Below are 42,682 nucleotides of genomic sequence, written 5' to 3' on the forward strand. Positions count from 1 at the left end.
CACTTCACAGAAGATTCGCGTGATATCCAAGTGCGATACGATACTGTTCATATTGCTGAGGCTTTTAGTTTGTCAAACCTAGTCTCAGCTTTTCTTTTGCTTTTGTCTACTCCATCGAACTCACGTTAACATGAGTTCAATATAGCCATTTGCGGCGTGCTTCACACGCCACAAATGGCGAAAAATGGTAAGAATCGCTTAGCTTACCATTTTTCGCCATTGTCGAACAGACGCTAAACTAAGGTAGGGCATAGCTCTCTGCGTTATTGATCTAATTGGGATGTAATCGAGGATGCATCATTGAACGGATCGGTTCGTTACCAAGTAAATGCATTTCAACTATTGTCTGGGCTTTTTTAGGCGTAACATGCCAATAGTAGATATTGTCTGGCAATACAACAACTATAGGACCAGAGCCACATAGCCCTAGACAGCCACAAGCTTCTACACTGACCTTAACAATTTTTTGCTGTTGCAATGTTGCCAAAACTTTATCTGCACCATCCTTGGCACAGGTGCGATGTTGACAAACAAGAACTTGACGGCTGGGAGAACTATCCAAGATGGCGATCGCATTGTTGAATATAGTCTAGAAGTCTTAATTGGTAGTGCTTTTAGACTTTTTGGACTTTAGCGCACGACGAGAACTGGTGAGACACAATGATGCATCACATAATCACTGACACTACCTAGCATCATCCTTTCAATCGAACCTAACCCTCGCGATCCCAAAATCACTAAATCGGGGGTTTCTTCCTTTGCCACATAGCAAATTACATCTCGAGGCTGTCCTGTTTCTAGTCTAGTACGGTTTTTAATCTGGGAAGCTTGACAAGTGTCTTGGGCTTTTTGGAGTAGGGCTTGACCTGCATTTAAGATTTTGCGCTCCAGTTCCACATCGGGCAATCCACGCCAACCAACCCAATCACCTGTCGGCAGCATAACCTCAGGGATATAACTACTAAGTGGTTCAACAACAGTCAACAAGACAATTTCGGCTTCTAGAGGAACTGCAAAGCTTAAAGCTTTTGCAAGAGCGTGTTCGCTAGCTTGAGAGCCATCAATAGCAACTAAAAATTTCATATGCTTACCGTAATATAGAACTTATAGTGACTGCAATGCTTGGTAATACCAAATCAAGAAATGGCTACGCTATTTCTTGATTTAAAAACCCTTACTGGGTTTGGTTTTTAATTCTCAAAAGTGTTGTCACACTTTCGCGTATTAGTATAAATACTTAGGAGCTAATACGTTCATCCACATATGGCGATCGCCAATTTTAATTTTCAAGATAGGGTTAATTTAGCGTGTTTATTAGCAATAGCTTACCTTTAACCGAAATAATCTGAGAAAATCCAAAATTTGCAAATATCTATATAACTAATTACAGACCCAAATATACTGAAGTTAATCAACAAGTTGTAAATCTTTGCTGTAGTTCATCTCTTGTAATATTCCATGACACGCGATATTCGTATTGGTTTTGCTAACTCTGTGGGTAATACCCCCCTCATTAAAATTGAATCTCTTTCAGAAGCGACAGGCTGCACTATTTTAGGCAAAGCTGAATTTCTGAATCCAGGTGGTAGCGTTAAGGATCGCGCTGCTCTATTTATGGTGTTAGAAGCTGAAAAAGCGGGAACCCTCAAAGCTGGCGGTACGATTGTTGAAGGGACAGCAGGCAATACTGGCATTGGTTTAGCTCTTGTTGCTAATGCACGTGGTTATCGCAGTGTAATTGTGATGCCTAGTAATCAATCGCAAGAGAAAATTGATTTACTCAGGACTTTGGGCGCTGAAGTAGAACTAACTACCCCTGCACCTTTTGCTAGTCCTGACAATTACTATCATGTTGCTCGGAAGCGTTCGGAAGAAGTTAATAATTCTTTTTGGGCAAATCAGTTTGAGAACTTATCTAATTCTGACGCGCACTACTATACGACTGCACCTGAAATCTGGAATCAAACTGGCGGCGAACTAGATGGAATTGTTATGTCTTCTGGTACTGGTGGTACGATCGGCGGAGTGACGGCTTATCTCAAAGAACAAAACCCTAAAATTGCTACCTATTTAATTGATCCCACTGGTTCAGGTTTATATAGTTACGTGACTAAGGGTGAATTTAAGGCTGAAGGTAGTTCGATTACTGAAGGTATTGGCATCAATCGAGCAACAGCAAACTTTAATCGGGCAAGACTTGATGGGGCTTTCCAAGGTACTGATCAGCAAGTAATCGAGATGGCACAGTATTTACTAAAGCATGATGGCTTGTTTATAGGCAGTTCGGCGGCGCTAAATGCAGTTGGTGCAGTCAAACTGGCGCGTAAACTAGGCAAAGGTCACACGATCGCGACAATTCTCTGTGATGGTGGTGGTCGATATCAGAGCCGAATGTATAACCCAGAATGGCTAGCAGAAAAAGGTTTATCTCCATTGGCTACAGGGCTGGAGTTTATTGATGACTAATTTGAGGACTGATTTAACAACGAAAAAGTATCGCTGTATCGGTGTTGGTGTGGTCTGGGATCGCGATCGCCAACGTATCCTGATTGATCGTCGTTTGCCTGAGGGCGAACTGGCTAGCTATTGGGAATTTCCAGGTGGGAAGATTGAGAGGCATGAGACTGCGGCAGAGTGTATCAAGCGTGAGTTGCAAGAGGAACTAGCGATCGATGTGGAAGTTGGCGATCATTTGATCACCGTCGATTTTGAATATGAAACATTGAGAGTAAGTTTAATCGTGCATCACTGTACCCATATTTCAGGTGAACCGCAGGCGATCGCTTGTTCAGAAATCCGCTGGGTAACGGTTGATGAATTAGATACCTATCAATTGCCCGCCGCTAACTATCAAATAGTCCAAGCATTAAAAGAATAAAAATCATCAAATTGCGGATAAGCGTGTCTTAGCGCTTTTCAAACAAGCGAAGTGCTTCCCCGCCAAAGTCTGGGAAACAATAGACTGATAAGCGCTATAAAGTAACTCTTGTTCACAATTGCCTGACTAATTTTACTAATCGAGGTAAGAAATTTACTGATGGAAGAAATCAGTGCGGAACAACTAGCGTCGGAGCTATATCAACAAGGAGTGAGCAACTTTGAGGGTGGCAACTATCAACAGGCGATCGCCCTACTCGAACGCGCCCGTGCTTTAGCTATTTTAGAAACCACTTTGGGTGGCGAAATTCTCATATGGCTAGCCAATGCCTATGATGCAATGGGTAGAACTGAAGAGGCGATCGCCCTATGTCGTAGCCTTAAAAAGCACCCAGTTAATAGTGTGCGGAAATCAGCCCGTTACATGTTGGGAATTTTGACTGCGCCACAGTTAAGCAAACTTGAAGGTGTTGTATCGGAAGTGCCGATTTTACAATCACCTGATAGTTACCAATCGAAGCCAGTGGCAAGAAGTAACATTACCAACCAGAATAGTCAAAAGCCATTTCGTGAAGTTCCTCTTGAAAAGCCAAATACCGAAAGCAACAATAACTTTTTGTGGTTTGCGATCGCAGTTTCTTTACTGCTTTTAGCAATTTGGACAACAAAATGAGCCAATAGTGCTAATTCGTGTCGCTATTCTTTAGCTTTAAGTGCTGTAAACATCAAACTCAAAAATGAATGGTATGCTAGCTTATACTTTTGTTAAGTTAATTAAAGCAAAATTCAAACTTAATCAAGTAAATTTCAACTATTTCTGGGAGTAAATGGCGTGATGAGGAGAGCGATCCCCGCACAATGGATTAATTTAGGAATGCACCTAGTTTCAATGGTGTTTGGTCTATTTGGCTTGGTTTTCGTACTGCCAAATACCGAGTTTATTGAAAGCTTGTCTGAAGCTGGTTTGCAAGTCTTTTCATGGGGAATGCAAAATGGCGGTGCATCCTACATGATTTTTGGCGCGATCGCCGCTTTCCTTTATGGGAAGCAAACTATCGGGCTCAAGCGCACACTTGCATTTTGCATTCCTGCGATCGGACTTTCCCTAAGTAGTGAATTACTAGGAACTAGTACTGGTTTTCCTTTTGGTGCTTATGCTTATCTCAGTGGTTTAGGTTACAAAATTGCAGATTTAGTACCTTTCACAATTCCCCTGTCATGGTTTTACATGGGATTTTCTGCGTTCTTAGTATCAGCAACTCTAATGCGCTTCGGCACAGGCTGGGGCTATAGAATTGCGGCGATCGCTCTGGGATCTTTAATGCTGACATCGTGGGACTTTGTACTTGATCCCGCAATGAGCCAAACACCCTATCCTTTCTGGGAATGGCATCAAGCAGGCGAATTCTACGGAATGCCTTACCAAAACTTTTTTGGCTGGTTTGGGACTGGCTGCGTATTTATGACAGTTGCCTCACTAATTTGGGGCAAAGACAATCAACCAATTCTCAATCGTCAACAAATCATTTTCCCTACAATCATGTATGCAGGAAACTTTATGTTTGCGTTGATATTGAGCTTTAATGCAGGTTTTTACGTTCCAGCTTTGTTAGGTATTGTCGTTGGAGCCTTGCCAATTGTGGTGCTTTATTTCTCTACTCCTAATGGTGAAGACGAAGAAGCGATCGCTAACTCTTCTACAAATATCCCAGTGATAGCAGTAGATACGCCCAAAGTAGAAACAATTGCTACTCGTTAAGTACTTGTGCAAAGTAAATTAAATTACCAAAAGGTGTAAAGTTTCGCCCCTATGGGGCGAAACTTTACACCTTTTGAATTTTAATTAATTCTGCCTAGCTTTACAAAACAAATAAAAAAGGGGAGGCGCAAAGCGCCTCCCCTTTTTTATTTGTTTTGTAAAGATTTTAACTCTCGCAAAATCACCATCAAACCTTTATTTTGATGATCAATTTGTTCTGAGATTTTTTCCATGCGCTGAGTCAAAGAATTGATCGCCTGATCTTGATGATCGATTCGAGCATTTAACTCATTAAACCGCGCTACAACTTCACGCTGAATCAAATTTTCGATTCCTTGTACTAACAAAGTCTCAGTCGCAGTGAGTCGATTAACGATCATTTGTAGACTGGGTTCTTCGGTACGCGGCATCTCTCTAACCGCAGCAGGTGCAGATCGAGCAGTCGCTGCTGAAACGGGTTGAGCAGGTTCAGGTGTTAAAAAGTTTTGAATGCGAGCAACTAATACATCCGCTTCAAAGGGTTTTTCAAGGAAGTCAAACTCAGTGAATGGCTCAGGCACATGCTCAGTGACTTGTTCCTTCAGCCCCGAAATCATGATTACAGGAACTTTTTGCAATCCTTCGACACGACGGATTGCCTGTAAGGTTTGATAACCATTGTATTTGGGCATCACGAAATCAAGCAAAATTAGGTCAGGAAAGGCTCGGCGAGCAGCATCTAACCCTGATTTGCCATCACTTGCTTCTAAGACATCATATTTTCCTGACAAAATGCTTTTGACCATTTTGCGGATCATGATGCTGTCGTCAATTACCAGTACTTTCTTTGCAGTCATGGATTTGAAGAATCCGCCCCAAATAGCTATGCGAGACCATCATATTACATCACAAAACTTGATTGGTTTAAATATTTTCTGACAGGTTCAAGATGAGCGCGATCGCGTTAGACTTAAAAGACTCATTTTCTTTCGGTTTTATGGCAAAACGCTACACTATTGATTCATCACAAATTATTCGTCGTGTCGAAGAACTGATAGATGCTTCTTCTAATCGTTATCGTATTACTGTGCAAGTGGCTAATCGTGCCAAGCTCAGACGCTATGAAGATGATGATTATGACGATCGCATGATGAAGCCGATCCTCCGCGCCATTATGGAAATGTCTGATGAAATTTCCCAGCCTGAAATTCTAAGCGACTGAAAGGCTTAAATTTATAGTTTGTCGCGCTTTGTACGACAAACTATAAATTCTCAAAGAAATATGTTAAATTTCACGGATCAAAACGCAGCAAAGCATCTGCTTTGTGGGGAGGGTTGGCGAGTTGGCTGGCGCTCAGATGCGGATGTATATAAGGGACTGGTGGGGGCAGACAGTTGGGCGATCGAGCTAACTGAGGGTGAGTTTAAAGATTTTTGTAAATTAGCATCGCAACTTGCAGAGACAATGCAGTTGATGGCAGGTGAGTTGTCAGATGGGGAAAAAATTTGCTGTACCTTAGAGACTGAAGAGCTTTGCCTTGAGGTGAATGGCTATCCTCACGCTTTTAATTTGCATTTTCAGTTATTAACGGGGCGACGTTCAGAAGGCTTTTGGGATGAGGGTGCTGTGCCTTTTTTGATTGAGGCGATCGCCCATTTGCTAAATTAAGACATAACTTGCCTAATTTGATTAGGGGCGAAAACATGACCAGTGTTGTTATTGAAAAAAATGTAATTGACTCAGAGGTAAAGCCAAAATTAACCTTAGAGGAGTTTTTGAAATTGCCAGATATAGATGAAAGTTATGAGCTAGTTGAAGGAGAAGCAATTAAAAAAATGTCACCTAAATTTTTTCACTCTTCCTTAACAACTGTTTTTTGGGTTGAGCTTTCAGCGTGGTGTGATGGGTTTGGGCGCGTGAGGGTAGAGTGGTCAGTGGTCTTAAAACGAAGGGATAAAGATTGGGTTCCTGTGCCTGACTTGCTCTATGTTTCCCATGAGCGTCTTGCTTCAGATTGGCGTGAAGATGCACCTTGTCCAGTGTTGCCTGAATTAGTGATTGAGATTGTATCGCCAGATCAAATTTTTAATCAGCTAGCTCAAAAAGCGATGGATTATTTGAGCGCAGGCGTGGATCGTGTTTGGGTAATTTATCCACCGATGCGGAGCCTGACGGTATTTTTTGCCGATCGCCCTCCTGAGACTTATCGAGGCGATCGCCAAATCACTGATGATTTATTTCCTAACTTGGCAGTAACTTCAGAACAGTTTTTTATAAAAGCGGGAATTTAAAATAATTCTGACCAATTAAAAATCATGTCAGGAAATGCAAGAATTGAGAGGGTATCACCCTGCTCATAGCGCTGCATCCGCTTATAGCCTGATGCTGATGGTTGTGTATAGCCTTCAATAATTTTTTTATTCACATTAAATAGCCACATTTCAGGAATACCATTGGCTGCGTAAAGGGGCATTTTTTCATCTCGGTCATAGGTGATCGTGCTATCCGCAACTTCGATAATCAACAAAATGTCATCAGGTGTTGGTAAATGTTCCTCATAAAAATCATCACGCCATTTAAGGACAGCAATATCTGGCTGTGGCTGGGCATGATTGTTTAATAGGACAGAATTTTGAGCGGAAACCATAGCGAGATCGCCCAATTTTTTCTCAAATAACTTAACTAGTCGAATAATACAAGCAACGTGTTTTCTGCCAATGGGTGACATTTCTCTGATTTCTCCGTTAATTAATTCAAGGCGATCGCCCTCAGCAAATACTCCCGCTTCATGCATGAGGTTGTATTGATGGGTCGTGAATTTATGGGTGCTGGGCGCAATTAATTGGGCTGTCATAAGATTTCACTTAACAATATGGTTGTTTATCGAGTCTATGCAATAGCTAAATTATCAAATTTATGGAATAGCTAAAAAGTTTGCTGGGCAAACCTCTTAGCTATATGCCTAGATTTTAATTCATTGATTTTCTGGCTAAGCTAACTGCTTTAACAAAGCTATAGACACCCACAGGTAAGCTGATTAGCAAAATTGCCCAAGTCGTTGCAAACCCAAAATCTGGTGCGCCGTAGGAAATTTCGTAAATGCAGCCAACAAAAGCGATCGCGGCCACGATGGCAATAAGCAGAATTAATTGGGCTTTTATATAATCGGGTGACATAAATTAAGTTTGATTAGGTTAGTTGAGTCTTAATATTTAGTATTATTGCTGAATGTGAGTGGTACTAAGTACTGCTCACATTCATATTCGCATATTGATTGATAAGTAATGGACAGCAGATATAATCCTCAGCAGATCGAACCCAAGTGGCAAAAAATTTGGGCAGAGAAACAACTTGACAAAGTAAGTAACGCAATTGATGCAACCAAAAAGAAATTCTATGCGCTGTCAATGTTTCCCTACCCATCGGGCGATCTGCATATGGGGCATGTCCGTAACTACACGATCACCGATGTGATTGCCCGTTACAAAAGAATGCAGGGTTATCAAGTATTGCACCCGATGGGTTGGGATGCTTTCGGGTTGCCTGCGGAAAATGCAGCGATCGATCGCAATACCCATCCTGCCAAATGGACTTACGCCAATATCGACAATATGCGATCGCAGCTTCAGCAAGTGGGCTTGTCCTACGACTGGGATCGCGCGTTAGCCACCTGTTCGCCTGACTATTACAAATGGACACAATGGATCTTTTTGCAATTTTTGGAAGCGGGTTTGGCCTATCAAAAAGAGGCAAAGGTTAACTGGGACCCAATCGATCAGACCGTAATTGCCAATGAGCAGGTGGATAATGAGGGCAGATCTTGGCGATCGGGTGCATTGGTAGAGAAGCGCAAATTGCGTCAATGGTTCTTGAAAATCACCGACTATGCCGAACAGCTTTTGCAAGATTTGGACAAGCTCGATGAATGGCCATCTAATGTCAAAATCATGCAAGCCAATTGGATCGGCAAGTCCACAGGCGCAGAGCTAAGTTTTGCGATCGTTGGCACTGATCAGAAAATCACAGTTTTTACTACCCGTCCTGATACTGTTTACGGTGTGAGCTATGTTGTGCTTGCCCCTGAGCATCCCTTAGTCGAGACTTTGACCAGTGCAGCCCAAAAAGAAGCTGTTACCAAATTTATCGAAGAAGTCAAAAATCTCAGCGAAATCGATCGCACCTCCGATGATCGCCCTAAACGTGGCGTAGCGATCGGTGCGAGTGTAGTTAATCCCTTCACAGGCAAAGAAGTTCCCATCTGGATAGCCGATTATGTTCTCTTTGAATATGGAACTGGCGCTGTCATGGGCGTTCCTGCCCACGATGTCCGCGATTTTGCCTTTGCAAAACAGTATGACCTTCCTATTCAAACCGTAATCGAATCTAACTCCCCTCTGCCCGTGGGAGAGGGGCAGGGAGTGAGGGAATCTGCCTATACTGACGCAGGAATCATGGTCAATTCTGGTGAATTTAATGGGTTGGATTCCGTAACTGCGAAAACCAAAATCATTGAACTCGCAGAAAAAAATCAATGGGGAACTGCCAAAATCACCTATCGCTTGCGTGACTGGTTGATTTCGCGCCAAAGATATTGGGGCTGCCCAATTCCCGTCATCCATTGCCCTAGTTGCGGCATCGTTCCTGTTCCCCATGCTGATTTACCCGTGATCTTGCCTGAAGATGTGGAACTCACAGGACGAGGAGCCTCGCCTCTCGCACAAAAAGATTCTTGGATCAATGTCCCTTGTCCTAAATGCGGCACAGCAGCCAAGCGAGAAACCGACACGATGGATACCTTTATCGATTCCTCTTGGTATTTCTTGCGTTTCAGCGATGCCAAAAATGCTCAAGAAATAGGCGATCGCAATGCCATCAATAATTGGATGCCCGTCGATCAATATGTTGGTGGTGTGGAACACGCGATTTTGCACTTGCTCTATTCACGCTTTGTGACTAAGGTTTTGCGCGATCGCGGCTTGCTCAATTTCGATGAACCTTTTACGAGATTGCTGACTCAGGGCATGGTGCAGGGTCTGACCTACATGAACCCCAATAAAGGCGGCAAGGACAAATGGGTTCCTTCCGCTTTAGTTGATCCCAAAGATCCTAAAGATCCGAAAACAGGCGAACCGTTGCAAGCGCTCTATGCCACGATGTCTAAATCTAAGGGTAATGGGGTATCACCTGTCGATGCGATCGCTAAGTATGGAGCCGACACTTTGCGAATGTTTACTCTTTTCAAAGCTCCTCCTGAAAAGGATTTAGAATGGGAAGATGCCGATGTTGAAGGTCAGCAACGCTTCCTAAATCGGGTGTGGCGCTTAGTCTCTAGCTTTGTTGAAACCAAGCAGAATGGAATTTCTAAAAAAATTGATAAGAACTTACGCAGAGCCATTCACATCGCTATCAAGGAAGTCTCTGAAGATTTTGATGGAGGATACCAACTCAATACCGCGATTTCGGAAATGATGAAGTTGAGCAATGCTTTGCAAGATGTGGAAGATAAGAGTTCGGCTACTTTCCTAGAAGGTGTGGAAACTCTCTTAACTTTACTGGCTCCTTTTGCACCGCACATTGCTGACGAACTTTGGTCAGCGATCGGTCACACAGACTCAATCCATTTACAGCCTTGGCTCAATCATGATCCTGATGCACTAACCGTTGATGAGATTACCCTCGTAATTCAAATCAATGGCAAAGTACGTGGCAGTCTCCAAGTGCCATCTAGCGCTAGTAATGACAAGCAAGCATTGGAAGAGTATGCGCGCAGTTCAAGTGCCGCCCAGAAGTATCTCGAAGGTAAGGAGATTAAGAAGGTGATTGCTGTTGTAGGAAAGTTGGTTAATTTTGTAGTTGTCTAATCCGAGATCTGATGCGTTACAGTAATGTGGCGGATCAGATCTTTTTTGAAATAATGCCAATTCAAGCTTGAAATTCAAAACCTATACTAATCAAATCTGAATTGCACTGACCATGTTACGAATTACCGAAATTAAACTTCCACTCGATCATCCTGAAGATGCACTGAAATTAGCAATTCTCAAAAAGCTGCAAATCAAGCCTGAAGAATTAACTAGTTATTCTATTTTTAAGCGCAGTTATGATGCACGTAAAAAGACAGATATCTATTTAGTCTATATCGTTGATGTCGAAACTCCTTTAGAGAAACAACTAGGCGATCGCCTCTCTAAAGATCCCCATGTTAAGCCCACGCCAGACATGAGCTATCAATATGTCACCAAGGCTCCCAGTAATTTAAAAACTCGTCCAATCGTAATCGGCATGGGGCCAGCAGGGATGTTCGCAGGGCTAATGTTGGCACAAATGGGATTTCGACCCATTATTTTAGAAAGGGGTAAAGCAGTCCGCGATCGCACTGCCGATACCTTTAACTTTTGGAAGGGAAGAGCCGAATTTAATCCTGAATCTAATGCTCAATTTGGCGAAGGTGGTGCAGGGACTTTCTCCGATGGGAAACTTTATAGCCAAGTCAAAGATCCGCAACACTATGGGCGCAAAGTTCTCACTGAATTTGTGAATGCAGGCGCATCCTCTGAGATTCTCTACATCAATAAACCCCATATTGGCACGCTTAAACTAGTTGGCATCGTTCAAAGTTTTCGCGCTCAAATTCAAGCACTCGGCGGTGAAATTCGCTTTCAAAGTCGAGTGGAAGATATTGACATTCAAGATGGCAAAGCGAAAGGTGTAACCCTTGCTAGTGGTGAATATATTGCTAGTAATCATATCGTTCTTGCTGTTGGTCATAGCGCCCGTGACACCTTCCAAATGCTCTACGATCGCGGCGTATATATTGAAGCCAAGCCTTTCTCAATTGGCTTTCGGATTGAACATCCACAAACTCTGATTGATCAAGCGAGATTTGGCAATTACGCAGGAAATAAAATTTTAGGTGCTGCTGACTATAAGTTAGTTCACCATTGTCAGAATGGGCGTTCTGTTTATAGCTTCTGTATGTGTCCAGGGGGGCTAGTTGTGGCGGCAACTTCTGAGGTTGGGCGGGTGGTTACGAATGGCATGAGTCAATATTCGCGTAATGAGCGGAATGCCAATAGCGGCATCGTGGTGGGGATTACGCCCGACGATTATCCAGAGCATCCCCTTGCTGGCATTGATTTTCAGCGTCGCTTAGAATCTCGCGCCTTTGAGCTTGGTGGTGGAACCTATGCCGCACCAGCCCAACTTGTAGGGGATTTTCTTGCTAACCGTCCTTCTCAAGATCTCGGTAAAGTCCATCCTTCCTATGCACCTAATGTGAATTTATGTGATTTGAGTGAGAGTTTGCCTGACTATGCGATCGCTGCCATCCGCGAGGCTTTACCTGCCTTTAATAAACAAATCAAGGGGTTTGCGATGGATGATGCGATGCTCACGGGTGTAGAAACGCGCACTTCTTCACCGATTCGGATTAAACGTAATGAGAAATATCAGAGCCTCAATGTGGAAGGACTTTTTCCTACGGGTGAAGGTGCTGGCTATGCAGGTGGGATTCTCTCGGCGGGGATTGATGGGATTAAAGTCGCTGAGGCTGTAGCGTTGAGTATAATGACATAGCCGCCCATAAGCTATTTGGATTACTAATGCATCGTATTGCCACTATTTCAGGGGGCTGGAACCAGTCCACCGACAGCGTTGTTTTTGTTGATCAGCAACCTGCACCGATTGTGATCATCACGGCTGCGGATACGGATATCCAAACCCTTGCGGCGGCTACTGCGAACTTGCCTGAAGATTTTCCGCAAATTCGTGTGGTGAATGTCTTGCAGTTGCAGCAACAAATTGCGATCGATACCTATGCAGAAGAGGTCTTGGCAAGTGCCAAGGTGATTATTGTGCGATTGATTGGGGGACAGTCTTACTGGAGTTATGGATTAGAAGTAGTTAAGGAAACTGTGGCGAATACGGGTGCAGTTTTGATTGTATTACCGGGGGATGAGCGTCCTGATCCGAGCTTAACGAGTCATTCCACAACCTCGCTAACTTTGGTGAATCAGGCTTGGCAATATTTTATTGAAGCAGGGGTTAGTAATTATCAGAATTTATTGAAGTTCATTGCTAAGGAATTTTTAGAAATAGCGATCGCATATCAAATACCTCAGTCAGTGCCTCGGATTGGGATATTTGATCCCCCCCAGCCCCCCTTGAGAAAGGGGGGAGAATTTGATCCCCCCCAGCCCCCCTTGAGAAAGGGGGGAGAAGAATTTTCTTCTTCCCCCTTTTTAAGGGGGATTGAGGGGGATCTCGGATTAGTGGCGATTCTTTTTTATCGCGCTCATTATTTATCGGGAAATACGGGAGCGATCGCGGCTTTATGTGAGTCATTGCGAGAACGTAATCTCAAACCTTTACCCATTTATGTTTCATCTTTAAAGGAGCCTGATGTACAAGCAGAGTTAATTCGCTATTGTTTACATGAATCTGGTCAAAAAGTTGATGTGATTCTAAATACGACTAGCTTCTCTTTGGCAAGTTTAAAAACCGATACGCCACAGGTTGATCTTTGGGAAGCTTTGAACGTGCCTGTGTTTCAGGTGATTTTTAGTGGTGGGCTTAAGAAAACTTGGGCGAATGGTACACAGGGACTAAATCCTCGCGATATGGCGATGAATGTGGTGTTGCCTGAAGTTGATGGCAGGATTATTACAAGGGCAGTTTCCTTTAAAGCGATGCAGGGACAGAATCTCGCTTTGCAAACGGAGGTGTTGACCTATGAACCTGTGCGATCGCGAATTAATTTTGTGGCTGATCTGGCGGCGAAATGGATAAAACTAAAGCACACGGATGTAGGCGATCGCAAAATTGCGCTGATTCTTGCTAATTATCCTAATCGTGATGGCAGGTTAGCCAATGGAGTTGGTTTAGATACTCCTGCCAGTTGTTTAGAGATTCTCAAAGCTTTGCGAAGCTCAGGCTATGGCGTTGGTGAGATTCCTGAAACTAGCGATGAATTGATGAAGTTACTAACTACAGGTGTAACCAACGATCGCGAATCCTTTGGAATGCGTCAGATTAATCAATCTTTAGCGTTAGAAGATTATCAAAACTATTTTCAGAATTTGCCTGAGCCTGTGCAAAATGGAATTCAGTCAAGATGGAATCAGCCGAAATGTGAGAAAGAATTTGCGATCGCTGGTATGCAGTTTGGCAATATTTTTGTCGGTATTCAGCCATCTCGTGGCTATGACCTTGATCCGACACTCAATTACCATGCGCCAGATTTAGAGCCAACCCATGACTATATGGCTTTCTATCATTGGGTGCGCGACAAGTTTAACGCCCATGCGATCGCCCACATCGGCAAACATGGCAATCTCGAATGGCTCCCCGGAAAAAGCGTGGCACTATCAGAAAATTGCTATCCTGAAGCCGCCTTTGGTGCGATGCCCCATTTCTATCCCTTTATTGTCAATGACCCTGGGGAAGGTTCTCAAGCAAAAAGGCGATCGCAAGCGGTAATTCTCGATCACCTCACGCCGCCGATGACTCGCGCTGAGCTATACGGTGGCTTGCAGCAATTAGAAGGCTTAATCGATGAATATTACGAAGCGGAAACCCTTGATCCTGCGAGATTGCCAATGGTGCGATCGCGATTAACTGAGTTAATCAAGCAAGAAAATCTACATCAAGATTTAGGAATTTCCCTAGACCGTTTAGAAGATTCTCTTAATACGATTCTCACGACCGCCGATGGTTATCTCTGCGAAATTAAGGAGGCTCAAATCCGTGATGGGTTGCATATTTTTGGGCTATGTCCAGAAGGGCGACAGTTACGGGATTTGGTAGTAGCGATCGCCCGAAATCCTACGGCTAATCGGATGGGTCTGACTAGGGCGATCGCGCAGGATTGGGGTTTAGATTTTGATCCTTTAACAGCGGATTTAGGGGAATTACTTGAGCCAAAATCACATCCACGTTTAGTGAATTGTCGGATTATTGGCGATGCAGTTGAAGTTATAGAGGAGTATGCTGCGGAGTTGGTGGCACAGATTTCTGAAGAGATCCCCCCTACCCCCCTTGCAAAGGGGGGCAAGATTGCAATTGAAGAAATCTATATTAGTAGCAAAAGGTCTGAAGTCCCCCTTTATAAGGGGGATTTAGGGGGATCTAGTGGAGATTTTAAAATGGCAAAGATTCCCCTTGTCCAAGTGGGTAAGATTGCGGCAGAACTAACATGGATTCGCGATCGCCTCTTACCCTCTCTCTACAAAACCAATCAAGAAATCACTAATCTATTGCGTGGGTTAAATGGCGAATATGTCCCCAGTGGTGCTTCGGGTGCGCCGACTAGAGGTAGACCAGAGGTGTTACCTACTGGACGGAATTTCTATTCGGTGGATATTCGGGCTGTGCCGACGGAAACTGCTTGGGATATTGGGCGCAAGGCTGCGGATGTGTTGATCGAAACCTATACTCAAGAACATGGCGAATATCCGCAAACCTTGGGGCTATCGATTTGGGGAACTTCGACAATGCGAACGGGAGGTGATGATCTTGCTGAAGCTCTTGCTTTATTGGGTGTCCAACCTGTTTGGGATGGCGTATCGCGCCGCGTGGTGGATTTTGAGATTTTGCCCTTATCAATCTTAGGTCGTCCCCGTGTTGACGTAACTTTGAGAATCTCAGGATTCTTTAGAGATGCATTCCCAAATCTCATCGATTTATTTGATAGTGCAGTGAATGCTGTCGCTAATCTCAATGAACCTGCGGATCAAAATCCCTTAGCGGCAAAAGTTCAAGCAGAATCTGCACAATGGCAAAGAGAAGGATTGACAACTGTACAGGCAGAAGAGCGATCGCGTTATCGAGTGTTCGGCTCCAAGCCGAGTGCCTATGGTGCGGGTTTGCAAGGTTTAATCGAGTCACAAAACTGGGAAAGTGAGCAAGATTTAGCGCGAGCCTATATCAATTGGAGTGCCTACGCCTACACCAGTAAATCCGAGGGTAAATCCGCTCCTGAAGCCTTTAATCAACGGCTCAGTAACATGCAAATCGTACTGCAAAATCAGGATAATCGCGAGCATGATATTCTCGATTCTGATGATTATTATCAGTTTCAGGGTGGGATGACTGCCGCAATCAAATCCATATCGGGCAATGCTCCAGAGGTGTATTTTGGCGATAACTCACGGATGGCGCAGCCCAAGGTTCGTAAATTGAGTGAAGAGATTGCGCGGGTTTATCGATCGCGTGTTGTTAATCCCAAATGGATCGCAGGTGCAATGCGTCACGGCTATAAAGGAGCTTTTGAGATGTCGGCAACTCTTGATTATCTATTTGCCTATGATGCTACGACTAACTGCGTTTCCGACTTCATGTATGAGGGGGTTGCGGAGGCATATATTTTTAATCCTGAAGTTCAGAATTTTATTAAATCTAGCAATCCTTGGGCATTGCGAGATATGTCGGAACGTTTGCTAGAAGCGAATCAACGCGGGATGTGGCAAGATGTGAGTGCGGATATGTTGGATCGCTTAAAGGCGATCGCTAATGATGCTGAAGGTGCGATCGAATCGCAAACATAAATGCCTCTATAGCAATCCTAAATGGGTTGTGAGAGTGCGCCCCTTCGGGGCGCACTCTCACAACCCATTTAGGATTGCTATTTGGCTGCACCAATACAAGTAGCGGCGCTACTTGTATTTTGGGTTTTATGTCCTAAACAAATCTTTGATTGCCATATATCTTAAAAACCTGTGAAATTGAGGTTAAAATAAAGCCCATTTTCTTGGGCAGTATTCCGACTATTTGGCACAGAAATCAAAGGAATACCATAGTCGAGTCGGACATCTAAAGTATTCCCAATCCGCCAACGCAGACCCAAACCAGTACCTAATAATGTATTGGAACTAGAGTTAGCTCCTCCAGAACTTGTCCATACGGCGGCAGCATCAATAAATGGCACAAGCTGCAATAAACCTTCCCATTCAGGAACACGCAAGATTGGCACTCGCATCTCTGCGGATAGATTTAGTCCATTATCGCCAAGCAGTACATCTTGACGATAGCCGCGTAGGGTATCCTGTCCACCAAAGCCAATTTGCTCTGAAGGTAGTAGGGCGCGATCGCCAAATTGCAGATCACCTCGTAGTAACAGAAAAGTATCAGGTGCTAGTAGATTTACATACTGCGACTGTCCACGCCATGAAACAAAGCGACTATCAGGAAAGGTAGTATTCAAATTAGAACCTAATACGCCACCTAGTCCTAGACTAAACTGCGATCGCAAAGAAATTACTGACTGACTAGAGCGCTGTGTAAATTCTTGAAAGGCGCGTAAAACCGTAGTTTTAGTTACGCCATTATCATCTGCTCCTGCGGACAAAGGAAATGGAATCTTTAACAAACTAGTTAAACTTTCGCGATAGGAAGCCGTGAAACCGATTGCTATTTCTTGACTAGGGGTTTGCTCAATGGGTTGACGAAAAGTCAGGTCATAGGATGTGGAATTCGCATAGATATCCAATATATTAAAAGGCTTTTCCAGAACGTTACTATTACCATTATTAAACGCAAAAGCGATCGAGCCATTGTAGGGATTGATCGGTAGCATATAGCTAAGATCATAGGAATTACTTCCATCGGTATTACTATAGGCAATATTCAGTGTATCGCCCAATCCCGTTAAATTCGCTTCACTAATTTGAACCTTGCGACGCAATGAACCAACGCTAGGAGCGCGATTGTTATCCAGAGATAGTTGCACTTCTAAAGATTTTGCTTCTTTAAGCCGCACTTCCAGAATGTTCTGTCCAGCGCGTGTTCCTGCTGATAGCTCTGCGGATATGCTGGCAATTAAGGGATTGATTTGGAGAACTTGGAGGGCTTGAATCAAGCGATCGCGGTTTAGGGGTGCGCCTGTCGCAATATTCATCCGCGATCGCACATAATCTGGACTTAACCGTTCAACTCCAGTTACTTTTATATCTTCCAGCCCTCCTTCAATTACCTGAATCTGCACCACCCCATTCTGTAAGTTTTGGGTAGGAATAAAGGCTCCTGACGTTATATACCCTCGGCTTATATATAGATCTGTAACCTGCGATCGCGCTTTCAGCAGTTCTGAAAAAGTGATTGGTCGCTTAGTAAAAGGACTCAGAATCTGATCAATTTCTGCTTTCGTAAATACGGTGCTGCCTAAAACCTCAAATCGATTGACTGTAATCGTTCCAGTTACAGGCACTTCTTTTTGAGGCGTGACAGGCTCGCGTGAAGGGTTTAGCAACTCATCGGGGGATGGGAGCGGTGCTGGGGTCTGGGTTGGTAATTGTGGCGAAGGCGATCGCAGAGTGGGCGTAATGATTTGTGGTGTTAAGGAGTTAGCTCGATCTGTTTGAGCCAATATGGGCAATGTAAACGCGACAAAGCTAGTTAAGCCTAGCCCTGTATAAACCATTGCCCTAAAAATTATTGATTTTTTTGTGAAAGTTTTTTTCTGTTCGCTTAACCATCCATGAAGTTCCAGCATAACAACAAGCACCTACATGACTGCAATAGTGGATTGGTTGGACAGCAATTTACTAGGCTTTGGTCATTTGATCAAGTATTTGAGTAGACAAGGGGCTTAAAGCCCCTTGTCTACTCAAATACTTGACACACCATGCAAATTTTCACCCCCCTCAGTCCCCCTTTCAAGGGGGGAAGCCTAAGTTCTCCCCCTTGAAAGGGGGAGTTAGAGGGGGTTCTAGAATTTGGTGCATCAAGTATATCAACGTCTTGTTAAAACCCAAGAAACCTTTAAAAGTTTTGCAAAGCAAAACTTTTAAAGGTTTCTTGGGTCAGGTTTTAGCGCAAAGCGCTTAATTAATTTGGCGGGTCATCAAATTCGCAAGATTAGCTAAAGCCTTGAAACCGCGTTTCATTTTTTGCTTACGTTGAATCTTGCGAAGAATATTGACCACAGCCTCAAGATCATGGTCATCATCTGGAGGTTTTTTGGCGCGGATCTGCTTGAAGGGTAAAATAATCCCGAAATGAACAGCAGCATTGCAAAAAGCATTGAGCATAGCCCGTTCAGGCGCATGAACTCCGATTGTAGAAGATCCCACCTGAATTAAACAGCCCTTATCGCTACCAGTTGCCTCACGGGTAATGTCACCCACGGTTAGTAAACAACGCATTGTAATGTAGTCCGACACTGCTACAGGCGAGGAAAAGCTAACCTGCCATTTATCTTTATGTGCATCCAGACGTGAACAAAGCATTTGCCAAACCGCAAAGAACTCGGAGGAAGCATTTTTGCCGACAATATTCTCAGATATACCAAAGGAACGAGCCTTAGAAGCTGACAAAGATAGGATCGGAGCAGAAGAATCAGGAAAGCGAGCCATAGACAAGACCAAAAACTCTTTGATTAATGTACGTTAATCAAAGCTAAATGTCATCTCTGATTTATAGCTAAAATCTTGCTTTAAATTGTTTAATCAATATTTTTACTGCTTTTTTCTAGCTCTGTATCTCAATAGCTTAGATTCTTACTACAAAGCATGAATTACGTTAGTGACTACTCCCCAAATATGTAATTCCACATTTTCGTCAATTTCAATGGGCTGAAAACTAGGGTTTTCGGGCATCAACCATAATTTATTGCGATGCTTACGCAAGCGTTTCACGGTTAATTCTCCATTGACGACAGCAATGACCACCTTGCCGCTAATCGGCTCTAGGGCGCGATCGACTACCAGTAAGTCACGCGGATGAATACCTGCATCTTGCATCGAATCCCCAACAACGCGCACTAAAAACGTAGATTCGGGATGTTTAACAAGATGGTGATTGAGATCAATTTTGCCTTCGATATAATCCTCCGTGGGGGCAGGAAATCCTGCGGCAACGGGATTGAGATAGAGTGGCACGCGGCATTTAATATTATTATTGTCCGTCTTAAAGATAGATGAGACAATAGTTGATGGTTCTACCTGTTGAGGATCTCTGGCGAGAGCTTCTAAAATTTCATCAGCAAGGCTGACGGGTAAGCGAACGGCTTTAGTTGTTTCGTTATATTTGCCAGTACCCACAGGACGACCTGCTCCCTGACGTTTTCCACCTCGTGGCATAGTATTTCTCCCAAATTTATTTGCATTTGTCACTGCGATCGCTACAGTTTCATGAATATTGTACGCTAATCATATAATTTAACTATCTAAAAATGACAGATATTATAGCTATCGCCAATCTTATTACAGCAATTACCGATCAAACAAACCCCAAGAAGCGCTGCCACTCGCTTCTTGGGGTTTGATTTGTCCTAATAATGACGACAGCTATAAGTGCTTTTCTAAAACAAATTACTAAAATCTCGCAAAAATCTCGCGATATATCCTTGAGGAGCAATGGAGATTAACTGATGCTCCTTGATATAGAAATATGTGCCAAAAACTAACCCAAGCACAATGAAAATACTGGAAAAAATCACGCGAATCCATCGAATAGTATTCATAAAGTTTAGTGTGTAATCTGGTGGATGATTAAAGCGCTCCCCATAGTCAAGACAAAAAAGTATAAAAGTTAAGACAAAAAGTTAATCACTCGACCATTGTCTCGGACTTTGAGCACTAAACAGTCCAGAAATACGATCGGATAAACGGCATCAAGGGGACGGTAGGGCGCATTGCTTTACTTCATCAATTACCTCATCAGTGACATTGGAAATGAGGGTTGGTGATACCTCGACACCATACATTTCTTGCAACTGGATATCCCTGACACTCAGACCTCGCGCATACAGGGCAATTATCTTCTCATCTAGTCCTGACAAGTGGCTTTGTCCTTTCTTCACCAGGTATGGTTCAAACTCCCCTTGCCGATCGCGAGGGACAGCGATTTCAGCTACGCCGAAGTCGAGTGGCTATATCATTTTCTATCGAGTGAACGAGAACTTAATAGAGATTCTCTGAGTGGTAAGTGGATATAGAGATTTAGCTTCTTTATTCATAGGAAGTAATGGTATAGATTAGCGATCGCCATATCAGACGATGGTTTAACTAGGGCTTGCTGAAAAAGCTTTATGTTCAGGAATCATAGTGTTTCAGCAAAAAGTCATATTAAAATATTTTTTGTAAGTAGGCTATCATAATAGGCTGGGAGATATATTGGTTTATCTTAATGAGTGTCGAAAACTTGCTGAATGATGAGTATATTAGCCGTAAAGCTGAAGAATTTACTAATAACCTAAGGCAATCTGTCGCAAAAGCTCATAACGAAGAAGATATTAAAATTGCAGCAGAATCACAAATTCGGCAGTTAGCCAAAGAAGCCAACTTAGAACTAGAAGCGAAATATGAATTTACAGTTGCCAAGGGAAGAATTGATTCCGCCTATGATCGCGTATTTATAGAGTATAAAAATCCTAAAAGTAGCGATCGCCTTTCTGCAAACCCAAATGACAAGGGTAATAAAAAAGTTGTTGAACAAATAAAAAGTCGCTTTGCAGGACTGAAAGAAGATTTAGGACATCCACCAGAATCATTGTTTGGGGTTGGTTGTGACGGTAACTACTTTATTTTCGTTCGCTATCGTAACCAGCAATGGGATGTCCAAGATCCAGTAGAAGTTAATAAATATACATCCGAAAGATTTCTTAGGGTTCTATTTAACTTAGGCATATCAGGTAAGCCTTTTGTGCCTGAATATTTAGCCCAAGATTTTGGTTCTGAGGGAACAGTTGCTCAATCTGGTATTAAAACCCTTTATGAAACGATCTGCAATACGGACAATCCAAAAGCACAAACATTTTTTCAACAGTGGAAAATTCTCTTTGGACAAGTTTGTGGATATGATGTCAATATTCCATCTGAAAAAATAATTCAACTAGGAGAGTTTTATGGGATTGAGGGTGATCATAATACTTTAAAAGCACCTGAGCTACTATTTTCTGTCCATAGTTACTATGCCCTATTCATTAAGCTATTGGCGGCTGAAATTGTTTCTCTTTCTCAAAGTTTTACGACTTCTCCTCATAAAAAGATGTTGAGGGCAGCAACATCTAAAAAATTAAAACAAGAGTTAGAAGATTTAGAATCTGGCAGTATCTTTAAGAAACTAAATATTGTCAACTTTTTAGAAGGAGATTTATTTGCTTGGTATTTATGGGCATGGAATGAGCCTATTGAAGAGCTAATTAGGGAAATGGTTCGTAAATTAGACGAGTACAATCCTGCTACGCTTTCGGAAGAACCTGCAAAAAGTCGTGACTTACTCAAGAAACTATATCAACAGCTTTTCCCTAAATCTCTGCGTCATGATCTTGGTGAATATTACACCCCAGATTGGTTAGCAGAACATACGCTTAACCGTTTAGAGTACGATGGCAATCCTGACCAAAGATTGCTCGATCCTTCGTGTGGTTCAGGAACTTTTTTGGTAATGACCATTGCTAAAATTCGGCATTTTTATGAAGAGCATCGAGAAGATTGTAATTTTGAAGAAGAAGAACTATGTCAGAAGATTCTCAATAATGTCATTGGATTTGATCTTAATCCACTCGCAGTAATGGCAGCTAGAACTAATTATTTAGTTGCCATTCGTGATTTAATTCGTTATGTAGATAGAATTGAGATTCCTATATATTTATGTGACTCGATAATGACTCCTTCTGAGTATGGTAGTGGTCGTCTTTTGACAGAGACAGGCTTAGCTGTAGATCAGATCGGCTCTACTAAAGAGCTAAAAACTGCGGTTGCTAATTTCTATGTTCCCACTGAAATTACTACTAGTTGTGAATTGGTGAGTAAATACGCTCAAGCCTTAGAAGATTGCGTTAAAAATGGCAATTCTCAAGCTGAATTTATTGAATACTGCCAAGATGAAGGGCTTCCTATACAAGCCCAACATGTCCATGAAGGACTATATAGAGAAATGGTCAGACTAGATCAAGTGAATCAGAACGGAATCTGGGCAAGAATTATTAAAAATGCGTTTGCACCTTTATTTATCGGTAAAGTTGATTTTGTAATCGGTAATCCACCTTGGGTAAATTATGAGCATTTACCTGCTGATTATCGCGATGCAATGGCTTCCATTTGGAATCGTTACGAGCTATTTCCTAAAGGTGGCTGGAAAGCTAGATTTGCTAAAGGCAATACAGATTTAGCGATGATTTTTACTTATTCAGCGATCGATAATTACTTAAAAGAAAATGGCAAATTAGGCTTTGTTTTAACTCAAAGTGTATTTCAATCTAGCTCGGCTAGTGGTTATCGAAGATTCAAAATACATATTAACAAAAAATTTAATATTCAATTAGTTGATGATATGAGCAGTTTTCAGCCGTTTGATGGTGCAACTAATAGAACTGCAATTTTAGTTTGTACTTTAGATCGTAAAGGTACTTCTTATCCAGTTCCTTATACTGTCTGGTATTTAAAAAATAGAGTTTCTATTTCTAGTGATAATTCGCTAGAAATAGCTCTCAAAAATACAGAGCGACAACAAAAAGTAGCCTATCCAATTACTGATGAACAAAGCCCTTGGATGGTTTTGCCTGAAGCTATTAGTAAAAAAACTATTGAAAAAATTCAAAAAGGGCAGCAAGAGTATAAAGCTTGGAAGGGATCAGATACTAGAGGTGGTAATGGGTTATTTTGGCTACAACCACTCCATAAAAAGATGAAGACTGTGATATGTAGAAACACTCCAGAATTTTCAAAAAAGAAACCGCCAGAAGTTACAGAAGCCTTCGATGCAGATTTGCTTTATCCCCTTTTGAAAGGGAAAGAAGTGTCAAAATGGCATACTCAACCAGAATATGCATTGCTGTACCCGCATAAAGGAGATAGTGCTATTCCAGAAAATGAAATGAAGCGTAAATATTCAAAGACCTATGCTTATTTTCATAAAATGCGAGAGTATTTAACTAAAAGAAAAATGTATGATCTTTCAAGAAGAGATCTAGCTTTTTATTCCTTGTTTGAGACAGGTGAATTTTTAGTCAAGCCTTATAAAGTGGTGTGGAAAGAAATATCCTCATACTTTTATTGTGCTGTACAGGGGGGATTTTCACATGAAATGTTAACTAATACAATTGTTATTCCCGATCACAAACTTGTGATTATCCCCTTTGAAGATTCGGTGGAAGCTCATTATGTTTGTGGATGTTTAAACTCTAGTCCCGCCAGATTTGTCGCTAGTACATATATTGTCAGCACACAAATTTCTACTCACATCCTCGAATATATTAAAGTTCCTAAATTTAGTGAAAATAATCCATTACATCTACAAATTGCAGAAATATCTGAGCAATGTCATGAACAAACTAGTAATAGGAATAGCGAACAAGTATTGAATTTAGAAGCAGATCTAGATAGATTTACGGCTAAACTTTGGAAACTTACTGATAAGGAATTAAAGGTAATTCAAGATGCTTTGGTAAATTCGCAGAAGTCTAAAAATACTAGGACAAAGATTATGGATGAAGATTAGGATGATTTAGCATATTTCTGAATGTGAGAATCGGTTAGAACTTGAGGAGAAGAAACAACGGTCATAAGGCGATCGCCTACGTTCTCTGATATAGCAATTCTTGCCCTAGTGAGGTATGCATGATTTTATTACAACCTATACTGAACAAGGTGCTTAAACCCCTTACCTGTACCTCATTAGTGTCGGGATTGCTATAAAAAACAAGAATTTGAAAAATCTCTCTCTGTTTAATCCAGAGTAAAATCGTCCCATCCCATTAAATAAAGAATATCTAAATAGGGCTTGATGAAAAAGTAATTAGGTAGCAGGAAGAAGGCAAGTAGAAAAAGCAGACCACAGGACAGGCAAGGCAGGAAATCGCCGAAATCGGTAAGAGATAGCAGAAAAGATAAAAAACGACTTCCCAAATTGAAAAATAAAGTACTGTCGGCAAAGCATAAACCAAGCAAAAAATAAAAAAGCAAGCTGCTTGAGCAGCGCCTCTAGATTCATTACCAAAAAGGTGATAGCGATCGCCGTTTCCGAAGTATTTACCAACTTGGTCATGACCCGATTTAAACTGAACCGTCGTTTAGCCTGACCAAACTTACCTTCAATTTGATTGCGAATCTTAGCATCGGCGAAGGTTTGCTTGCGAATAGCCGCCACATCATCGGGTACAGGTCTGCCCAAACGCGGAGCCGTAATCCGAATACCCAGATTTTGACAATAGTCGCGATTGCTACGAGTGCGGTAAATCTGGTCAACATAGACCGCTTCAGGATAATGTCCAAAGCGAGATTTAAACAATTCTACTTGCTGCTCCAAATCTCCAGATTCATTGAAGTTATCCCAACTGAGATGGTCGAGAAATGCATGACCATCCACACAACTAACCGAGAGTTTAGCGCCAAATTCCACGGGTGTTCCAGACTTACCTCTGACAATTGGACGCACATGGGGTTGCGTAATACTGACGATACGGTCGTCTATACGATGACAACCTTGCTCGTACATCAATTGTTGTTGTCGATATACTTCACTGACCACCAGTAAGGAGCAAAATTACATTAAATTTTTGCAGTGTAGATATCACTATTGAATTAGAAGCGATCTCCACATAAGAGCGATCGCCCAAGACCTTCTAAATTTAAAGCTTTATGTCAAGAGACTTGAGTATTTACCGCAATATCGTGTTCTTAGCCCTAGTCACGATTTTTACAACCTAATTAATTTAATCGTCTCTCTATTCTTTTGATGTCTTCTTGGTATTCCTCTAAATTAGCTTTTACCTGATTAAGAAATCTTCTATTATCAAGACTCATTCCACCATTTTGTTCTACATATTCTTGTATAGTTTTTTGACTAAAAACATATTGTGCTACATGAAGATTAATTTTTCCTCCTGTCAATTCAGTAAAATTTTGACCATACTTAGGAATATGACTAAATCCACTTTCCGTATTTTTCTCAACAGCTAGTAATTTTTCTACATCTAATAGATAAATTGTTAATTTATCTTTTGTTTTTATAAGTAAATCTTGATCACCAGAACTCAATTTTGTTTTTTGTAATAGATTAATTTTCTCTTCTGCAAATTTTTTTAAATCTTGATCTATAAATTGATCTACCAGCAGTCTTATTCCTTTACCTAGAAATTCCTTTCCCTGAGATACTGCTAGCTGACCGCGAGAAAGAACAGAATGATGATGGCGATCGCCACTATTATTAGAGCGATCGCCAAGAGAAAATTTGTTTGTTGTCCCCCTTTTTCTACTATATCTTCCCATACCCCTGACTCTGACTTGACTAGGCTAGATACGCTGCGCCAAATGTGAGCTTTTCTTAATGTGTCCTCTGACTTTATTCCAGTTACAACAACTAATAACTCATAGCCAGAAGGCAGATCGGACTTCTGTAGCTCTTCAGCCAGAAGACTTTTCAACTCTTGAGAGTTTTTAGCAATTTTAATTGTTTTATCTGGGACATTATCCGAACTCTCAGGTTTAAATGAATCCAAAATAGACTTGCTTAAACCTTCAAATTGCGGTTTCTCAAATGTAAATCCTTGTGTTCCATCTAGTTGAATTAGTTGATCAACTTGTCTGGTTAGATCAACTTGTTTGGTTAGATCATCTCTGTCTCGCAAAGCTTCAACGGCGATCGCTCTTAACATTTTCTCATTCTCATCATTCTCTTCACATACCCAAGCTACAGAATGCCGAATAGGGCGATCGCGGAAATCTTTTTTCTCAGGCGAACTGAGATCGGTTACGAGTAGGAATAAATTGCCATCAAATCTAGCTAAAACTAGAGATGGCGAATCATTTTGAATATAACTACTAACCTTGCTTAAATATGTTGGCAATTCTGGCATCCAGCAGTATCCGAAATCTGGAGAATAACCACGACTCTGCACATAAATATTCATAAACAATCTCCTATAAGGTTTGATAGATATTTAAAGACTGAACCAAGAATTGCCCTGTAATATCGCAAAGCCTCCATTAGATTTACATCCTTGCGATAGCTCTCTTATTGCTTTTACTAGGGCATCATCCATGCTAAATATATCTCGTAAAAAATTAAAGAAACCCCAATTACGATTATTGGACAGATGAAGCTTTAGCAAAAATCGCAAAAGATATCGTAGGGGCTGCTCACTATCTTTTGGACTATACCGTGCATCATGGCTCGTTTTCCGAAACATAAAGTGAGGAGAGTCTTCTCTCATCTCAATTCGTGAAAAGACAACACTGCCAACTGTTTGGACAGGAGTAATTACGGCAGATATATATGGCGATAGTGATTCAGAGCCAAATAAGTCAAGTAGACCTTTATATTCCTCTTTGATTTTGGCGATTAATTCTAAAGCTGACTTTTCGTTTTGCATATACTTTTCACAACGCACAGGTGCGAAAATCACTAATCTTGGAGAATCGAGATCTTGATAACCAGCTTCAAAAAGATTCCTAATTTGTTGGGGACGATTGATTCTGTCATGATATTTACCATTTTTTTCCATTAATGCAGGAGCATCTATCGCAACCAAAACAGCCACACATTCAGTCAACAAATTTTTAACAAATTGCCTTCGCACCTGTTTTTGTTCTGGGGTAACTCCTTTCTCGTCAAAATGATACTCTCCTGGATAATCACGAAAATTTAATTGTAGAGAAGGCGATTTCCCTTTTCGACCAAGCCCAAAGTTAAAAGATCGTAGATTATCTGGTTCGCCTTTTGTTGAACCGATTCCCCCCTTAGCCTCAAAGTCATCCAATAAACTTTTTAACTCAATCAATCTTTCCTGTAAGATTCCTGAACTTTCTTCATCTGGGGTAAGTAGGAGATCGGTTGTACCAATATTGTTGGCAAACTGTTCATACATAGCCGTTAGAAGACTAGTTTTTCCTACACCAGTAGAGCCGAGCATTGTAATTTTGAGTTCTTGCATGGTGATACTTCCCCTATTTCAATAATTTAATTAAATGATCTTGATTTGCTGATCTCGCTTTGTCCACGACAGTCAGCCATTCTCGCCTTAATCGAGAATTTTCTCCTAGCTTTTCAAACTCAGATGCCCAGATATCTGAGCGAACTTCTTGCAGAAAAATCAGCCATTCTTTATACACATCTTTAGCGCGAAGAACTCGATCAACAAATTCCTCAACGATCGCATAGGCAGCTTGACTCGGTTCACAAAGTAACTCCTCTAACGCAGATTCACACTCATAAAGTGCTTCAGCGTGAAGAGTTTGCAAATTAACTAAAATTTCTTGAGCCGATGGTGAGCTAGACAAACGAAGCGTTGCATCGTCAGGAGTCAGTCTATCTAAATGTTTACGAATTCTATGTTGAATTAATCCACGATAGGACAGATTAAAACTGGCAAGAATATTGAAACCTAACTTGAGTCCAGCTAAATCTGCTGGCAAAATATTCTCAATATCAGACAAAAATTCACTGCCCTGCTTGTCGGTTAACGCACTCAACTTACCTACTTTGCTCAATATATCTACAACCTGAGCCTTAATTCCTTCAAGAGATTGTTTCAATCCATCATCTAAAGACAAGAAATGTTGAGACAAATGAGCGCGGATTTCATGAAGGTACTTTTCATAAGCAATACCATAGGCAGCTACCTTAGCACGGCTTACCTTAATATCTTCAATAGATGGAATGCCCGTATCCTCTTTACATTTCTGTATTGCAGCATTGACTTGATTTTTAAAATCAATATCCTGAACGTCACGCTGACATCGTAATTCTCGCAGTAAACCCTCTAAACCAACAGTTAAATCTTCCCAAAGTTGATCAAACAAATTAACAAAAACTGGAAACCAACTATCTCCTTTGGAGCTAATCCCCAAAGCTGTTTTAGCTTTCTCAATCTCTGTCTTTGCAGCACTTTGCAATCTGGTCAGTCTATCTTGGCAATTAGTTGCATACTGTTGATCTAATCCAGCTATATTTTCAGTCAAATATCTTAGGATAGGATCAAGAATCTCCTTATTTGCTTCGTCTGCATTTGTACAATCAGCAACAATTGTTTGAACAACTTTGATTCCATTCTTTGTGCTTGAGTTTGACAATTCGTGACATAATGCGCTGTTGTCAGAACCTTGATTAATCTGATTCAAAACAAAAAAAGACCACAAATGAATTGGTAAATCAGTTAAAGCCGAACGCGCTATATCATAAAGACTTACATCAACATCTTGCCAATTATCCCCTAAAGGATCTGGCTTCTTAACAAACATCACTACATCAATATCTTGACCCAAGATTTGAATTAAGCGTTTATCGTCCCCCAACCTAGTATTTCCTAATCCTGGCATATCTACTAGAGTAATCTGCCCAACATCGCTCTGGGGAAAGGAACAAACTATCTTAACTTCCCTAACTGCAAAGAAGTTAAAAAATTTCTCCTTACCGTCAATAGAGTACTGAGCAACATATTCACGAACTTGCTCCTTAGAAATGCGATGGGGTGATGCTTGAGAGAATAAGTGCTTATACTTGTCAAAATTTATGTGATATTCACTCAGATTTTTATATATCGCCTTCACCTCTGCCGAAGCATCCGAGTGTATTGATGGTAAGTTTCTTGCAAACTCTTCGACAGTAAACGGTTTTATTCCTAGATTCAGCTTTTCGTAGTAAGGATGTATGACCTCATCCAAAAAAGAACGCTCTGAATGAAACCAAACTTCACCATATGTTTCAACGTTGGGATTATGGTGTATGGTGCTGCGAACAGCCGTACAGTCTGTTAGAGATCCTGTCGGAATTTCATCAGAGAGTCCAGATAAGCTTTGCAACAATCGGCTTTTCCCCTGTCTAGCCCGTCCAATCACGCCGATATTAAGCGTATTGCGTGAAAAACGATTTTTTAGTTTACCTAAAGCCCCTAGTTCTTCATTAATACTAGATTGAATATCTGTAAGGTTAATTTCTCGTAATCGCCCAATGCTCTCAAGATCATCAACTTTTGATATTAATTGACTACGATATTTATCTAGATCCTGTAATGCTAAAGCAATAGTTTTGAGATTTGATTCTACCTCTGCCACTTTTCTAGCAAGAGGTTTTCGTTTTTCAAGAATGTTTATAATTTGAGAAGTTCTACCAGTAGCCATGTATTGCACTAGAATTTAGTTTTTGAAAAACAGTACATTGATTTATAGCCCCATTTTAAGGACTCCTTAATCTTACCTATAATTTAGGATAAGCCACGCAATTATACTATTAATTTCATAAAAATTTAGGTGGTTATGCAAACGATTTTAAAATTGCAATTGCCTAAAATAAATGCTTCCCAAACACAGACATAGGTAAAACTAAAAGGAGAAAGAATATACGTGATCGCCTACGTTCTCTGATCTCTAGTACAAAACAAGAATTTGAAAAATCTCTCTCTGTTTGATCCAGAGTAAAATCGTCCCACCCCATTAAATAAGGAATATCTAAATATGCTATTACAACGCATCACCATAGACTGGAATACCTGTCATGGCAAACCCTGCATCAGAGGTTTGCGCTATCCTGTCGAGATGATTTTAGAACTCCTCAGTTCAGGCATGACCACCGAAGAAATCCTAGAAGACTATGACGATCTAGAGCGAGATGATATTTTTGCAGTCCTAGCCTATACCACAAAACTTAGCCAAGTAAAAAGCATCCACAAAGTTCTTGTATGAAATTTCTCATTGATGCTCAACTACCCGTGCGATTATCCTATCTTTTAAAATCAATGGGACATGATGCAATCCATACCAAAGAATTAGCGTTCTTTGATTGAAATGTCGCGAGATTCAGTCATCGTTCATCAGTAAGGCGATAATAGTAGCAATGCAAGAGATAGCTAGGACAAATCAAAACCCAAAAGATGAGTGGCGGCGCGAAGCGCCGCCACTCATCTTTTGGGTTTTATGTCCTGAGCAAAACTTACATTGCTATAGTAGCAAGAAAAAGTTGATCGCCTATGTTCTCTAATCTAAGAGCAAAAAACAAGAATTTGAAAACACTCTAAGGAGATAAACGACCATTCTCAAAAGTTATGAAACAACCTATGGAAATGGACAAATTAAATGGCTATCCGAACAACCAGAGATCACCTCTGCCATAAATATTGTGACCAACATCGAAGAAACTAAACCCCAAATAAAACGCCGTTTTCCCATCCCTGACATGGCTGGCAAAGTGAAAATCTTAGGCGATATCGTCAGCCCCATTGTCTATGAGATTGCCTTAGCCCAAAATCGAAAATGGTCATCGCTCAGCATTAGCTAATCGTAAATCAAATCTAAAAAGATAAAGGCAGTGCGAAGCACTGCCTTTATCTTTTTAGATTTGATAAAAAATGGTGCAAGCATTACTCGCAACATTTTTTATTTTGAAATATTTAGAACAAGCCTAAAGTCAAAGACTTGTCGATGGGCATAGTGGACCCAATTCCTAACCAAAGAGTAACCGCAGTACCAAATAGAAATACAGCCATTGCTACAGGACGACGGAAAGGATTTTGGAACTTGTTTACATTCTCAATGAAAGGAATGAGAATCAAGCCAACAGGAATCAAACTTTGGAGCAGTACGCCCAACAGTTTGTTAGGAACAATCCGCAAAATTTGGAATGCAGGATATAAGAACCACTCTGGCAAAATTTCCAAAGGAGTTGCGAAAGGATTAGCGGGTTCGCCGACCATCGTGGGGTCAAGCACTGCTAAACCAGTAATCAAAGCGATCGTGCCAGTAATTACAACAGGGAACATATACAACAGGTCATTTGGCCAAGCTGGTTCGCCATAGTAGTTGTGACCCATGTTCTTTTCCAACTTCGCACGCAAAATTGGATCGTTTAAATCAGGGAGCTTCTCAGTCTTTGCCATGTTATTGCTTTATTTATTGCGTTATGGTTTTCTAAAATTATCTAATAGGAAAATCCTATACGAGTTTCTAGGATAAGAAACCTTACAAAGGACCAGAAATACCTTGCTTGCGAATCATCAAGAAGTGAGCGAGCATGAATACTGCAATCAACCAAGGCAATACAAAGGTATGCAAGCTGTAGAAACGGGTAAGAGTTGCTTGACCAACACTTTGTCCGCCACGCAATAGCTCAACCAAGGTTCCACCCACAACAGGAATTGCATCAGGTACACCAGATACAATCTTAACTGCCCAGTATCCAACTTGATCCCAAGGTAGGGAGTATCCAGTTACACCGAAGGTAACGGTGATCACAGCAAGGATGACACCAGTGATCCAAGTCAATTCGCGAGGCTTTTTGAAACCACCTGTTAGATAAACACGGAAAACGTGCAAGATCATCATCAAGACCATCATGCTTGCTGACCAACGGTGAACTGAGCGGATCAACCAACCGAAGTTAACGTCGGTCATGATGTAGCGCACTGATTCAAATGCTTCAGTAACTGATGGCTTGTAGTAAAAGGTCATCGCGAAGCCTGTCGCGAACTGAATTAGGAAGCAGGTGAGGGTGATGCCGCCTAAGCAGTAAAAGATATTAACGTGAGGGGGAACGTACTTACTCGTAACGTCCTCAGCGAGCGCCCCGACTTCAAGGCGATCGTTAAACCAATCGTAAACTTTACTCATGTAATTGAAAGACCCAAGATTGCTGAACTAGTTAACAATTTTTTGATAGCTGTAACTTATTTTAATACTTATGACCGAGTGTAGGCAAACCTAAAGATGGTTTTTAACAAGTTTCACTAAATTTATAGAAAAATATAGCAAGGTACAGCAAGTTTTTTTTGATCCTACTCTGCATGAAAATACATTTGCGTTTCAGATTAGCAGTTTTTGTGATTTCTCTGTCCAGTACTTGCGTAACACCTGTATTGGCTCAAGTTTGCCTCAAGGAATATCCTCATCCAAACTTGGAAGATCATAAAGAAGAATATTCACCGACACAGCGTGTTGCCTCTGTTCGCGGCGATCGCGACTTAACATTAGCTTGGGCTTTACCCGCAGAATTTACCGAAATCCATCCATTTATAGGCAAGGACTATAATCTGGCAGAGCATGAAGGGCTTGATTTTATCCATAGCAGCCCGTTAATTACTCAAGTTTCTGTGCGATCGGCTTCCGATGGCACTGTTGTGTATATTCGTCGTGATTGTCCGCAATCAGATGCATTTGCGCCCAACAGTTTACAGCGAGACTGTGGCAGTGATTGGGGGAATCATATAGTGATTCGGCATCCTAATGGACTATTTACCCGTTATGCTCACCTTTATCCTAATAGCATTCAAGTAAAGGTTGGGCAGAAAATCACTCGTGGTCAGGAGCTTGGCTACATGGGCAATTCAGGTCGCAGTGATATCAGACATTTACATTTTGAGTTAGGTGTGGCAGTTAAGATCGATCCCTGTGGGTCAGCGCAATCTTTTCACTATGTTTACAATCCAGCTACTTATTTGCAATGGGAAAATTTAAAAAACTCACAAGATTTAAATTATGAATAATTTTCCAGAATGAATGATTTTCCAGATAAAGCTACTGACACAGATCGCGATCGCCTCAATCCAAATAGTGTGCATATTCGCGAGATGAATATCGATGACATTGCGCCGATTTTTCATTTGGGCGAACAGCTATTTACCAGTGATCTCTATCCTTAAAGCGGTTTTCAAATTAGCGTGGTACGAGCTTCACATTCGTAACCAATATCTAGCCATTGGTAATGATCGCGATCGCAATCAAAAATTAACTGTGTTTCCAAACCATCTTGAGGATTACCTCAAGAAGAGTAAGTGTTTCCTAGAGAGGTTTCAAGCCGTGAGTCCTCTCTAGAAGCTAGTTTGAAATTAGCCCGAACTGAGGTTACTTAATTGCGATCGCGTGATGGAGTCGGTTCAACGTTAGGTGAATTATTCGGAGAAGGTTTTGAATCTTGAGATGCTGGAGATGGAACTGGTGTTGGATCAGCCAGAATGGGGATTTTGGAGATTACTTCTTCAGGATGACTAGGCGGAATTCCCTCACTGACAATGATATCTTCGATTACTGTCTTGACAATCGGAGCCGCCACGGTGGAACCAAACGCATCATCGCCAACAGGCTCATCAATTACTGCCATCACCACATAGCGAGGTTCTTTGGCGGGGAAAATACCGACAAAACTAGTGATCTTGGCATTGGAGTAACCACCACCTGTAGTCAAAGCTTTCTGTGCAGTGCCAGTTTTTCCAGCAATCCGATAGCCTGGAATACGCGCAGGTAAACCTGTTCCTTTTTCGACAACATTAGTCATCATTTCTACAACCCTTTGAGCCGTAGCTGGCGAAATTACCTGTCGAGGCGTGGCTAATTTGGGTTGATAGTACTCTTCTCCTTCTTCATTAATTAAACCTTTGACCACATGGGGCGTGAGCAATTTACCACCACTGGCGAGGATACCTTGCAATTGCACCATCTGAACTGGTGTGAGTGAGAACCCTTGACCAAAAGAAGCTGTTGCTGGTTCGATCACATATTCAAGGAACTGCTCTTGGGGCTTGAGGGTACTAGGTGTTTCCGATGGGAGATCGATACCAGAGATATCTCCTAGTCCAATTCGCTCTAGCCAACCGTAATAAACTGAAGACTTCATGCGTTGGACAATATGCACCATACCTACATTGCTAGATCGCTCTAGGATTTGGCTAATACTGAGGGGACCAACTGGACCGACTTGATCGTAGTCAAAGTTAGCGACAGGCCAGCCGCCAATAGTTAAAATGCCTTCGTCGTTAAATACAGTGTCAGGCTGAATTGCTCCTGCTTCGAGGGCGATCGCTACATTGAGTGGTTTAAAGGTAGATCCAGGTTCATATAAGTCCGAAACAGCCCAATTTTTGAAGAGTTTGACATCGGACTCATAGTAGCGATTGGGATCGTAGGTTGGCTCAGTTACGAGCGAAAGTAATCCACCATCTCTGGCATCCATGACAATTACTGAGCCACGCTTTGCGCCAAACTTAACCATTTGTTGCTTGAGAATTTGTCTAGCCGTCCGTTGAATGCGCGAATCAATCGTCATTTGCAAGCTTGTGCGATCGCTTTGCAGCATTCCCGCAGGAATACGATTCGGAATTAACTTGCCATTACCATCTTGGGTAACTGCGGGAGATTGATCGGTACGTTCTAATAATTTTTCTTGACTAAGTTCAATTCCCGCTTGACCTCGATGATCGACATTCACATAGCCGAGTAGCTCGGCGGCTAGATCCTGCTGTGGATATAGTCGATGACGCTGCTGCACTAGATCTAAGCCATCTACTCGTAAGTTAAAAATGCGATCGGCATTTTCTTCGGATAGCCAATATTCGACTTGAGTAGAAGTCGTATCCCGACTGAGAATACTGAGTAATTTATCGGCGGGTCTTCTGAGGATCGGGGCAAGCTTTTCAGCGATCACCTCTGGTTTTTCTTTGTAAAGATGGGGATGGGCAAATAATGTGTAGACAGGGCGATCTAGAGCTAAAACTGCACCTTTGCGATCGGTAATCGTGCGGCGGGGGATAAATGGTCGCAAGGTGAACATTTGCTGTCTTCTCGCCTTTTCGAGTAATTCAGATGATGTCACCACTTGTAAAAAAACTAAGCGCACAATCAACCCAATCATCGACAGAGCCAAAATCATCCAGATCAGCACAGTGCGACGTTTAAAAAGATTAATAGTGGCAAGATCTCTAGGCGGAATCGATGGGTTCATGACTATGATTTTGGCGAAATTCTGTCTACAAGAACCGATGTTTGTTAGCGCAGCTTCGCCGCGCTAACAAACATCGATTTTTTATTTTACGGTGAAGCCCTAAGCTCTTGGCAAAGTTGGCGGAAGCGATCGCCACGTTGCTCAAAGTTAGCAAACTGGTCAAAGCTAGCACATGCAGGCGAGAATAGCACAGTTGGCAAGGGCTGACTAGGGTGATTGTGAGCGCGACTATGGGCAATATGGGCGGCCTGTTTGACAGCATTTTCGAGGGTTTCAACGATTTCATAATTTTTAAAACCTACGTCCTTGAGCATTTCAGCAAACAATGATGCAGCTTCGCCGATTAATAATACGCCGATCGCCCTTTGGCGAATTTGCTCTAGCCATGCACTCGCATCACCTTGCTTCGGTTGACCACCCGCAATCAAAACCACAGGGGGCTTTACTGCTTTTAAACCTACTTCGGCAGCATCATAATTTGTGGCTTTGCTGTCGTTAATAAAGGCAATGCCTTCATAAAAGCACACATGCTCAAGGCGATGGGGAACACCTTGAAAATTAGAGATGGCAGTATCGATATGTTCTGCCTCAATTCCAGCCAGTTTGGCAGCAGCCACCGACATCAATAAATTTTGACGGTTATGGCTTCCCAAAAGTGTCCAGTGTGAGATCGGGAAAACTGGCTCACCCCGAAACTTGACCCAACCCTTTTCAATACAAGCACCATCGGCGATCGCCTCCACCACATGATCGTCAATCCCTGTCCAGATCGCTTTTGGCCACATGGCTGCCCCAAAATTCTCCAAGTAGGGATCATTACCGTTAAGGACAATATGGGCGGATTGATGGATTAAGCTAGCCTTAATATCTCGATATGCCTCAAGGGTGTAGTGACGATTAAGATGATCGGGGGTAAAGGTTGTCCAGATGCCAATTTGGGGCTTGACAGTTTGGGTGGACTCAATCTGATAACTGCTTAGCTCTGCAATAATCCAATCAGGCTGAAGTTGTTTCTGCAAGACTTGTAAAGCAATTTCGCAAGCGGGAAAACCAATATTGCCACAGGCGATCGCCTTTAGTCCTGCCGCCTGAAAAATTGCGGTCGTCAAAGATGTCACGGTCGTCTTGCCGTTAGTTCCTGTGATACCCACCCAAGGAATATGCTTGAGGTAGCGCCAAGCTAGTTCGATCTCCCCGATCGTATCAATACCAAGCGATCTCGCTTGTTCCACCGCAGTGCAATCCCAAGGAACTCCAGGACTCACGATGACAAGATCCATGCTTTGTCCCGACTCAACTATTTTGTCAAAGTCAGGAAATCCGCCAAGCTCAACTGCAATTCCTACTGACTCTAAGGCTTGCTTACGTTGCTCTAAGCTAGTGCTTGCCTGACTATCACTAACTGTCACTTGCCAGCCATCAGCTTTGAGCAGTTTTGCCGCAGAAATTCCAGACTGTCCCAGTCCCAGTACATACACTTGATGCATGGCGATCGCTTGATTTGTAAATTTATTAAATTAAAAAGTTAATAGTCAAGGATACATGAGCTTAAGACATAAAACCCAGAAATGATAAGTAGCGCAAAGTGCTACTTATCATTTCTGGGTTTTGGATTAGTCCTAACGTAAGTTCGGGTTAAAACTTTTTTGAATTACGCGATCGCTTAAACCAACAGATAACACCGCCACCAAATATCAGTCCTACGAAAATACTTACAACGAACACCGATCCTATGTAAACCGCAGGATGATAATCTGCTTTTGAGGGAAATTGAGCCACAATAACACCAGCAGCGACTTGACTTGTGCCTAATCCAGTACCAATGGCGAAGATGGTTTGGTTGAGTTTGCGATCGCTTCTGGCTTGTTCGATGTTGATGATACCTTCGATTTTGCGAACGGAGTTTTCGAGGAATTTTTGCTCTGGGCTGAGACTGGCGAGATCGGCTGCGATTTGGTCAATATATTTGTCGGTAACGATCGCGGTAAATTTGTTGAATAATGGCTGATCTATATTTGGCTTGATACCTTCAAATTGTTTAATTTCGTTTTGATAGTTTTTGAGATTGGTTTCGACGGTATTTTTTTGAGATTCTAATTTAATCAGTTCCTTAATTTCGTTTTGATAGTTTTTGAGATTGGTTTCGATGGTATTTTTTTGAGATTCTAATTTAATTAGTTCCTTAGCATACAAGGTCATCGAATCTAAGTTAAATTTTAAAGCTGTTTGTAATGTCGCTAAGTCTATTTCATCAGAAATCTCTGGTTGGGTGTGTTTTAAAATTTCTTCTTTGAGCGTGTTTTTATTTTTGCGGCTGCAAGTATATGCCCAGATAATTTTATGACGATATCCAAATAGGCGAATTAAGTTGCGATAGAGGTCAGAAATTTTTTCACGATCGATAGGAAATTCAGAGGGAAAAAGGCAGATGACTAGATGTTTACTTTGCTTAATATCACCACGACGATCAGAGGGGAGTTGCCATAGCTCAAAGCAACTTGCACCCAAAAGTTGAGCTTCAGTCACTTGTATGTCTTTATCCCAATTTGACTGCTCGAATATTTGCAGTTGTGAGTAGATTTGTTTGGCGATTTCTATTGTTTCTGTTGGATCTTGAGTTGCCGAAGTGAGTTTTGCTGAAACGAACCAAGTTTGTCCAAGGTAATTATCGGACGTTTCGTTATTTTGATTGTGGAGATGGGAGAGGATGTTTTGTTTGATCTGTAAAAAATTTTTTATATCGCAAGGCGCAAAATTTCGCGTATTCTTATCAAGTTTATCGATAGAACAATTAACTTGTAAGGCATAGGTGTTGCCGAGTTTGACGGGATAGTAATAGCCATCATCAAGAGTGCCTTCAAACGGCTCCGAACGCTTTGCTCCTAAGAGTTGTATATAATCCGAGGGTTCTAATTCTGTTTGACTAAATGTCTTTAATTGAGCATTAGATAGTTTATCTCCATAAATTCTTTGCCAAAAGTTCTTGCTGATTTGAGCAATATTATTGTCAACTTGTCCTAATCCTTCAGCAAGGTCGTAGAGAAATAAATCGATTGTCGGATAAATGAGCGAGTTAGAGTTTGTCATTTTATTCTCAATATGGCAAACTAGCTAGAGATTTTTGGGCGGCTTCTACTGAGTTTAGGGATTGTAAAACAGATTTGACAATTCTCAAAAGAGACTTATGATCAATTTTTTTTAGTTTTAGTAACAGTGCTTCAGATTTCGGCAAAAACTCTTCAAGATCTGTTTTATCGAGCTTAGGCGAATCTTCTAATGGAATAAAGCTTCTTTTTTTATCTTCAGAAGATGGTACAAAACCTTTATTGCGCTCTTGAGATGGATCTAGGCTTTCCCAAGCTTCTAAGTATTTCTGTGAAATTGTGGGATGTTTGCTTGCAATATCATCAAGCAGCACAATATTATCAAATAGATTTGTACTGATTTGATTGAGATGAGATTGAGTGTCATCATCTAATTGATATGCTTGATTTGCTAGGGCAAATACAAGTGCTTTGAATGTGTTGGCTTCGTAGTCTTTCATAGTCCTGTTATCGTGAAGGCAGTCCAATAATAGGGATTATTATATTTTAGCTCTGTAGATAGTTTATTCCTATGACGTTTTAGCAATACGATCAAACTATCGTTGGGTGGAAGATTATTAATTTCTTGATCATACCAGTCGATTAGATCTTGACGGGTGACTTTGCGTAACCAATGTTTGGTGGCAGCAAGAGCAACGTCTGCGGATGTGCCTTGTAGGTAGCGACGGTGAAATTCGATCATGAGTATAGCACTGGATATAGACTCAACTGTCCAAAGGGTGCTGACGACGTTGGCAACGCCGCTATACATGAAGGCGCTAACGATACCGACATATTCATCGGTAATGCTCTGGTTGCCAGCGATCGCAGTTTCACAAGCAGATAGACAGGCAAGTTGATAGCTGCTGAGATCGCGATTGTTGTCTTTGTCTTTGTCTTTGAGATTGCCGATCTCTTTGAGGGTGAGGCGATCGCTACCACTGAGGGCGAGGGCGGAGTCGAGCGGGTTGAAAAAGTCATAGTACCCATGCCCTGTAAAGTGAAAGATGGTATGGGGTTGGGGCGTTTGGACGGTGAGTTGAGTAGTGACTTCTTCAAGGGTAGGTTTGTGTTTGTCTTCTTCTAGGCAGGTTGGTACGATATCGACGTACATTCGACAAATTAGTTCCGATTCCACTTCGGCGGCGGTAAGTTTTGCTAGATCTTGCTTTGTGCCGTCTTTCAGTTCGATGGTGCTATGAGGATTTTCGATCATGAGAAGTCGGTTGTAATCTGGCTTTGGTTTGTGGGGCTGTTCTATGCCAACTTTGATGCTGGGTAAATAGGCGATCGCCTTATATTTGGGATGTTCACCAGTAGATTCCAGTTCAAAGAGACTATCTAGAGGATAGAGGTGTAGGTCACGGTGAGGAATGAGAATCAGTCGCTTGCAGTGGGAAAAATCTGCAAGTTTTTTTTCGATGTCGTCAATACGCAGAATGCTCTTAAGCTCGGTAAGGTGGGCTTCCATCTGATCGCGCCAAAAATGCTCTTCTGGTTTCGGTTCCTTTGATTCAGATTTATTTTCCCCTGCTCTATAGTCAGCATAACAATCTTGCCATGCGGTCATCCAGTCTTTTAGTCTGTTAATTTGGTTAAATGTCTCACTGTCGTCGGTATTGTCTGTGGGTAAAGTAAGTGTAATTTCAGAAGATGCGTTGGGAGCGAGAATGAAGGTAGTAAGGGCGTTGTCGCTGAGATGCCAATAGATAATCGCAGTTTCGGGCTTTTGTTTTAGGAAGTCGCACATTTCCGAATATTTGGGGCTTGATTCGGGGGTATCCGCTAAAAGCCCCTCTCGCATAAAGATGTTTTTATCTTCTTCAGCAAGTTCAAGAGCTTCTTTTAGTTTGCCTTGTTGGATATATAAGCTTACAGTCAATTCATTAAAATATGGTTTGAACTTCTTCTCAAGCCGTTTTTTACGCTCTTCCGATATATTCTTTTTCTCTAGCCAAGATTCTCTAAAACTAGTCCCTTTTCGTAATATTCCTTCTACTATTTTGTTGCGCCGTAATGATAGAAGTACACGTATCAATTCTTTTAGAGTCTCTAGATACAATGTTTCAAGCTGTGCTGCTGCAAAGGCTTTCAATGCATTGTTGTAGCTACGAAAAGATTTACGCCAAAAAGGGAAAGGACTTGTTTGGCTACGTCCATGTAAATAATGAGCATTGCCTATAGCACGATGTAGCTGTCCCCACCCTTCTGGATCAATGTCTTGGTTAATATATTTGAATCCTTCGTTAATAGAAGCAATTCTTCCAAGATAGCCGCGCAGATCGAGTGCTGGACTTTGCGTATCTTTGGGTAAAGGATTGTCAAATAATTCCCGAAGTGCATCTTTCTTTCTATCATCACTTTTTAAAGCCGCAATACCTCGACTAATCCATGCTTGCCATAAATTTCCTTTTGTAATCGTCAATGCGCGATCAAAGGATGTTATCGCTTCTTCATGCCTTCTTAATTTAGTTAGGGTAGCTCCTCTATCATGCCATGATATAGCGTCGCAGGGATTCATACTGAGGGCTTCATCGTAGCATTTTATAGCCTCGTCATATTTTCCTGATTTATCTAGAGACATTCCTTTACCATTCCGAGCTTTATCATATTTGGGATTTATACTGATGGCTTCATCATGGCATTTTATAGCTTCTTCATATCTTCCTAAATTAGTTAGGGAATCTCCTTTGTTATACCAAGCTTTATCAAACTTAGGGTTTATCCTGATGGCTTCAACGTAGCATTTTATAGCCTCTTTATGTTTTCCTAAACTAGCTACAGAAACTCCCTTGTTAAACCAAGTAACCGCATCATCAGGGTTTATCCTGATAGATTCAACGTAGCATTTTATAGCCTCTTCATATTCTTCTAAAACAGCTAGGGAAACTCCTTTTTTAAACCAAGCTTCTCCTCTTTTTAACCAAGCTTCATCAAGTTTGGGATTTATACTGATGGCTTCAATGTAGCATTTTATAGCCTCTTCATATTCTTCTAACGTGGCTAGGGAAACTCCCTTTTCAAACCAAGCTTTATCAAACTTGGGATTTATACTGATGGCTTCAACGTAGCATTTTATAGCCTCTTTATATTCTCCTGATCTACCTAAGTAATTCCCTTTGTTATACCAAACATTCGCGTAGTGAGGATAGATACTGATAGAGCGATCATAGCATTTTATAGCTTCTTCATCTCTTCCTAATTCAGCTTGGCAAAGTCCTTTGAGACTCCAAGCAGTCGCATTAGTCGCATTATCGGGATTGATGCTAATGACGCGATCAAAGCATATTATCGCCTCTTCATATCTTTTTAGTTCATATAAGGAATATCCTCTATCCATCTCGGTATTGACGATCTCAATCGCTCTACTTAAAGATATTGCTCTTTCATTAGATTCAATCGCCTCATCAATGCGATTGAGATTTTGTAGTGCCATCCCTCTGTTGATCCAAACATCAAAATTATTAAGCTTGAATGCAATAGCCCGATCAAAATAGTCCAAAGCTTCCTGATACTTACCTGCTTGGAGTTCTACCAAACCTTTTTGGTAAAACCTCTCAGCCTCAGAATTCTGCCCCTCATCTACTTCCTTCAGTTCAACCACACTCACAACCTGCTCAACTGGTATATTTCCCATCTCCAACCCAATCCCCTGAGCCACCACACCCAACTCCCCACACCCAATCTCCCCCAATCGCACCAACTTCCCCGCCAAATCAGGATTCGCAGGTTCACTCAACAAGCGATCGCCATACCCCCGCAACCAAACCATCATCTGCCGATCGCCACAGCGATCGCCCAAAAATTTTAACAACCTCTGCTCATCCCAACTCACCGCCACACCTTGCAGAACTTGCAAAAACAACTGCTCATATTCGCGATCGGTTAACGGCGCAAGAGACGGCGATCCGTCCGACTTACCACCAAAGAAACCATTCAACCAACTCATCACGCACTAGCCTCGCTATAAGCTCCTAAAATTGCAGCGATTTAATAGGTCAAAATTCTCCATTTCAACTAATCGTAATGACCTGCGATCGCAAATATATAAACGTACTTATCATCGAATTTATAGACGAGTCGATCTTTTTGAGAAATTCGCCTCGACCATAAGCCAGACAGATTATGCTTTAACGGCTCTGGTTTACCTATACCCTTAGCAGGATCATCCCGCAGTAACTCTTTGATAATTTTACAAAGATTCTTGTGAAGATTCTTATCTGAGATCTTGCACCATTCCTAAAAGAGTTAAGTGGGAATGGGTTTGAGAATAATTTCAAAGCCATGACGAGCAGCAATATCGGCACTAATTTGAAGATACCTGAGAAGTTTCAACCAAAGGAC

General features: G+C 41.6%; 36 protein-coding genes and 4 pseudogenes. 17 read left to right on the forward strand and 23 right to left on the reverse strand.

The genetic code is table 11. The features are described 5' to 3' along the window. Positions 1–271: 271 nt before the first annotated feature. Positions 272–562 carry a (2Fe-2S) ferredoxin domain-containing protein gene (locus VB775_RS23705; RefSeq protein ID WP_281008935.1) on the reverse strand — a complete coding sequence of 97 codons (291 nt, stop codon included), beginning with the start codon at positions 560–562 and terminating at the stop codon, positions 272–274. 68 nt (positions 563–630) lie between these two features. Further along, positions 631–1,083, reverse strand: coding sequence for a universal stress protein (locus VB775_RS23710; RefSeq protein WP_281008936.1), 453 nt, complete (start codon positions 1,081–1,083; stop codon positions 631–633). A gap of 375 nt (positions 1,084–1,458) precedes the next feature. Here VB775_RS23710 and VB775_RS23715 point away from each other — a divergent pair, with 375 nt between their 5' ends. The 4 genes from VB775_RS23715 to cruF all read left to right on the forward strand — a co-directional run bounded on the left by VB775_RS23715 (position 1,459) and on the right by cruF (position 4,636). Continuing rightward, positions 1,459–2,466, forward strand: coding sequence for a cysteine synthase A (locus VB775_RS23715; protein WP_281008937.1), 1,008 nt, complete (start codon positions 1,459–1,461; stop codon positions 2,464–2,466). Next, the gene (gene mutT, locus VB775_RS23720; RefSeq protein ID WP_281008938.1) at positions 2,459–2,878 is read left to right on the forward strand and encodes an 8-oxo-dGTP diphosphatase MutT; all 420 of its coding nucleotides are present in this window, start codon (positions 2,459–2,461) and stop codon (positions 2,876–2,878) included. Before VB775_RS23715 ends, mutT begins: the two co-directional genes overlap by 8 nt. A 159-nt stretch (positions 2,879–3,037) precedes the next feature. Further along, positions 3,038–3,550, forward strand: coding sequence for a tetratricopeptide repeat protein (locus tag VB775_RS23725; RefSeq protein ID WP_281008939.1), 513 nt, complete (start codon positions 3,038–3,040; stop codon positions 3,548–3,550). Positions 3,551–3,712: 162 nt separating this feature from the next. Next, the gene (cruF, locus tag VB775_RS23730) at positions 3,713–4,636 is read left to right on the forward strand and encodes a gamma-carotene 1'-hydroxylase CruF (RefSeq protein WP_281008940.1); all 924 of its coding nucleotides are present in this window, start codon (positions 3,713–3,715) and stop codon (positions 4,634–4,636) included. Between the two features lie 146 nt (positions 4,637–4,782). On the opposite strand, the gene VB775_RS23735 is transcribed toward cruF, so the two are convergent. Then, the gene (locus tag VB775_RS23735; protein ID WP_281008941.1) at positions 4,783–5,472 is read right to left on the reverse strand and encodes a response regulator; all 690 of its coding nucleotides are present in this window, start codon (positions 5,470–5,472) and stop codon (positions 4,783–4,785) included. 140 nt (positions 5,473–5,612) lie between these two features. Between VB775_RS23735 and VB775_RS23740 the strand changes: the two genes are divergently transcribed. From VB775_RS23740 to VB775_RS23750, 3 genes are read left to right on the forward strand one after another with little or no spacing between them, the layout of a single operon-like run. Further along, on the forward strand, positions 5,613–5,837 hold the full coding sequence (locus VB775_RS23740; RefSeq protein WP_094532780.1) for a DNA-directed RNA polymerase subunit omega: 225 nt from the start codon (positions 5,613–5,615) through the stop codon (positions 5,835–5,837). 60 nt (positions 5,838–5,897) lie between these two features. Next, positions 5,898–6,284 carry a DUF1818 family protein gene (locus tag VB775_RS23745; protein ID WP_281008942.1) on the forward strand — a complete coding sequence of 129 codons (387 nt, stop codon included), beginning with the start codon at positions 5,898–5,900 and terminating at the stop codon, positions 6,282–6,284. Between the two features lie 35 nt (positions 6,285–6,319). Then, positions 6,320–6,907, forward strand: coding sequence for a Uma2 family endonuclease (locus VB775_RS23750; protein WP_281008943.1), 588 nt, complete (start codon positions 6,320–6,322; stop codon positions 6,905–6,907). Here the strand turns inward: VB775_RS23750 and VB775_RS23755 are convergent. Further along, on the reverse strand, positions 6,904–7,470 hold the full coding sequence (locus VB775_RS23755) for a Uma2 family endonuclease (protein WP_281008944.1): 567 nt from the start codon (positions 7,468–7,470) through the stop codon (positions 6,904–6,906). The genes VB775_RS23750 and VB775_RS23755 overlap by 4 nt on opposite strands. A gap of 115 nt (positions 7,471–7,585) precedes the next feature. Next, positions 7,586–7,792 carry a hypothetical protein gene (locus VB775_RS23760; RefSeq protein WP_281008945.1) on the reverse strand — a complete coding sequence of 69 codons (207 nt, stop codon included), beginning with the start codon at positions 7,790–7,792 and terminating at the stop codon, positions 7,586–7,588. 108 nt (positions 7,793–7,900) lie between these two features. On the opposite strand from VB775_RS23760, the gene leuS reads away from it, so the two are divergent. From leuS to cobN, 3 genes are all read left to right on the forward strand, one after another. Then, positions 7,901–10,477: a leucine--tRNA ligase gene (leuS, locus tag VB775_RS23765; RefSeq protein WP_281008946.1), complete on the forward strand. Its 2,577-nt coding sequence runs from the start codon at positions 7,901–7,903 to the stop codon at positions 10,475–10,477. Between the two features lie 112 nt (positions 10,478–10,589). Next, a complete protein-coding gene (locus tag VB775_RS23770; RefSeq protein WP_281008947.1) occupies positions 10,590–12,191 on the forward strand; it encodes an NAD(P)/FAD-dependent oxidoreductase in 1,602 nt (533 codons plus the stop codon). Positions 12,192–12,217: 26 nt separating this feature from the next. After that, on the forward strand, positions 12,218–16,159 hold the full coding sequence (gene cobN, locus VB775_RS23775; protein ID WP_281008948.1) for a cobaltochelatase subunit CobN: 3,942 nt from the start codon (positions 12,218–12,220) through the stop codon (positions 16,157–16,159). 161 nt (positions 16,160–16,320) lie between these two features. Here the strand turns inward: cobN and VB775_RS23780 are convergent, their stop codons facing one another. From VB775_RS23780 to VB775_RS23800, 5 genes and pseudogenes are all read right to left on the reverse strand, one after another. Then, entirely contained in the window at positions 16,321–18,102 is a 1,782-nt protein-coding gene (locus VB775_RS23780) for a ShlB/FhaC/HecB family hemolysin secretion/activation protein (protein ID WP_281008949.1), read from the reverse strand. Between the two features lie 331 nt (positions 18,103–18,433). Then, complete coding sequence (locus VB775_RS23785; protein ID WP_281008950.1) at positions 18,434–18,964, reverse strand: hypothetical protein; 531 nt, start codon at positions 18,962–18,964, stop codon at positions 18,434–18,436. A gap of 147 nt (positions 18,965–19,111) precedes the next feature. Beyond that, a complete protein-coding gene (locus VB775_RS23790) occupies positions 19,112–19,690 on the reverse strand; it encodes a LexA family protein (protein WP_190579617.1) in 579 nt (192 codons plus the stop codon). Positions 19,691–19,911: 221 nt separating this feature from the next. Beyond that, a complete protein-coding gene (locus tag VB775_RS23795; RefSeq protein WP_281008951.1) occupies positions 19,912–20,073 on the reverse strand; it encodes a hypothetical protein in 162 nt (53 codons plus the stop codon). Positions 20,074–20,171: 98 nt separating this feature from the next. Further along, positions 20,172–20,475, reverse strand: a pseudogene (locus VB775_RS23800) (transposase); the annotation flags it as partial. 263 nt (positions 20,476–20,738) lie between these two features. On the opposite strand from VB775_RS23800, the gene VB775_RS23805 reads away from it, so the two are divergent. Continuing rightward, positions 20,739–24,053, forward strand: a complete 3,315-nt coding sequence (locus tag VB775_RS23805; RefSeq protein WP_281008952.1) for an Eco57I restriction-modification methylase domain-containing protein — start codon at positions 20,739–20,741, stop codon at positions 24,051–24,053. A gap of 297 nt (positions 24,054–24,350) precedes the next feature. Here VB775_RS23805 and VB775_RS23810 read toward each other — a convergent pair. The 5 genes and pseudogenes from VB775_RS23810 to VB775_RS23830 form a co-directional block, all read right to left on the reverse strand. After that, positions 24,351–25,088: pseudogene (locus tag VB775_RS23810) on the reverse strand (transposase); the annotation flags it as partial. Between the two features lie 173 nt (positions 25,089–25,261). Beyond that, positions 25,262–25,822, reverse strand: coding sequence for a hypothetical protein (locus VB775_RS23815; RefSeq protein ID WP_281008953.1), 561 nt, complete (start codon positions 25,820–25,822; stop codon positions 25,262–25,264). After that, entirely contained in the window at positions 25,711–26,463 is a 753-nt protein-coding gene (locus VB775_RS23820) for a hypothetical protein (protein ID WP_281008954.1), read from the reverse strand. Before VB775_RS23820 ends, VB775_RS23815 begins: the two co-directional genes overlap by 112 nt. A 30-nt stretch (positions 26,464–26,493) precedes the next feature. Further along, positions 26,494–27,486 (reverse strand): hypothetical protein, encoded by a 993-nt coding sequence (locus VB775_RS23825; protein WP_281008955.1) that lies wholly within the window; start codon positions 27,484–27,486, stop codon positions 26,494–26,496. A 13-nt stretch (positions 27,487–27,499) separates the two neighbouring features. Then, complete coding sequence (locus VB775_RS23830; RefSeq protein WP_323216985.1) at positions 27,500–29,671, reverse strand: hypothetical protein; 2,172 nt, start codon at positions 29,669–29,671, stop codon at positions 27,500–27,502. 333 nt (positions 29,672–30,004) lie between these two features. On the opposite strand from VB775_RS23830, the gene VB775_RS23835 reads away from it, so the two are divergent. From VB775_RS23835 to VB775_RS23850, 4 genes and pseudogenes are all read left to right on the forward strand, one after another. Further along, positions 30,005–30,232: a DUF433 domain-containing protein gene (locus VB775_RS23835; RefSeq protein ID WP_281008957.1), complete on the forward strand. Its 228-nt coding sequence runs from the start codon at positions 30,005–30,007 to the stop codon at positions 30,230–30,232. Next, positions 30,229–30,318: pseudogene (locus VB775_RS23840) on the forward strand (DUF5615 family PIN-like protein); the annotation flags it as partial. The gene VB775_RS23835 and the pseudogene VB775_RS23840, both read left to right, overlap by 4 nt. A 65-nt stretch (positions 30,319–30,383) precedes the next feature. Further along, positions 30,384–30,527, forward strand: coding sequence for a hypothetical protein (locus tag VB775_RS23845; RefSeq protein WP_281008959.1), 144 nt, complete (start codon positions 30,384–30,386; stop codon positions 30,525–30,527). Between the two features lie 138 nt (positions 30,528–30,665). After that, positions 30,666–30,824: a hypothetical protein gene (locus VB775_RS23850; RefSeq protein ID WP_281008960.1), complete on the forward strand. Its 159-nt coding sequence runs from the start codon at positions 30,666–30,668 to the stop codon at positions 30,822–30,824. A 112-nt stretch (positions 30,825–30,936) separates the two neighbouring features. On the opposite strand, the gene petD is transcribed toward VB775_RS23850, so the two are convergent. After that, a complete protein-coding gene (gene petD / locus VB775_RS23855; protein ID WP_094528536.1) occupies positions 30,937–31,422 on the reverse strand; it encodes a cytochrome b6-f complex subunit IV in 486 nt (161 codons plus the stop codon). Positions 31,423–31,504: 82 nt separating this feature from the next. Then, complete coding sequence (gene petB / locus VB775_RS23860; protein WP_094528535.1) at positions 31,505–32,152, reverse strand: cytochrome b6; 648 nt, start codon at positions 32,150–32,152, stop codon at positions 31,505–31,507. Between the two features lie 209 nt (positions 32,153–32,361). Here petB and VB775_RS23865 point away from each other — a divergent pair, with 209 nt between their 5' ends. Together VB775_RS23865 and VB775_RS23870 are read left to right on the forward strand one after the other, a co-directional pair. Then, on the forward strand, positions 32,362–33,024 hold the full coding sequence (locus VB775_RS23865; RefSeq protein ID WP_323216986.1) for a M23 family metallopeptidase: 663 nt from the start codon (positions 32,362–32,364) through the stop codon (positions 33,022–33,024). Between the two features lie 9 nt (positions 33,025–33,033). Then, positions 33,034–33,177 (forward strand): annotated as a pseudogene (locus VB775_RS23870) (GNAT family N-acetyltransferase); the annotation flags it as partial. 209 nt (positions 33,178–33,386) lie between these two features. On the opposite strand, the gene VB775_RS23875 reads toward VB775_RS23870, so the two are convergent. The 6 genes from VB775_RS23875 to VB775_RS23900 form a co-directional block, all read right to left on the reverse strand. Next, positions 33,387–35,255, reverse strand: a complete 1,869-nt coding sequence (locus VB775_RS23875) for a peptidoglycan D,D-transpeptidase FtsI family protein (protein WP_281008963.1) — start codon at positions 35,253–35,255, stop codon at positions 33,387–33,389. 86 nt (positions 35,256–35,341) lie between these two features. Beyond that, positions 35,342–36,742: a UDP-N-acetylmuramoyl-L-alanine--D-glutamate ligase gene (murD, locus tag VB775_RS23880; protein WP_281008964.1), complete on the reverse strand. Its 1,401-nt coding sequence runs from the start codon at positions 36,740–36,742 to the stop codon at positions 35,342–35,344. A 148-nt stretch (positions 36,743–36,890) separates the two neighbouring features. Beyond that, complete coding sequence (locus VB775_RS23885; protein ID WP_281008965.1) at positions 36,891–38,342, reverse strand: hypothetical protein; 1,452 nt, start codon at positions 38,340–38,342, stop codon at positions 36,891–36,893. A 7-nt stretch (positions 38,343–38,349) separates the two neighbouring features. Then, complete coding sequence (locus VB775_RS23890) at positions 38,350–38,799, reverse strand: hypothetical protein (protein ID WP_281008966.1); 450 nt, start codon at positions 38,797–38,799, stop codon at positions 38,350–38,352. Further along, entirely contained in the window at positions 38,796–42,287 is a 3,492-nt protein-coding gene (locus tag VB775_RS23895; RefSeq protein WP_281008967.1) for a CHAT domain-containing protein, read from the reverse strand. The genes VB775_RS23890 and VB775_RS23895 overlap by 4 nt, the downstream gene beginning before the upstream one ends. Positions 42,288–42,355: 68 nt before the next feature. Further along, positions 42,356–42,565 carry a Txe/YoeB family addiction module toxin gene (locus VB775_RS23900; protein ID WP_281009392.1) on the reverse strand — a complete coding sequence of 70 codons (210 nt, stop codon included), beginning with the start codon at positions 42,563–42,565 and terminating at the stop codon, positions 42,356–42,358. Positions 42,566–42,682: the final 117 nt, after the last annotated feature.

This window comes from Pseudanabaena sp. CCNP1317 (genome assembly GCF_034931345.1).
In the GTDB taxonomy this organism is placed as follows: domain Bacteria; phylum Cyanobacteriota; class Cyanobacteriia; order Pseudanabaenales; family Pseudanabaenaceae; genus Pseudanabaena; species Pseudanabaena galeata.

Bases quoted from the DNA above. Each gene is read 5' to 3' on its own strand.
- VB775_RS23740 (WP_094532780.1), top strand. From the start codon at position 5,613: ATGGCAAAACGCTACACTATTGATTCATCACAAATTATTCGTCGTGTC.
- VB775_RS23780 (WP_281008949.1), bottom strand. From the start codon at position 18,102: ATGCTGGAACTTCATGGATGGTTAAGCGAACAGAAAAAAACTTTCACA.
- VB775_RS23835 (WP_281008957.1), top strand. From the start codon at position 30,005: ATGCTATTACAACGCATCACCATAGACTGGAATACCTGTCATGGCAAA.
- VB775_RS23755 (WP_281008944.1), bottom strand. From the start codon at position 7,470: ATGACAGCCCAATTAATTGCGCCCAGCACCCATAAATTCACGACCCAT.
- VB775_RS23735 (WP_281008941.1), bottom strand. From the start codon at position 5,472: ATGACTGCAAAGAAAGTACTGGTAATTGACGACAGCATCATGATCCGC.
- cruF (WP_281008940.1), top strand. From the start codon at position 3,713: ATGAGGAGAGCGATCCCCGCACAATGGATTAATTTAGGAATGCACCTA.
- VB775_RS23830 (WP_323216985.1), bottom strand. From the start codon at position 29,671: ATGGCTACTGGTAGAACTTCTCAAATTATAAACATTCTTGAAAAACGA.
- VB775_RS23715 (WP_281008937.1), top strand. From the start codon at position 1,459: ATGACACGCGATATTCGTATTGGTTTTGCTAACTCTGTGGGTAATACC.
- leuS (WP_281008946.1), top strand. From the start codon at position 7,901: ATGGACAGCAGATATAATCCTCAGCAGATCGAACCCAAGTGGCAAAAA.
- VB775_RS23820 (WP_281008954.1), bottom strand. From the start codon at position 26,463: ATGAATATTTATGTGCAGAGTCGTGGTTATTCTCCAGATTTCGGATAC.
- VB775_RS23815 (WP_281008953.1), bottom strand. From the start codon at position 25,822: ATGGGAAGATATAGTAGAAAAAGGGGGACAACAAACAAATTTTCTCTT.
- VB775_RS23725 (WP_281008939.1), top strand. From the start codon at position 3,038: ATGGAAGAAATCAGTGCGGAACAACTAGCGTCGGAGCTATATCAACAA.
- VB775_RS23750 (WP_281008943.1), top strand. From the start codon at position 6,320: ATGACCAGTGTTGTTATTGAAAAAAATGTAATTGACTCAGAGGTAAAG.
- mutT (WP_281008938.1), top strand. From the start codon at position 2,459: ATGACTAATTTGAGGACTGATTTAACAACGAAAAAGTATCGCTGTATC.
- VB775_RS23845 (WP_281008959.1), top strand. From the start codon at position 30,384: ATGCAAGAGATAGCTAGGACAAATCAAAACCCAAAAGATGAGTGGCGG.
- VB775_RS23795 (WP_281008951.1), bottom strand. From the start codon at position 20,073: ATGAATACTATTCGATGGATTCGCGTGATTTTTTCCAGTATTTTCATT.
- VB775_RS23805 (WP_281008952.1), top strand. From the start codon at position 20,739: ATGAGTGTCGAAAACTTGCTGAATGATGAGTATATTAGCCGTAAAGCT.
- VB775_RS23760 (WP_281008945.1), bottom strand. From the start codon at position 7,792: ATGTCACCCGATTATATAAAAGCCCAATTAATTCTGCTTATTGCCATC.
- VB775_RS23710 (WP_281008936.1), bottom strand. From the start codon at position 1,083: ATGAAATTTTTAGTTGCTATTGATGGCTCTCAAGCTAGCGAACACGCT.
- murD (WP_281008964.1), bottom strand. From the start codon at position 36,742: ATGCATCAAGTGTATGTACTGGGACTGGGACAGTCTGGAATTTCTGCG.
- petD (WP_094528536.1), bottom strand. From the start codon at position 31,422: ATGGCAAAGACTGAGAAGCTCCCTGATTTAAACGATCCAATTTTGCGT.
- VB775_RS23770 (WP_281008947.1), top strand. From the start codon at position 10,590: ATGTTACGAATTACCGAAATTAAACTTCCACTCGATCATCCTGAAGAT.
- VB775_RS23745 (WP_281008942.1), top strand. From the start codon at position 5,898: ATGTTAAATTTCACGGATCAAAACGCAGCAAAGCATCTGCTTTGTGGG.
- VB775_RS23890 (WP_281008966.1), bottom strand. From the start codon at position 38,799: ATGAAAGACTACGAAGCCAACACATTCAAAGCACTTGTATTTGCCCTA.
- VB775_RS23825 (WP_281008955.1), bottom strand. From the start codon at position 27,486: ATGCAAGAACTCAAAATTACAATGCTCGGCTCTACTGGTGTAGGAAAA.
- VB775_RS23790 (WP_190579617.1), bottom strand. From the start codon at position 19,690: ATGCCACGAGGTGGAAAACGTCAGGGAGCAGGTCGTCCTGTGGGTACT.
- VB775_RS23895 (WP_281008967.1), bottom strand. From the start codon at position 42,287: ATGAGTTGGTTGAATGGTTTCTTTGGTGGTAAGTCGGACGGATCGCCG.
- VB775_RS23785 (WP_281008950.1), bottom strand. From the start codon at position 18,964: ATGGCTCGCTTTCCTGATTCTTCTGCTCCGATCCTATCTTTGTCAGCT.
- petB (WP_094528535.1), bottom strand. From the start codon at position 32,152: ATGAGTAAAGTTTACGATTGGTTTAACGATCGCCTTGAAGTCGGGGCG.
- VB775_RS23875 (WP_281008963.1), bottom strand. From the start codon at position 35,255: ATGAACCCATCGATTCCGCCTAGAGATCTTGCCACTATTAATCTTTTT.
- VB775_RS23885 (WP_281008965.1), bottom strand. From the start codon at position 38,342: ATGACAAACTCTAACTCGCTCATTTATCCGACAATCGATTTATTTCTC.
- cobN (WP_281008948.1), top strand. From the start codon at position 12,218: ATGCATCGTATTGCCACTATTTCAGGGGGCTGGAACCAGTCCACCGAC.